The 45,655-nt window shown below is 56.7% G+C and carries 38 protein-coding genes, 1 tRNA gene and 2 pseudogenes; 18 read left to right on the top strand and 23 right to left on the bottom strand.

Translation table 11 applies throughout. The features are described 5' to 3' along the window. Positions 1 to 767: 767 nt before the first annotated feature. The 4 genes from BW686_RS24500 to BW686_RS24480 all read right to left on the bottom strand — a co-directional run bounded on the left by BW686_RS24500 (position 768) and on the right by BW686_RS24480 (position 6,799). A complete protein-coding gene (locus BW686_RS24500; RefSeq protein WP_179149375.1) occupies positions 768 to 2,159 on the bottom strand; it encodes a response regulator in 1,392 nt (463 codons plus the stop codon). 157 nt (positions 2,160 to 2,316) lie between these two features. Continuing rightward, a complete protein-coding gene (gene gabT, locus BW686_RS24490) occupies positions 2,317 to 3,597 on the bottom strand; it encodes a 4-aminobutyrate--2-oxoglutarate transaminase (RefSeq protein WP_084920392.1) in 1,281 nt (426 codons plus the stop codon). Between the two features lie 180 nt (positions 3,598 to 3,777). Continuing rightward, entirely contained in the window at positions 3,778 to 5,220 is a 1,443-nt protein-coding gene (gene gabD, locus BW686_RS24485) for an NADP-dependent succinate-semialdehyde dehydrogenase (RefSeq protein WP_084920389.1), read from the bottom strand. 319 nt (positions 5,221 to 5,539) lie between these two features. Next, entirely contained in the window at positions 5,540 to 6,799 is a 1,260-nt protein-coding gene (locus tag BW686_RS24480) for an FAD-dependent monooxygenase (protein WP_373271064.1), read from the bottom strand. Positions 6,800 to 6,963: 164 nt separating this feature from the next. Here BW686_RS24480 and BW686_RS24475 point away from each other — a divergent pair. Beyond that, a tRNA-Arg gene (locus tag BW686_RS24475) sits at positions 6,964 to 7,040 on the top strand. Positions 7,041 to 7,290: 250 nt separating this feature from the next. Here the strand turns inward: BW686_RS24475 and BW686_RS24470 are convergent. The 12 genes and pseudogenes from BW686_RS24470 to BW686_RS24420 form a co-directional block, all read right to left on the bottom strand. Then, positions 7,291 to 7,950 carry a hypothetical protein gene (locus tag BW686_RS24470; protein ID WP_084920385.1) on the bottom strand — a complete coding sequence of 220 codons (660 nt, stop codon included), beginning with the start codon at positions 7,948 to 7,950 and terminating at the stop codon, positions 7,291 to 7,293. A gap of 237 nt (positions 7,951 to 8,187) precedes the next feature. Then, positions 8,188 to 8,955 carry a LuxR family transcriptional regulator gene (locus BW686_RS24465; RefSeq protein WP_256899343.1) on the bottom strand — a complete coding sequence of 256 codons (768 nt, stop codon included), beginning with the start codon at positions 8,953 to 8,955 and terminating at the stop codon, positions 8,188 to 8,190. A gap of 87 nt (positions 8,956 to 9,042) precedes the next feature. Beyond that, the gene (locus BW686_RS24460; RefSeq protein ID WP_084920383.1) at positions 9,043 to 9,630 is read right to left on the bottom strand and encodes an anthranilate synthase component II; all 588 of its coding nucleotides are present in this window, start codon (positions 9,628 to 9,630) and stop codon (positions 9,043 to 9,045) included. Beyond that, complete coding sequence (locus tag BW686_RS24455; protein WP_084920379.1) at positions 9,627 to 11,102, bottom strand: anthranilate synthase component I family protein; 1,476 nt, start codon at positions 11,100 to 11,102, stop codon at positions 9,627 to 9,629. Before BW686_RS24455 ends, BW686_RS24460 begins: the two co-directional genes overlap by 4 nt. A gap of 392 nt (positions 11,103 to 11,494) precedes the next feature. Further along, positions 11,495 to 12,394, bottom strand: a complete 900-nt coding sequence (locus BW686_RS24450; RefSeq protein ID WP_084920377.1) for an alpha/beta fold hydrolase — start codon at positions 12,392 to 12,394, stop codon at positions 11,495 to 11,497. A gap of 26 nt (positions 12,395 to 12,420) precedes the next feature. Then, on the bottom strand, positions 12,421 to 13,305 hold the full coding sequence (locus BW686_RS24445; RefSeq protein ID WP_084920375.1) for a DMT family transporter: 885 nt from the start codon (positions 13,303 to 13,305) through the stop codon (positions 12,421 to 12,423). A gap of 7 nt (positions 13,306 to 13,312) precedes the next feature. Continuing rightward, a complete protein-coding gene (locus BW686_RS24440) occupies positions 13,313 to 13,924 on the bottom strand; it encodes a flavodoxin family protein (protein ID WP_084920373.1) in 612 nt (203 codons plus the stop codon). 4 nt (positions 13,925 to 13,928) lie between these two features. Then, complete coding sequence (locus BW686_RS24435) at positions 13,929 to 14,615, bottom strand: iron-containing redox enzyme family protein (protein WP_084920371.1); 687 nt, start codon at positions 14,613 to 14,615, stop codon at positions 13,929 to 13,931. Continuing rightward, the gene (locus tag BW686_RS24430; RefSeq protein WP_084920369.1) at positions 14,608 to 15,162 is read right to left on the bottom strand and encodes an acetyltransferase; all 555 of its coding nucleotides are present in this window, start codon (positions 15,160 to 15,162) and stop codon (positions 14,608 to 14,610) included. The genes BW686_RS24435 and BW686_RS24430 overlap by 8 nt, the downstream gene beginning before the upstream one ends. Positions 15,163 to 15,174: 12 nt before the next feature. Further along, positions 15,175 to 16,458: a phenylacetate--CoA ligase family protein gene (locus BW686_RS24425; RefSeq protein WP_084920409.1), complete on the bottom strand. Its 1,284-nt coding sequence runs from the start codon at positions 16,456 to 16,458 to the stop codon at positions 15,175 to 15,177. Positions 16,459 to 16,976: 518 nt separating this feature from the next. After that, positions 16,977 to 17,126: pseudogene (locus BW686_RS27265) on the bottom strand (IS5/IS1182 family transposase); the annotation flags it as partial. Positions 17,127 to 17,194: 68 nt separating this feature from the next. Next, a complete protein-coding gene (locus tag BW686_RS24420; protein WP_084920366.1) occupies positions 17,195 to 17,413 on the bottom strand; it encodes a hypothetical protein in 219 nt (72 codons plus the stop codon). 204 nt (positions 17,414 to 17,617) lie between these two features. Between BW686_RS24420 and BW686_RS24415 the strand changes: the two genes are divergently transcribed. The 5 genes from BW686_RS24415 (at position 17,618) to BW686_RS24395 (ending at position 21,483) form a co-directional block, all read left to right on the top strand. Next, positions 17,618 to 17,953: a hypothetical protein gene (locus tag BW686_RS24415; protein WP_005737305.1), complete on the top strand. Its 336-nt coding sequence runs from the start codon at positions 17,618 to 17,620 to the stop codon at positions 17,951 to 17,953. Positions 17,954 to 18,169: 216 nt separating this feature from the next. Continuing rightward, on the top strand, positions 18,170 to 18,712 hold the full coding sequence (locus tag BW686_RS24410; RefSeq protein ID WP_256899338.1) for a demethoxyubiquinone hydroxylase family protein: 543 nt from the start codon (positions 18,170 to 18,172) through the stop codon (positions 18,710 to 18,712). Positions 18,713 to 19,196: 484 nt separating this feature from the next. Further along, a complete protein-coding gene (locus tag BW686_RS24405) occupies positions 19,197 to 19,553 on the top strand; it encodes a DUF4190 domain-containing protein (RefSeq protein ID WP_084920363.1) in 357 nt (118 codons plus the stop codon). Positions 19,554 to 19,569: 16 nt separating this feature from the next. Then, the gene (locus BW686_RS24400) at positions 19,570 to 20,010 is read left to right on the top strand and encodes a DUF805 domain-containing protein (protein WP_084920360.1); all 441 of its coding nucleotides are present in this window, start codon (positions 19,570 to 19,572) and stop codon (positions 20,008 to 20,010) included. A 117-nt stretch (positions 20,011 to 20,127) separates the two neighbouring features. Further along, the gene (locus tag BW686_RS24395) at positions 20,128 to 21,483 is read left to right on the top strand and encodes a hypothetical protein (RefSeq protein WP_084920358.1); all 1,356 of its coding nucleotides are present in this window, start codon (positions 20,128 to 20,130) and stop codon (positions 21,481 to 21,483) included. Positions 21,484 to 21,519: 36 nt separating this feature from the next. Here the strand turns inward: BW686_RS24395 and BW686_RS24390 are convergent, their stop codons facing one another. After that, positions 21,520 to 22,407 carry an SDR family oxidoreductase gene (locus tag BW686_RS24390; RefSeq protein WP_084920356.1) on the bottom strand — a complete coding sequence of 296 codons (888 nt, stop codon included), beginning with the start codon at positions 22,405 to 22,407 and terminating at the stop codon, positions 21,520 to 21,522. Between the two features lie 97 nt (positions 22,408 to 22,504). Between BW686_RS24390 and BW686_RS24385 the strand changes: the two genes are divergently transcribed. Together BW686_RS24385 and BW686_RS24380 are read left to right on the top strand one after the other, a co-directional pair. Further along, entirely contained in the window at positions 22,505 to 23,404 is a 900-nt protein-coding gene (locus BW686_RS24385; RefSeq protein WP_256899334.1) for a helix-turn-helix transcriptional regulator, read from the top strand. A 302-nt stretch (positions 23,405 to 23,706) separates the two neighbouring features. Then, on the top strand, positions 23,707 to 24,381 hold the full coding sequence (locus BW686_RS24380; protein WP_084920353.1) for an HAD family hydrolase: 675 nt from the start codon (positions 23,707 to 23,709) through the stop codon (positions 24,379 to 24,381). Positions 24,382 to 24,413: 32 nt separating this feature from the next. Here BW686_RS24380 and BW686_RS24375 read toward each other — a convergent pair whose 3' ends face one another. The 5 genes and pseudogenes from BW686_RS24375 to BW686_RS24360 form a co-directional block, all read right to left on the bottom strand. Then, a complete protein-coding gene (locus tag BW686_RS24375) occupies positions 24,414 to 26,036 on the bottom strand; it encodes a methyl-accepting chemotaxis protein (RefSeq protein WP_084920351.1) in 1,623 nt (540 codons plus the stop codon). A gap of 378 nt (positions 26,037 to 26,414) precedes the next feature. Further along, on the bottom strand, positions 26,415 to 27,278 hold the full coding sequence (locus BW686_RS27620; protein WP_373271066.1) for a methyl-accepting chemotaxis protein: 864 nt from the start codon (positions 27,276 to 27,278) through the stop codon (positions 26,415 to 26,417). After that, positions 27,273 to 28,043, bottom strand: a pseudogene (locus tag BW686_RS27615) (MCP four helix bundle domain-containing protein); the annotation flags it as partial. The pseudogene BW686_RS27615 and the gene BW686_RS27620, both read right to left, overlap by 6 nt. 478 nt (positions 28,044 to 28,521) lie before the next feature. Further along, on the bottom strand, positions 28,522 to 28,776 hold the full coding sequence (locus BW686_RS24365) for a hypothetical protein (RefSeq protein WP_084920346.1): 255 nt from the start codon (positions 28,774 to 28,776) through the stop codon (positions 28,522 to 28,524). 83 nt (positions 28,777 to 28,859) lie between these two features. Continuing rightward, complete coding sequence (locus BW686_RS24360) at positions 28,860 to 29,330, bottom strand: Lrp/AsnC family transcriptional regulator (protein WP_002555835.1); 471 nt, start codon at positions 29,328 to 29,330, stop codon at positions 28,860 to 28,862. 350 nt (positions 29,331 to 29,680) lie between these two features. Here BW686_RS24360 and BW686_RS24355 point away from each other — a divergent pair, with 350 nt between their 5' ends. The 10 genes from BW686_RS24355 (at position 29,681) to BW686_RS24310 (ending at position 43,559) form a co-directional block, all read left to right on the top strand. Beyond that, complete coding sequence (locus BW686_RS24355) at positions 29,681 to 30,835, top strand: cysteine desulfurase family protein (protein ID WP_179149374.1); 1,155 nt, start codon at positions 29,681 to 29,683, stop codon at positions 30,833 to 30,835. A 113-nt stretch (positions 30,836 to 30,948) separates the two neighbouring features. Continuing rightward, positions 30,949 to 31,728 carry a hypothetical protein gene (locus tag BW686_RS24350; RefSeq protein ID WP_084920341.1) on the top strand — a complete coding sequence of 260 codons (780 nt, stop codon included), beginning with the start codon at positions 30,949 to 30,951 and terminating at the stop codon, positions 31,726 to 31,728. Positions 31,729 to 32,949: 1,221 nt separating this feature from the next. Further along, on the top strand, positions 32,950 to 33,771 hold the full coding sequence (locus BW686_RS24345) for an energy transducer TonB (protein ID WP_084920339.1): 822 nt from the start codon (positions 32,950 to 32,952) through the stop codon (positions 33,769 to 33,771). 50 nt (positions 33,772 to 33,821) lie between these two features. Beyond that, the gene (locus BW686_RS24340) at positions 33,822 to 34,529 is read left to right on the top strand and encodes a MotA/TolQ/ExbB proton channel family protein (RefSeq protein ID WP_084920336.1); all 708 of its coding nucleotides are present in this window, start codon (positions 33,822 to 33,824) and stop codon (positions 34,527 to 34,529) included. Continuing rightward, positions 34,529 to 34,930, top strand: a complete 402-nt coding sequence (locus BW686_RS24335) for an ExbD/TolR family protein (RefSeq protein WP_024668177.1) — start codon at positions 34,529 to 34,531, stop codon at positions 34,928 to 34,930. The genes BW686_RS24340 and BW686_RS24335 overlap by 1 nt, the downstream gene beginning before the upstream one ends. Before the next feature lie 204 nt (positions 34,931 to 35,134). Next, on the top strand, positions 35,135 to 37,855 hold the full coding sequence (locus tag BW686_RS24330) for a TonB-dependent receptor (protein ID WP_179149373.1): 2,721 nt from the start codon (positions 35,135 to 35,137) through the stop codon (positions 37,853 to 37,855). Between the two features lie 144 nt (positions 37,856 to 37,999). Further along, positions 38,000 to 39,883 (top strand): extracellular solute-binding protein, encoded by a 1,884-nt coding sequence (locus BW686_RS24325; RefSeq protein ID WP_084920335.1) that lies wholly within the window; start codon positions 38,000 to 38,002, stop codon positions 39,881 to 39,883. A 1-nt stretch (position 39,884) separates the two neighbouring features. Further along, positions 39,885 to 40,952 (top strand): microcin C ABC transporter permease YejB, encoded by a 1,068-nt coding sequence (locus tag BW686_RS24320; protein ID WP_084920333.1) that lies wholly within the window; start codon positions 39,885 to 39,887, stop codon positions 40,950 to 40,952. Further along, positions 40,952 to 41,974 carry an ABC transporter permease gene (locus BW686_RS24315; protein WP_084920331.1) on the top strand — a complete coding sequence of 341 codons (1,023 nt, stop codon included), beginning with the start codon at positions 40,952 to 40,954 and terminating at the stop codon, positions 41,972 to 41,974. Before BW686_RS24320 ends, BW686_RS24315 begins: the two co-directional genes overlap by 1 nt. A gap of 1 nt (position 41,975) precedes the next feature. After that, positions 41,976 to 43,559: an ABC transporter ATP-binding protein gene (locus BW686_RS24310; RefSeq protein ID WP_084920327.1), complete on the top strand. Its 1,584-nt coding sequence runs from the start codon at positions 41,976 to 41,978 to the stop codon at positions 43,557 to 43,559. A gap of 9 nt (positions 43,560 to 43,568) precedes the next feature. Here the strand turns inward: BW686_RS24310 and BW686_RS24305 are convergent, their stop codons facing one another. Further along, positions 43,569 to 45,065, bottom strand: coding sequence for a methyl-accepting chemotaxis protein (locus tag BW686_RS24305; protein WP_084920325.1), 1,497 nt, complete (start codon positions 45,063 to 45,065; stop codon positions 43,569 to 43,571). Between the last annotated feature and the right edge of the window lie 590 nt (positions 45,066 to 45,655).

Here is a 45,655-nt window from a genome sequence, read left to right as displayed (position 1 = left end):
GTGTGGGAGCGGACTTGTCCGCGATCTGCCGGGAACCGGCAGCAAAACCCGGCACCCCGGGGCATCAGACACACCCGAGGCAGCAGGTTTGGGGCCGCTTCGCAGCCCATCGCAGCCGTCGTAACCTCCTGAAGCTCCCACGCCCTCCGGGCAGAAGCCGATCTACGGGCATCTCAGGACCTAAACATAACAATGGCCGCGTGAGGAACGAGAGCTGTCTGAAGATGATCATCGTGCCCGGTCGACACTCCGCTCGTGTGGGAGCGGACTTGTCCGCGATCTGCCGGGAACCGGCAGCAAAACCCGGCACCCCGGGGCATCAGACACACCCGAGGCAGCAGGTTTGGGGCCGCTTCGCAGCCCATCGCAGCCGTCGTAACCTCCTGAAGCTCCCACGCCCTCTGGGCAGAAGCCCGACCTACGAGCATCTCTGGACCTAAACATAAGTGTGGGAGCGGACTTGTCCGCGATCTGCCGGGAACCGGCAGTAAAACCCGGCACTTCGGTGCATCAGACACACCCCAAGTAGCAGGTTTGGGGCCGCTTCGCAGCCGTCGTAACCTCCTGAAGCTCCCACGCCCTCCGGGCAGAAGCCGATCTACGGGCATCTCAGGACCTAAACATAACAATGGCCGCGTGAGGAACGAGAGGTGATCGGAAGAACGCCTATCGTGCCCATGCTCCGCGTGGGCATGCCGTTCTGGACGCTCTGCGTCCGATCCTGACTCTGCGTGATCAACACACCTTCTGCCCGACCCGCAACGGTGTCAGCTCTTGGGCACATCCTGAACTGCATCACCCGGGTCCTCAATCGCCGCGGGTTGCTCGACAGGCGCTTCCGGCGTCAGGTCCAGCAGATCGGGCTCTTCTTCCTCAACTGTTTCAGCAGCAGTCTCAGGCTCGACCGGGAGCGGTCTCAGCAGGCTCGGATCAGTCACGCCGGTCAATTTCTTGCGCAAGCGCTGCAAGTCACCCACGCTCAGCTTCAGCAACTTGGCCGACTTGGTCTTGACCAGTGTGGTGACACTCTCTTCCTCGCCCAGACGCGCCATTTGCCCCGCCAGGTTCATCGCCAGGACTTCGCGCGTGAAGATGCCGGTGTTGTACTGATACACCGCAGCGATCAGCTCACGCAGCTCCAGCGGCAGACGCCAGCGGGTGCGCAGCGCGGAGCCGAACGCCGCCGAATATTGCTCCAGTGATTGCTTGATCACCTGCTCGTTCAACTCGCCACCGGCCAGCAGCCATTCCTGCAGGCAACCCAATACCGCCAGGTCGCCCAGCGATTGCAGCAGCCCGGCGCAGAAGCAGCGCTCGACATCCAGCTCCAGCATGCCGCCCAGAATACGGGCGTAATCGGCAGTACGTTGCGACATCGACCAGAACTCATGAGCCTGCGCCAGCAGCGCGTCATTGGTCAGCACCGCCATGCGCTTTTTAGCCAGCCCCGACGCGATGTTCGCGCCCTGCACCGGCCCCAGAATGGCCAGCGCTCCGGCCATCGTCTGAACAGGTTTGCCCAAGTGCTGCGCGGCGCTGTTGGCGGCGGCGATCAGCACCGCTGTGATGTGGGGATCGTTGCGCAGCTCTTGCTCAAGCAACACCGCGTCGATGCCGTTCGGTGTCTGGCTGAGCTTCACCGCCGTTGCCACATCGACATACAGCGGCGCACCATCGGCCACGTCTCGGCGCTTGTCGAGGAACTTGGTCAGCGTCAGGCCTGGCGTCAGCGCGGGCACTTCGCCCGGAGCCGCGGCGCGATGCTCCAGCAACAGGCTTTCAAGGCGCTGGCGCAACCCCTCGGTGTTCAGCGGCTTGGTCAGGTAGGCCGTCGGGGCCAGTGGCAGGACTTCACGCACACTGGCGCTGTCATTGCGGTTGCTGATCAGGATGAACGGAATGACAGGCTGACGACGCAGGTTGCGCACGCCGCGCAGCAGGCTCAACCCGTCCACGCCCGGCAGCTCGCGCGCAGCGATGACCAGATCCGGCAGTTGCTTTTTCATCCATTCGACGGCCTGCTTGCCGTCGGTACACATCTCCAGCTCGACATCCCCGCGCACGCCCAGTACCAGGTCGCTGAGCGTCTCGCGCACCCACGGATCAGACTCGGCAATCAGTACGCGAGGTACGGCGGGTAAAACTACAGCAGTCATCATGACTCTCCGATGTCGATGCGCCCACCTTAGCCAATGCAATCGTCCGGATATAGCCAAAAGAGCGAAATACCTTGCTCCAGACCAAAAAAAACCCGTCGAAACGGGCTTTTTTTGTCTGTTTGGTCATAAATTAATCAATTCATGACTTCACACTTTTTCATGCGATTTCAGCAAAGCACTCGTCGAGAATGGCCAGACCGCGGTTCAGCAATTCATCTTCGGCAGTCAGCGGTACAAGCACACGCAACACGTTGCCGTACGTGCCGCACGACAGCAGAATCAGGCCCTTGTCGCGGGCCTTGACGACCACCTGAGCCACCGCCGCAGCGTTAGGCTTGTGCGAGTCACCGCCTTCGAACAGCTCAACCGCGATCATCGCGCCCAACGCGCGCACTTCACCGATGACCGGGTACTTGGCCTGCATCGCCTTGAGGGACGTCACCAGACGCTCGCCCACAGCGTTGCAGCGCTCCAGCAGGTGCTCCTCTTCGAAGATATCCAGAACCGCCAGTGCCGCCGCGCACGCCACCGGGCTGCCGGCATAGGTGCCACCCAGGCCGCCAGGCGCGATGGCGTCCATGTATTCAGCCTTGCCGCACACACCCGCCAGCGGGAAACCGCCTGCGATGGACTTGGCGAACGTGGTCAGGTCGGCAGACACGCCCATCTGCTCCATCGCGAAGAACGTGCCGGTACGACCCGCGCCGGTCTGCACTTCGTCAGCGATCAGCAGGATGCCGTGCTTGTCGCACAGCTCGCGCAGACGCAGCATGAACGCCTTCGGCGCCACGTAGAAACCACCCTCACCCTGAACCGGCTCGATGATGATGGCAGCGATGTCCTTGGGTTCGGCGTCGTTCTTGAAGATGCGCTCGATGCTGGCGATGGAATCGTCAACGCTCACGCCATGCAGCTCGCACGGGTACAGCGCGCGGAAAATACCGCCCGGCATCAGGCCCATGCCGGCCGAGTAAGGCACCACCTTGCCGGTCAGCCCCAATGTCATCATGGTGCGACCGTGGTAAGCGCCGGTGAACGCGATTACGCCGGCACGGCCCGTGGCAGCACGGGCGATCTTGACGGCGTTTTCCACCGCTTCGGAACCGGTGGTCACCAGCAGGGTTTTCTTGTCGAAATCACCCGGCACCCGGGCGTTGATCTTTTCGCACAGCTCGACGTACGGCTCGTAAGCCAGCACCTGGAAGCAGGTATGGCTCAGCTTGGTCAGTTGCTCTTGCACCGCGGCGATGATTTTCGGGTGCAGGTGACCGGTGTTCAGCACCGCAATACCGCCCGCGAAGTCGATGAATTCACGACCTTCCACGTCGGTAACGGTAGCGTTCTTCGCCGAAGCAGCGAAGATCGGGTGGATTTGCCCAACGCCACGCGGGACAGCGGCGTGGCGGCGTTGCATCAGGGAGTCGTTAGTCTTGCTCATGTATTCCTCATTCGCCGCTCATCGGTCGGCGTGGTTCAAGGATCAAGCGGGCCGGATCAACTGCGGCAGCATACGATGATCGACTGCTGCAGCCTTCAGGCCGCCAAGAAACTGCGATGCCGCAAAAAACCGATGACACGTCGCTCTCGCGCGCCATCGGCTGCAATACCCCGGCGTCCGTCAGACCGACAGGCAGAGGTATTTGATTTCCAGATAATCTTCGATGCCGTACTTGGACCCTTCACGGCCCAGGCCCGACGACTTGATACCGCCGAACGGTGCCAGTTCGTTGGAGATCAGGCCGGTGTTGATACCCACCATGCCATATTCCAGCGCCTCGGCCACACGGAACACGCGGCTCATGTTCTGAGCATAGAAGTACGACGCCAGGCCGAACTCGGTGTCGTTAGCCATCGCGATCACTTCAGCCTCGTCCTTGAAGCGGAACAACGGCGCCAGCGGACCAAAGGTTTCTTCTTTGGCGACCGCAGCGTCTTTCGACACGTTGACCAGAATAGTCGGTTCGAAGAACGAGCCTTCCAAACTGTTGCCACCGGTCAGCACGGTTGCGCCTTTGCTGACCGCATCGGCGATGTGTTCCTTGACCTTGGCCACGGCCTTGTCATCAATCAGCGGGCCTGTGGTGATGCCGTCTTCAAGACCGTTACCGATCTTCAGCTTGCCCACCGCTGCCTTGAGCTTCTCGGCGAACGCGTCATACACCGCGTCCTGCACGTAGATGCGGTTGGCGCAAACGCAGGTCTGACCGTTGTTGCGGTACTTGGAGATCATCGCGCCTTCGACCGCCTTGTCGAGGTCGGCATCGTCAAACACGATGAAAGGCGCGTTGCCGCCCAGTTCCAGCGAGACCTTCTTGATGTCCTTGGCGCACTCAGCCATCAACTGGCGACCAATCTCGGTCGAGCCGGTGAAGGACAGCTTGCGCACGATAGGGTTGCCAGTCAGCTCGCTGCCGATATCGCCCGCACTGCCCGTTACCACGCTGAACACGCCAGCCGGGATACCCGCACGCTCGGCCAGTTCAGCCAGCGCCAGTGCCGAAAACGGCGTTTGCGACGCAGGCTTGAGCACCATTGTGCAACCCGCCGCCAGCGCAGGACCGGCCTTGCGGGTGATCATCGCCGCCGGGAAGTTCCACGGGGTAATCGCCGCTGTCACACCAATCGGCTGCTTGAGCACGATCAAACGCTTGTCCGGCTGGTGACCGGGGATCACGTCGCCATAGACGCGCTTGGCTTCTTCTGCGAACCACTCGATAAAGGAGGCGGCGTAAGCAATCTCGCCCTTGGCCTCGGCCAGCGGCTTGCCCTGCTCCAGGGTCATCAACAGGCCCAGGTCGTCCTGGTTTTCGATCATCAACTCGAACCAGCGGCGCAGCTTGCTGCCACGCTCTTTGGCGGTCAGCGCGCGCCAGGCCGGCAGCGCCTTGTCAGCCGCCTCAATCGCCCGGCGCGTCTCGGCTGCGCCCATTTTCGGCACGGTGCCGAGGATCTCGTTGTTGGCAGGGTTGTTGACCTTGATCGACTGACCACCGTCCGCGTTCAGCCACTGGCCATTGATGTAGGCTTGCTGGCGGAACAGGGTGGAATCTTTAAGCTGCATGTCGGCCTCCTAAACAGCACCGCACAGAAGGCGGCGCGAACAATTGAATATCGATGCACCCCGTTTGGAAGCCATCGTCAGGAAAACATTCCATCGGTTCCAGCGATGCGCAACGCATGAAAGCAGGAAGACCGAACAAGAGCGTTTGAAATCTCAAACGAATCCTAGGCATTGCGGGGGTAAAGGACAATAGGGCGTTCGAAAAAAAGAACGGCACTAAAGGCTATGGAGTTTTGGGATTAGCGTAAAAGCGGCGTCGGCCCCACCGGTCATTCTCCCGACGATGCGGGGAATTCGGGCTTAACGTGGGGCCACACCTCTATCTATAGTCCGGAAGCGTGAAGGCCTGCACCGCCGGAGTCAGCGCCTTGGCTGCACGCTTGCTGATGAAGGGGGTTGCAACCATTCGCTGCACCGCGCGCAGGATTTTCACCCCCGTGAGACTGCGGGGATGGACCAGACGCGGAACGATCTTGGGCACACTCTGCGATTTCTTCACCACCGGGCGCAACACGTACTCATACGCGCCAAGCGCCTCGGCAATAGAGTCCGTTCTGGTGAGTTCGCCAGCCAGCACATACGCACCAATGAGTGCCAGCGACGCTCCGACCCCGCCCAGCGGCGTGACACACCAGGCCGCATCGCCCAGCAACACCACAGGGCCGTTCGACCAGCGATCCATCTTCACCTGACGCAGATCATCGAACCAGAAGTCCTCGGCGGCTTCCATCCCCGCCAGCAAACGCGGTACTTCCCAACCCGCGCCTTCGAAAGACGCCCGAAGAAACGCCTTCTGCTCGGCAACCTGGTTACCGACCGCAAGGTGGCTTCGGCCCTGCACATTAAAGAACGCCCGCGTCGTCCCGCGGTTATCCGGACGCACACCTGCACTGCGACCGCCCACCGCGTTGTACCAACGCGCCGTCTGGCTGTCCGTCGGCGCACGGGGCACGGTAAAGAACGCGCTCGCCAAGTCCATTCTGCGAGGCTGGTTCTCACCGGGGAACACCAGCTCCCGGGTGTGCGAGCCGACACCTTCCGCGATGATCAACAGGTCAAAACGCTCCACGCCACCGCTGTCGAACGTAACGGACACCCCTGCCTCATCGCGCTCGACCGAGACGATGCGATCACCAAAGCGATAGAACGCGTCGGCAGACGAAGCCTCATAAAGCAGCCGGGCAAGGTCACCGCGCAGCACTTCAAGCTCAGCCGTCGGCCCATCGCTCTCCAGACCGGACAGATCAATGCGCGCCGCTGTGCGGTTGTCCTCATCCACCCACGCAATCCCGGTCTCGCCGGTGTTGAGGTCCTTCACCGCCTGCTCCAGCCCCATCAAACGCAAGACGTCCCGGGCAGCGCCTCTCACGTCCACGTTCTGCCCACCGTCCCGGAACACAGAAGCCTGCTCGACAACAGTGACGTCGCAATCGCGCTGCGCCAGCCACCAGGCAACGGCACAACCCGCGATGCTGGCCCCGGAGACAAGAACGCGGCACGGGCCGCGCTCGATGCTTTTGAACTGATTGATAAGATGCCCTCGGTGAGAACGGTCTGGCTTGGGTGGTATTGAGTGCATCATGCACCACGAAGGGAGCGGTCGGAAGCGGGTGAATGCGCAGGTTCAGCGCCGATGAAGCGCTGATCGGCACCAGCTCGCCACACAGGCAGCGCATGATTCACTTTACAGACCGCCCGCAACTGGACGCCCCGTACCCATGTGAGTATCATGGCGCCCGCGCTGCACCAGTAGCTCAGCTGGATAGAGTACTGCCCTCCGAAGGCAGGGGTCGTGGGTTCGAATCCCGCCTGGTGCACCATATTTTTGGTTTAGACGTGTCCTGAATTGTGGACAGTCTACGAAGTACTCCGAAAGCCCGCCTTGTGCGGGCTTTTTTGTTTTTGATAAGAACATTGTCTGACTGGCAAAAGCAGCTAAGCTCTGAACTAGTCTCGGTATTTGAAAGCAACCCGCTGACCAAAAAAAACCAGCAGAGGGCGAGCTTGCTGCCGTACTAAAAGTGCCGCTACATTCGAAGTCGATCTGGCGAGTATAGGTGCATGTAGCGTCTACTCTAGATCACTAGCAGCCATGTCGAGGTAGCGTTTCACCCAAGCCCTCTCGTAAGCCACACTGTGTATGCCGTCCAAGATCAGCCAGTAAAGAAATACTCCACCGATGCCCATCAGCAAAAGGACCCAGCCCTTACCATTTGTAAAAAGAGGGGTCGCTTTGATGACTTCGGTACTGAGTGCAATCATAAAGGCGATGAAGGAAGCAAAACCAAGATTCTGAGCTAACCCCGGCCGTGCGGGTTTACAAGTCAGATCCGAGTATGCGGACAACTTTCTAAGCGTCGAAGGTGTGTAACCTTCGCTGCGCACTGCATTTAAGAAGAATGCATAGCAAAGAATGTTTTCTTTGCCCAGTGATGATTGACGATCAATGGCATGATCAGCAAATTCACGAGGGTAAACCGTACGAAGCGCTTTAATACGCGTAACATAAAGAATTACCGCCCATGGAAGCATCGCTGCATAAGCGTAGGGAATCAGCGTCTGATCCTTGATGCCCCAACCTGCAAACAAACAGAGTAGCAAGGTTGAGGCTGCTGCAGCCCACATTGGCCATAATTTTCTGGCATTTTCGCGCTTAAACAGTAGCTTATTAGGCTGTCTGCGACTTCGTTTGTAAATGTCTCTCAAGTTTGCCCAGTCCACAAGCTTCATAACAAACAGATCCTTTAATCAAAGTGAGCATTAAACGCACCTTACAACATGATGCAGCTTTTTGCTGCAAGGTTACATTAACAGACGTAAAGATTTTAAATGTAAAAATACCCCCTCCGCACTGAAACATGTCATATAGCTTAAATACACCGAAGACCAAGTTTGCACTGGACACATTGAGAGGGACCGTCCAGCACCGTAGCAACCTCTAAACAGTAGTGAACACGTCCCCGTTAGCTAAAGTGAAATCAGGTCTTGCACCAGCGCAACACCAACCGCCTGCAAACGATTTGAAGATCCCAGCTTTCTACTCGCATTGGCAATATGAAAATTGACGGTTCGTTCCGAGCAGCCAAGAATTCGGCTTATCTCCCACGTCGTTTTACCTGCTCCTGACCATTTCAGCACTTCAGCCTCTCTCAGGGTCAGGCTGCAGAGCTGCTCCCCGGGTTCTTTCAAGTATTTTTGTGAGCCTTCCAAAAGAAAGGGTATCAGAATGAACAACACACCCAAGGGTGCAATAACCCCATCACTAAAGTCTTCATCAGAGGCCATAGGGTTAGCAACATTGAATGACCCGGCCATTCCTCGGTAGCGCAGCGGAATGCTGACGCCTTGTGAAAGGTCATAGCGCTCGCGGGCTGACCAGAACTCCTTTGATCTACCTCGTGCTCGTCTTCTTGCAGCCCCCCAAAAAAGTGGCACAAAGTGACGACGGCAATGCCTGACTATCGGATCTATTTGAATAAAGCCCTCATCGTTGTAACGCTTGAGCCAATCATTGGGATAAGTCGTTATAATCCGCTCAGAAATATCATTGGCCGCAGGGCCCGTCATGCTAAGCAAGTAGGTTTTGCAACCAAGCCTACATAACACCTTTCGTAAATGACTTTCCCAATCACGACGGTGTGAGCTTTTCGCCAAACCAGAGAAGTCTTCCAGCACTTCTGAAAAACTGGCCCCAGGGAAAACTTCTTTTTTTATTTTGTTGTAGAAGCAAACCACGACAATGTCCTTTCTTTCTAAAAGATTTTTATGCGATAAAACCGCGACGACGAGCCTTAGCTCAGCAGCCCGCCTCTGTTTTTTCAGTCATTGATCATGGCAGTACTTTTCTATAAAGCTTTTGAATATCCCAAGGCCGTCCTCAGTCAAAATGCTTTCAGGATGAAACTGAACGCCTTCAATCGGGTACTCAATGTGACGGACCCCCATGATGTACCCATCATCGTTTGAGGTAGATGTGATCCTCAGTACACCAGGAAAATTTTTATCGTCAATAATTAATGAGTGATAGCGCGTAGCTTTAAAAAGCCTACTGACTGTATGGGCGTAAACGCCTTGGCCGTCGTTTTTTATTGTACTGATCTTTCCATGCATGACATGGTCAGCCCGAATTACCGCACCGCCAAAAGCAAGACCAATAGCCTGGTGCCCAAGGCAAACGCCCAATATAGGCATGCGCCCCTTGAAGTGCTGAATTAACTCTATATAACCTGTATCCTGTGGATGACCGGGCCCAGGTCCCAGTACGCAAAAATCCGGCGAGTACGCTTCAATCTCTTTTATCAAATCTGGAAGGTCATTGCGCGCTACGTGAGTTTCCAGACCTAACTGCTCAAGGTACTGGCTGATGATAAATACGAAGCTGTCATAGGCGTCTACCAGAAAGACCTTCATTGCAACATTTCCTTTCCAGTTACCGCGCGATAGACAGAGCCCATTTTGTAGAAGGTTTCTGTCCATTCTTTGTCTGGCACAGAATCAGCAACGACGCCTGCAGAAGCCCTTAAGTAATACGTCCCCTCCTTATGTACGGCAGATCGAATACACAAAGCCGTATTGATGCTGCCGTCGAACCCAATCAGACCTACTGCCCCCGCATATATACCGCGTCGATTTTTTTCCGTACTTTCGATAATTTGCATCGCACGAATTTTAGGCGCCCCCGTCATCGTGCCGGCAGGAAACGTCGCTTTGATAACATCGAAAGCATCAAAACCTGTTCGCAATATACCGCGTACGTTAGAGACCATGTGATAAAGATGCGAGTACTCCTCAACCAACATCAGTTCGTCAACCTCCAGTGATCCCGGCTGGCAAACACGACCGATATCGTTTCTGCATAGGTCAACCAGCATCAGATGCTCAGCACGCTCTTTTTCAGAGCGTGTCATGCTCAAGATTAATTCGCTGGAGGGCACACCGGGTTTTTTACCCACGGTCCCAGCGATAGGCCTCATCTCAATCAGCTCATCCTTGATTCGAACAAATAGTTCGGGGCTTGCACCGATTAGGTCGACTCCGCCTAGATTGGCCAAGTACATATAGGGTGATGGATTGTTTTTACGCAGTGCCCGATACACGTCGAAGGGTTTGACTGGTGTAGTGACCTCCACTTCATGGCCCAGCTGGATCTGATAGATATCGCCTTGGTGAATGTGCTCTAGCGCCTTATCAACCCAGCCGAGAAACTGCGCTTTTTCTACGGTATCGCGAACAACGGTAATCGAAGGGTAGAAGATGGGCTCGTCAGTGTACGGCCTGCTTGCAGCGTCAGCCAGCAGCGCGACGTACTCCTCAGTACTACGGGACTTCCACAGCGAGCAATTGTTGACCATCACTTCTACAGTCTGATTTGCGTGGAAATATACCAGCGTCTGAAAAACAGTGAGGGCGATAATAGGGTGGTCATTAGTCCGCTGAGCGAGTTCCGGGATTGTCTCAACAAATCGGACACTGTCATAAGATAGATAACCAAAAAAGGCGAGGCTTGGGTTAGCTTGGCGTGGGATATCAAAAGAAGCTTGCAATGCACGCAGTAAATCCCATACTGCATCACTGGTATCAATCCAGACACGCTGACTCGCGTCCAAAACAATTCTCTGCTCTAACAGGGAAGATCTTAAATGATCCATCAGAATCTCGCTCCCCTTTAGCTCTGCATACGACTCATGCACGCTCACTGACAGTAGAGGATTCATTCCTACAATAGTTGCTTTACGGTCGCGACTGGGGCCCGATAAGGACTCAAGAATAAATGTGCTGCTTGGACCCAAGGCATCTAAAGCTATTTTATACAACGCTAGCGCATCACATTTAAAATGTTCAGTGTGCAATTGCACACTCACGGCCATAGCCATCCTACTCATAAAAACTCCTTAATTACCTAGCGACCTACACAGTTAATCCGAAAGCGCCATGCGAGCAGATCAAATCACGCAACGTCTTGTATCAAAAACGGAACAAAGCTTTCTGGCATCAACGGCGAATAAGAATTTTCTTATAAAAATTTCCGAAACTTCCTACAGCCTTGGGCAGCTGTTTAAATCACATTTCTGGATGCATGACAGAACAAGCAGCACGCCCCCCATAGCTGCTAAGTTAACGACACCCGATATTGCTTTTAGAAATAAAAAGACAGGATAAGCAGAAAGCATATCGCTCCCATGAAAACCACTCAGAACTGATAGTCCGTAATACATTGAGACTTCGCGTGTCCATAGACAGGTACTGTGGAAATCATTTTAATACTTTTCAAATGCTACTCACTGGTCGTGGAAAACTGCTGTCCTGGGATAAACTGTCGAATGGTTGTGACGGTCTGCTCGCCGCGCTCTAGGTATGGAACGTGCCCAGCACCGTCAATGATGCATATACTTGCCTGTGGCAGGTCGGTACTGATCTTTTTCATACAAGAAATATCAAAAATTTGATCGTCGCGTCCCCACACAATCAGGGTCAGGGCCTGAATGTCAGCAAGCGGCACTTCAAGCGGATATAACCCTGCGACTTTGAAGTCCTCCAGTATTTTCACGATTTTTGAGTAACGAAGCGCCCCCTTCTTAGCCAGAGCTTTGGCCAGAAACATCGGAACTCTAGGCGGTCGAGTGAAGGCAAGATTCCAAAAGCTCTGCATTTCGCCGACAGTACGATAGGCAAAAGGATGCCGACCAGACTCGATGAATTTGATCATCGTCGGGCTCGGATTCGAAGTAGGTAATCCGGCCGGCGCCATCGCGATCAGGTGGGAGACATCTTTAGGAAAAGTAGCAGCGTAAAGACAAGCGATACAGGCACCGATGGAACTGCCGATCAACGCAACACTTTTACAACGCTGCGCATCAAGAAAAACCTTCAATCGCTCCACCTGAGCTGCAGCACTATAGCTATGTGAACTATCGAACGAAGATTCTCCCTCACCTGGTAGATCTAGAAAAAGACAATTATAGGTGTCCACCAGCGAATAAATTTGTGGGCCCCACTGATCCTTGCTAGCTCCCAATCCGTGAAGAAATACTAAGGTAGGTCCGGCATTGCGGCTACATGAGTACAAGTAAGCAATTTCATAACCGTCCGTTCTCCAGCGCTGAAATTTTAACTTATAACGCAGCCTGTTCTGCTGACGCATTACGAACAATAACAACTGGCATGGCCAATTCATGAGAATCCTATCATCACGCTTGTTAGTCAGTCAGCAGAAGTATTACTCGCGAAAGCCTTTCTAGGCAGAATACGTATCTGGCAAATTCCAACACCGGCCATAACCGTCACGCCGCCAATGATAAGGTTTATCGACAATCCTTCATTCAGGAGGAGCTGGCTCACCGCGACTGCAAAGACGGGTACCAATAACAGAAACGGTGTCAGACGCTGAACAGGGTATCGACTCAAGAGCCAGTACCATAGACCAAACCCAATTAAACCACCGCTGAGCGCGGTATATAACATCGCAGCCCATGCTGTCAGACTGGCTGTAAAGACAGAGCCCCACACGGGTCCCTCGACTGCTGCAGAGACAATAAACAACTCTGGTGCGGCAATCAACGCGGTCCAGGCACTTAGCGCCAGTGGGTTAAAAGGCCCCCAGCGCTTGGTGAGCAGCGTGCCCACGGCGAATACAAAAGCGGCAGCAATCACCAGTAATATTCCTGAGATCGCGCCGCCTTTCCCTACTCCACCGAACACCATGAGTACGCCAAGCAGCGACATAAAGATACCTACCGCCGCGGGCAATGTGATGCGCTCTCCTAGAACAGCGAATCCCAGCATAAGAGTGAAGGGCGTCGCCAGCTGGTAAGCGATGGCAGAAGTCGAAGCATCCACTTGCGAAATACCGCAGTACAGCAATCCAAAATGTAGCGCTCCGGTTATTGATGCGATGTAGAAGATTTTTATTAATTCGTTGCGCTTGGGAACTCCGCAAAAAGGCACTAATAAAACCGCCATCAAAGCGAAGCGCATGGCGACCATCAGAAGTGGCGGAAGTTCTTGTCCGCCGACTTTAACTGCTGTCACTTGTGCTCCCCACAGAAACGCAACCAGTACAGCTATCAATGAATCTCGTATAGACATTTACCTATCACCCTGTCTGAAATTGGACTTGTTTAAGCAAGCGTAGACGCTCGGCACCGCGATGGAGTCGATCTTTTAATTTCTGATAATGCTCCACTAGACGATCCAGAGTTTCCTGCAGTGCCAGCTCCGCCTCCGGATCCTGAATCAGTTGTGTATTGAATGTCGCCGGAAAACCCGAGCCAACCAAAACCATTTTGTTGAGGAGGATATTGAGTACAACTTGACCAAATACCGCGGTGTGACCATATCGGCGTCCGACTACCGCTACCGCTGCAAGCTTGTCTCGCAATGGTCTATCTCTCGGACGCAAGAACCCATATCCCACCCGCTCCAAAAAAGCTTGAAAACGGCTATTGGTTCCATAAGCGTGCATCACCGGAAGGTAAAGGATTGCATCTGCCTTAACCATCTCATCAACAATCACAGCAACGTCGTCAGGCAAAGAGCAATCGGTAAGGACACAGGCATTATCAGCATCGCAATAATCGATACGATAATCGCGAAGCCAGAGTTCTTCCACTGAGGCGCGTCCTTCCAGGTGACGCCGAATTAAGGACACCACCCGGCTGCTGACACCGTGTGTACGGTTTGACCCGACAATGACAATCAGCTTCATTTGCTCAACACGCCTTGGACAATGGAACCTCAGCAAGGCGCTCATACTCCAGAAGTGACTCCTCCAGCAGTTGGCCCGTAAGGTATAGCGTTACTCTTGCAACGCTCTTGATCAGTGCTCGCTCTTCATCGGTTCTCACGGAGCGCTGTATAGCCAAGCGCACTTCTTCAGAATGTTTTTCATCAATGACCGAATGAGCAACGAAGAATGTCATCTGTTCATCATTAAGACCTAGATCCAGGCGAAACTTGTTCAGAATTGGTTGAATGTGGTCATACACCTCTTCTGCCCAATAACTGTATCCCAAACGAGCAATTGGCCCCAAGCGAATGGCGACATCATTCAGATAAGCGACCAAGGCCTGAGTAGGGGCAAGTGGTTCGGGTAAAGATGCAGGTAAGGCTCCGATCGAGTCCAAATCACGAATAACCATTTTCTCGTGACCAAGCTCTTCAAGCGCATGTTTGTAGACGAATCGCAGTAGCGCTGTCTGATCTGGAGCTGCACTAAATGCACAGGCGGCCTGATTGATAGAGTTGAACCGTGTGTAGTGATACACCTGGAGCATCACCTGCTGATAGAGCTCGACAGTGATCGGCTGCTCAAGACTGTGCCTCCAATAATTGCCTTTTTTGATTTTTGCCCAGCCATCTTCGACAATGGCATCTAGTTCTTCGAAGAAATCATCCATAAGCCAATTTTCCTTTTATAGTATTAAAAACGGTATCTAGCTCCAAGAACACCAAACTGTAATCACGTATTGCTTGACGACTCCCCCACGTGAGATTATCAGCCAGAACGACTCCCCCAATATTCACATACAGGATAACCAACCGACCTCGGCACAACGCTGATATGTACCGAAATGATGTATTAGCCTTCAACCAAATGGCAGTTTTCAAAAGAAATCTTTTTAAGTGCATACCGCCTCTGTACCGCTCATCTAAAACCAGTCGATTGGCATCAAAAGAGTCCATTGGATAAGGAAAGTATTTACCCACATTAATAACACGCTCGATAAAACTCATGCCATGTCCTAGTGGAGTAATACGAATAGCTCCTACAACCTCGCCTCTATCCAGATAGACCATATGGTACGAACAGGCGTCGCGTAATTCCTCAATGTCTGCAAAAAAATCTTCACTGGCGGGATTATCACCAATGTATTGCAATCTCAGTGCGCATACTTTTTTAAAAAGCTCGTTTCTTGATGAAATTACTCGCACGGACGTGCCCATATATACGCTCTCTTACCGGCCGCGCTTATCAATAATCCGCGCTTCCTTCCAACTGAACCAGCTACCTAGGTTCACATGATCGTCAAGGTCATCGACCACCATGATTGTTGTATCGACTTCCAGGCGACCACTCATGCGCTCACGTATAACTAAAGTTAATTGACTGCGGTCCCCCAGATAAAATTTGGACATCTCCATTTTGGCTAATACTGTGTCCCTACCGTTAACGCAGTTGATGAAGATCTGATAGCCCAAGCACTGCTCGACGCCCTCAAGCAAGGCCTGCTCAATATAGCCGGCGGTGAAAGCTTTCCCGTTAAGGGTCATGGTATCTTTTACTCGCCCGACCACCTTCATTGTTCGCGCAAATGCAATAGGCTTTTCCGCCGTTTTTTGAATGGCGACTAGGTCACCGGTACGATAGCGAATCAAGGGTTTCACTCCGTCAATTAGCATCGTGACGCATAACTCACCCTCTCCACTGCCACCGATAGTTTCACCCGTTTCCGGGTCCAACACTTCAATAATGTAATTAAGCCGGTGGGGCATCAACTGGTCACTGGTATTGGCGGCAGCAATAATCATAGCCTCTTGCGAGCCGTACAAACTGTTATAAACCTCACAGCCCCAGAGACTGTACAAATTATTCTTAAGGGCTGGGGTACAGAGTTCGCCACTCATCATGAACGCGCGCAGATGAAAGTCTTCGCGCGGATTGAAGCCCAGTCGCTCGGCTTCTTTGGCCAGCGCCAACAGTAAACCTGGAGCGGAAGCAATAATCCCAATTTTCAAGTCTTGCATCAACTGAAGTGTCTTTGGATAACCAATGACCGGCGAGTGCGGCCAAATTTTCGCACTGCAAACACCCAACTGATGACAGACGTCGCCTAGGGTATCACCAAAAGAATGAACTTCAGTGGGGCCCATAATGCCTACAACAGTCTTTTTTCCAGGGAAATGTTTTTCTAGCACGGCTTTGTAAGCCATGGACAATTGTTTGTTGCTTGCATAACTTTCTTTCTTATCTCGTGGACAAGGTGTCGCAGGACCGGTCGTACCAGTAGTTTCATAATAGTAAACACTGTCTTCCAGCGTACCGGATAAGATATCCAGCATCGCTGCTCTCAGATCATCCTTGGTGGTAAAGGGCAAAGAAGAAAGGCTCGACAGTGTGATATTTCCCACATTGATATTCTTAAAATGGTTGCTGTAAAAAACGGATTGAGTTTTCACATGACTCAGTACTTCCTTGAGACGCTCCTCATGCCACAGTTCAAGGCCTTCTTCAGTAAGCATATTTTCCCAGTACGCTTGATGAACATCATCGTACCTTGCAATGAACTCAGCAAATTTTCGCTCGACAATCACGATTTAATCCCTTATCAAAATTTCGTCCTAACCATAACGGCTAACGCTTTCGATGCAGACATTAACAAGCAACGAAAAACTGAATCCCTGTCAGATCGCACAGTTGTTAACATAGCAAAATTATGCTACCCGGCGATCTTCATGGAAAAGCGTTTACTTCCTTAAACCATGTACACACCAAAAAATGTACAACTTAGCTTCATATGAAAACACGAGTAAATTTGCGCTGAACATCCAATTTTGCGGCACGCGCGCCGCGTTTATTCAAGCGTAGGCACCCGGACATATCAAAAACCCGTGCAGCATGGAACACCTTTGGCCAGCTCAATGTTTAAAATAAATAGCCCACATTACACAACTTGTTCACCAAATTTCGGGCAGGGAAAATATTGAGAATTCAGTCAATGGCAATGAATACCTCAATTATTTTTTGTGAAAAGTGGAAGTTTCTTGTACTGACGCCTGTCAAACAGCCGAGGCAGTCCGGGTCGAGGCTCTCGATGCATCTTGCGCTGCATGCCGTAGCGGTCGCAGTGTTGACGCAAAACCTGGCTGCTATGGCTCTTGTCGGCCAGTACATAACGGCATCGTTTGCGCAGATCAGCTTGGTCGCCGGGCGATGCCCCGGCGTGGCTTTTTTGCTTAATAGAGTGCGTATCGGATGTCAGTCGTTGACTCTTCGCCCGTGCTTGGCCATCAGCTCTGCGAACTGCGTCCAACTGAGCTTTAGCTTGTGTTGAGCACCACGCGGCTTCCAGTCAATGGTTCCTTGGCTGATCAGCAGCTCTCCAAGCTTCGCATCGTCTTTCCGCACCTCGATTTCAACGTCCTTTCGCTGCACTACCTTGGTGTGCAACGTGAGGTTTATTTCGTGCTTAGCCATGATCGATCCCTGTGAGTTAGTGGCAGATTGCGATCATACGCACGCGAGCGTCAGAGGGCGAGGCAGTCTTTGGCGCGGAGCACCGTCATGGTTGGCTGTGGGGGCACCGTCACGCAATTGTAAAAAAATACCTCAAGCGCTACCCCGGCGAGTAAAGTACCGCCGCCCGAGACGTGGATCCGGGGTTTTCCATGGAGTTTTATCTTGAAGTCATTTAGCAAAGTCGTCGCTGCTGCAGTGTGTGGTCTGGTTCTGGCGGGTTGCACCGGCACCCCGATGAAAACTCAGCAATACGACAGCAATCAGTACACCGTCGTTGGCCACAGTGAAGCAAGCGCCACCGGCCTGATGCTGTTTGGTCTGATCCCGATTCGTCAGAACGACCGTTTCGTTCGCGCGCAGAATAGCGCCATCCAGGCCAAGGGCGGCGATGCGCTGATCAATACCCAAGTGCAGGAAAAGTGGTTCTGGGCCTGGGTCCTGAACGGCTATACCACCACCGTCTCTGGTGATGTGATCAAGTTGAAAACGGCTAAATAAGCACTGCTCGGTTTCAGAAAGCCCGGTTCGCCGGGCTTTTCTGTTTCTGGCTATTGATGAATGCGCTGCCAGGCGCTGGGGCACTGGCGCGGCGGGGCTTCTTTTTGGTCTATGTCCTGCCCTGTAAACTCGCTGCCGTATGACCCTAAGCACGCTACCAGCGCCAAGAGCAAGGATATGCCCAATGACCAAAGCCTTTGAACACGAAACCTCAACGTGAACGCCCGCTTCGATACGGCCAAGGTCGAAGACCTCGGCAATCGCATGATGAAGGTTGACCATGCGGGCGAGCATGGTGCGATCTGTATATACAGCGGGCAGCTACTTATGGCCCGGCTTTTCGTTCCGGGCATGGTGGATGAGCTCAAGGAGTTTCTCTCCCACGAGCGACGTCATCGGACGGTTTTTAAGGAAGAGCTGCAACGTCGCAGTTTTCCACGCTGCCGCAGTTACTGGCTTTGTGGGATCGGCGGCTTGGTATTGGGTTTGGTGACGGGTATCTGCGGCCGCAAAGCTATTGTTGCGACGACCGTGGCGGTTGAAAGTGTGGTGCTCAAGCACCTGGCCCATCAACTTGAAGTGCTGGACGGTGTCGATCTTCAGGCGGTGGCGGCTATTACTTCAATTGTGGAGGAAGAACAGCACCATCATGACCACTCGGCCGCTCAGATTGATGTGCGCGATCCTTGGTTCCGGGTGCTGGCACCGGTGGTGACTGCATGGACTGAGGCCGTAATCTGGATGGGTATGCGTTCTTAGGCATCGACCGGGTGAGCTAGGCATCTCTCGATGCAGGTCAGTGAGATCATGACTTTAAACTGCTGGCCAGTTTATCGGAATGCGTACAGATCAGACGTTTTCCTTGGGGGCGACTGAACTCAATAACATTGCGTTTTAGGTACTGAGCCCTTCAAACAGCCGAGGTGTGCCTGGTCGAAATGTTATGTGGCATCTGGCACAACTATTACGAAGCAACTTAAAGCCTTTCAGCAAAAGTACTGTTACACCGCTCTGTGCATTAACCTGCAAACATTCGCAGCCCCTTACACAGCCCCCTACTGAAAAAACGATGCCTACGGCCACAGTCAAAATAAACACCTCGCCCCCTCAAAAACGTCGCACAGTCGCCAATTTTCATAAATAAATAGTTTAATTCTTGGCAATGCCTACGTTTTACCTCAGAATTTCGTGGTGTCTAAATGCCTGCTTGTGGCGTACACGCTATTTGATATAGGGAAATATAATGGCGATGGTCTTCTGTCGTGGTTGTGCGAAGGAAATACATGAAACAGCACTGAGCTGCCCGCAATGTGGTGCCAGCCAAGTCAGTGCAACACCTGTGAAACCGCCAGGCGACGCAGGGTCTCCCTGGATGGCTATCGTCTCTCTGGTCTTGAGCATCGTCTGTACGTTGGCGCTGTTTGACGACGGTGAGTGGGACCTGGATACCATCGTCGGGCTCGGCATGTTTTCCATCGCCGGGCTTGTTCTGGGCATCATCAGCATCAACAAAAAGAAACCCGGCAACGGGATAGCGATTGCGGGCACTGTTTTATCAGCCGTGTCGCTACTGATATTTCTAGGATTAATCGTTAACTGATTTAGGGAAGAATGAAATGGTATTTTGTCGTGGTTGTGCAAAGGAAATTAATGAAGACGCTGCCGCTTGTCCGCACTGCGGGGCACCGCAGTTGGTCATTTCGCCCGCCGGTGCTACTGCCGACACCCCGCCTTCAGGGAACTGGTATTTTGAAGTTCTGAAAAAATACGCCGTCTTTACCGGTCGGGCACGCCGAAAAGAATACTGGATGTTTTTTCTGTTCAACGTTTTGATCTCGATGGTCATCGGCTTTGTCGGCGGACTCTTTGGCGATGGCGGCATACTCACTAACCTTTACTCCCTGGCCGTCTTGGTCCCGGGCATTGCAGTGGGTGTTCGCAGGCTGCACGACACGGATCGCAGTGGCTGGTGGCTGCTGGTCCCGATTGCCAACCTCGTGTTCCTGATTCAAGAAGGCCACCCTGGCCCCAACCGTTTTGGCCCAAGCCCTAAATAAAGACTGTTTGAGGATGTGGTCGCCTGACCATATCCTCATAGGCGCTTTCAGATAAAAACGCGATCTTCAACGCGCTCAACAAGCGTTCGGATTCACCGCCTTATCGCATCAGGGAATATGCCAATCAACACTGTCCTCTCTCAAGACATCACTGTCATTCGAGCCGCAATCGCTCGTTTGTTCACGGTTGCGGCGCTGTTTGCGTCAGCCGTCACGCCATTGCACGCAGAACCTCTTCATCTGGATCTGGAGTTCGCGGACAGCTCAATGGCCTACCTGGATGAAGCCACACAAAACGCATTGTGGCCCGAGGTATGGAGCAAGGCCGAACTGACCGCGTACTACTTGCCCGCAGAAAAGATTGAGGGAGAAACACAGGAAACCCGGTCGCATCTGAAGCTTTTCAGTTGCATGGTCGGTGTCGCCTGTATTCCGAACCCGCATTTCGAGACCAAAACGTCGGTACTGGAACGCGAGGTAACCGTGCGGGGGCAGGTTGTGCAAAGTGCGGCGGGTCAGCCGCTGAAGTTGCGTTTCGAGTTGCCAGAGGAGCCCGCTCCGCATTATCGCTTTGACCGCGCCGAAGTTCAGGCGCCTGCGCAGGTGCTATGGCGTGACCCACTGTTCAAGCAGTGGAAAAAGGACATGACATCATCAAGCCAGCGGCTTTTTGCCAAGTATCGCGAACAACCATTGAGCTTCTGGCTGGCGCCGTCAAAACGAGATACACCCGCTTATCAACTGGTCGATCTGGGCGTCCCCACGCCAGGAAGCTTGATGGACCGCGGCGATCCGGTTGCGGTGACGACCGTGCGCGCCAGCTTGAGCGGAACACAGGGAAACAGGGTGCTGGAGTGGCCTGGTCAACTGGCCAAAAACATGACGAAGCGGCTTCAGGCATCGACGGAATTTGCTGAGTCCGGGCGCCTGCCTTCCAGCGTCAGCGACAATCAGGTCCCTTGGGGGCTTTCCATCATGTATGGCGAGCACCGAACAGGTCCAATCGCGGTGCCCGCCAGCTTGCCGCGATGGTACGGGCTAAAGCACTACAATTTCCCAGAGGGCACCCTCTTTATGCTGTCGCGAAACGGCCCTCTGGTACAGATTGAGCTCTCGGCGGAAACGGACGTAGCGCGAGCCATCGAAGATGAAGTGCCCGTTAAAAGTGATACATGGACATTCTTCAATGGGCAACTGATGCACTATCACGGAGAGATACGTTATTTTCACGGTCCGTCAGACGTACCTGCCACTCAGTGGCGAGTGGACTGGAAGCGGAACGGCGAGAGGCTGTATACCCATGCGATAAATGTTAATCCCAGTGACGAGAAAGAACTTGAGTGCCACCACCAGGGTTGCCAAGACAACATGGCCGAAGCGCTTGCTCAACTGGCCGCGACCGACGCCCAGCTCGTTGCAGAAGGGAAGCGCTACCTTGAACTGGCAAACCAGATAGACGAGAAGCGCCGCTGATTCCGTTCCTGAACCGGCAAGTGCAAAAAACAAACATTACCCTTTAAGACAGTTCTTCAAGTCCGTAATCAAACCCGGCCCGCTTGGCTGCCAACCCAAGCGTTCCTGGGTCTTGTTGCTGAGGCTGCTCATGTCCTTACCCACAAACGTCGACAGCCACCCAAAGCTCGCAGCGGCCTCGTGTGATGACACCGAAACGATAGGCAAGCCCAGCCCCTCCCCAATGGCCTCAGCAATGAGGCGAAACGCGATGCCCGATTCAGCAGTCGCGTGGTAGCGAGCACCTGGCTGATGCTTTTCCAAGGCAAGGCGATACAAGTGCGCGGTATCTTCAAGGTGGGCAGCGGACCACTGATTGAGGCCTTCATCGATATAGGCAGAGACGCCTTTTTCTCGTGCCTGCTTGATGAGTTCGGTAACCAGACCTTGCTTGACCGGGTTGTGAATCTGCGAGAGCCGCATGGCCACTACATTAACCCCGCGTTGCAACATCGCCTGTCCGGCCAGTTCCGAGGCGACGCGGGGGTTGGGATGGTCGGGGTTGAAGTGATCTTCGTCAGCGGCGTGCCCTGGCGCGGACGAGCCCATCGCCGTGCTGGAGGTGATAATCAACGGGCGCTCAGAACCTTCCAGAGCGGCTCCCAAGGCGGCAATGACGCGAGAGTCTTTCTGGCAGTTGGCAACGAAGTTGGCGAAGTGGTGATCAAACGCCGTGTGAATGACGGCATCGCAGTTCTCGGCTCCGCGTTGGAGGCTGGACAGGTCTTCGATGTCCCCGTGATGTGGCTCAGCCCCGATAGCCCGCAGCGCGCGAGCACCGCCAGCCGAGCGTGTCAGCCCCAGCACCTGATGGCCTGCATCAATAAGCTCTCGTGCTACCTGAGCACCAATAAATCCCGTTGAACCGGTAAGAAATACGCGCATGCTCAAATCTCTCTTTGCTGAAGTCAGCAGAGTGCGCGTAACGTTTATCCGGTAAAAGACGTGACGTTATCAGGGTATAAAAACCAACAGGATCAACATGGCCAATCCGCTGGGAACGTATTTGAAAGATTGTCGAGCTCGACTGGACCCGGCGAGCCTGGGGTTTTCCAACACCCGTCGACGCACGCCAGGCTTGCGCCGAGAGGAAGTTGCACACCGCGCCAATATAAGCGCCACTTGGTACACGTGGCTGGAACAAGGCCGCGGTGGCGCACCCTCCGCTCAGGTGTTGAACAGGATTGCTCAAAGCCTTGTGATGACCGAACCCGAGCGGGAGCACTTGTTCATGCTCGCCTTCGGTCATCTTCCCGAGGCGGTCTACCGCGCACCCGAAGGCGTGTCGCCGCGCTTGCAACGCGTTCTGGATACCCTTGCGTTCAGCCCCGCGTTTATCAAAACGGCGACGTGGGATGTGCTGGCCTGGAACAACGCTGCAGCGGCAGTGTTTACTGACTACAGCCTACTGCCGGTGGGACAGCGCAATATTCTGCGCCTGATGTTTTGCAACCCGGGCACGCGTGCCAAACAGGATGATTGGGAGGCCGTCGCGCGTTTTATCGTCGCCGCGTTCAGAGCAGACGCCATACGCGCCGGCGCGGCCTCCGAAGTCAGCAGACTTGCCGATGAGCTGTGTATCCTCAGCCCCGATTTTGCTGCGCTGTGGCGTGATAACGATGTTCGTCTTCAGGGCGAAGGAACCAAACGTCTGCGGCACCCGGCTCACGGGCTCATCGAGCTGGAATATTCAGGCTTTGCCGTCGATGGTCGCCCGGATCTCTCAATGATCGTCTACAACCCGGTGACAGCCGATGACGCGGAGCGAGTGCGGGCGCTTGTGGAAGAGTATCTGGAAACAGAGGCGAGCGGCACGGCGCGTCCTTTTGCGACGCAGAGCGTCGAGAACTGCATTCCCACGCCGGAGCGTAGGGAACAATAATCTCAACGACCGTGTGGCGCTGATCTGTGACGCGTGCCGTCACACACAGCACTCCCATGATGGTCATCAAGATTGCCTGCACCCCACTTGCCCTCCCGCCCGAAAGATCGAACCCCCACCCCACCAGGCACTCGAAAGCTGGTGACCGCAAAACCCAGCCCTATTCCTTCCATCTGGCAACGCCGTATTTGAAGCCTCGCTTCACACCTGATCGCTGTATTTCAGACACAAACGCGCAGGTGTCACGCACAAGGCTCCGGACCTTGCCAGACGGTCAATCCGCATTCAAAAAGAGTAACCCTATGAGACCCCAAACCTCCTTCATATTCGACCTCGACGGCACGCTGACCGACAGCGTCTACCAAAACGTCGCGGCCTGGAAAGAAGCACTGGACGCAGAGAACATCCCGCTCGCGATGTGGCGTATCCATCGCAAGATCGGTATGAGCGGCGGGCTGATGTTGAAGTCGTTGTCGCGTGAAACCGGCATGAGCATCACCGACGAGCAAGCCGAGCGCCTCAGCGAAAAGCACGCTCAGGCGTACGAGCGGCTTCAGGGGCAGATCATTGCGCTGCCGGGTGCCGTCGAGTTACTTGAGACGCTCGACAAAGAGAACCTCAAGTGGTGCATCGCGACCAGTGGCGGGATTGATACGGCGACGATCAATCTGAAGGCGCTGGAACTGGACATCAACACGATCAATATCGTGACGCGCGATGACGTGAGTTACGGCAAGCCTGATCCGGATCTGTTTCTGGCGGCGGCGCAGAAAATAGACGCGCCTATCGACGAGTGTCTGGTGATTGGCGATGCCATCTGGGACATGTTGGCGGCGCGGCGTTGCAAGGCAACGGGTGTGGGCCTGCTTTCGGGGGGGTATGACATCGGCGAGCTTGAGCGGGCAGGTGCCTTGCGGGTTTATGAAGATCCGCTGGATCTGCTGAACCATCTGGACGAGATCGCTTCTCGCCCCTGATCAAGGGGCGAGCGCGGTAAACGTGGCAAGCCCTACAACTGAAACTTGCTCACTTCCTGTTGCAGGCTGATGGCGAGGCTTTTCAAGCCACCGCTGGTCTTGAGCAGTTCCTGGACCGACGTGTTGTTCTGTTCGGACATCTGCGCCGAACGTTCCACATTGCGCGCTACGTCCTGACTGGCCGCCGTCTGCTCGCGCAGCGCAAAGGAAATCTGATCCACCACGTGCAGTACCTTGTTTGAACTGTCACGGATTTCGATGATGGCCTGACCCGCAGTCCCGGCCATCTCGACGCCCTGATTCACTTCCAGAACGCCACTGCGCATGCTTTCGACCGTTTCCCGAACACCCGCCTGGATTTTCTCGATCATGCCGGCGATCTCTTTGGTCGACTTGCCGGTGTTCTGCGCCAGCAAGCGCACCTCGTCGGCAACAACAGCAAATCCGCGGCCTTGTTCGCCGGCACGTGCCGCTTCGATGGCAGCGTTGAGCGCCAGCAGGTTGGTCTGATCGGCAATGCCTTGAATCACGCTGATAATCGACGAGATATGTTCGGAATGCTGGCCAAGGCCCGCAACCTGAGTCGATGAGAGTTGCACGGTTTTGGCGATGCCGTTCATGCTCGACAGGGTATTTTCGATCACCTGTGCGCCGTCTTTGGACTGCTGCCCCGAGCGGCTGGCGAGCTGATGGGCTTCATCGGCGTTTTCAGAGACGTGGTGAATGCTGACGGTCAATTCTTCAATAGTGGCGGCCATCATCGAAGCCGACGTGGATTGCTCTTGAATAGCACCGGAAAGCTGCTCGGACGCTCCGGAAATTTGCTGCACGGCAACCACCAGTTGATTGGCGGCCTGGCTGATCTGTTGAATCATTTCACGCAGGCGGTTCTGCATGCGATCAAAGGCTTTGGGCAGCTCGTCATGGCTGCTGGTGTCGATCACGGTGTCCAGTTTGCCGTTGGCAATCGCAGTGGCAGCATCAATCGCCAATTGCAGACGCGCGGTGGTGCTGCGCCCCAGTGCTGTGGCCAGAATGACAGAGAGCAGCGCCGCAGCAAGGCCGCCGTAAATCAATATCATCAGGGCGAGATGTTTGGCGTCCACCATCTCTTTGCTTCTGGTTACCAGCAACTCGTTCTCGGCAGCAGTGATCTCGGCCACGGCAGCACGCATGGCGTCCATCTTGGCTTTGTCCGCGCCCGACGTAATGCGGCTGTCCAGTTCGTCATCGGCTACGTTACGCGCGGTCAGGTCCCTGCGCATGGCGAGGATCGGGTTGATGTCTTCGTCAAGCCAGCGCCTCTGGATTTCGCCAAGCTTATCCAGGCGTCGCTGTTGCTCTGGATTGTCCGCCGTCAAGCGCTTGAGCGAGTCAAAGTCCTCGGAAAAGCGTTTCTGGCCGCTGATCAACGGCTCCAGAAAAGCTTCCTTGGAGGAAATGACGAAGCCTCGCATACCGGTTTCTATATTGATGAGCTGGCCAAGCGCTGACTGCGCTTCGCTCAGCACCTGATAGGAGTGAACATTATTGTTAGTCGCGCCTTCGACCTGCTCAAACCCCCTGTAGGCACTTGCCACCAACACGGCTATCAGCACGACGATAGCGACAAAACTGAAGTAAAGCTTTTGCGAGATACTGAGCTTGCTGAACATGATGTGAGTCCTGCGAACGAGCCTTTCCCTGGCGTGCTTATGGGTATTTTTAGTAATGCGACAGCTAGCGACTTCATTCCACGCAACAATGATGCCACTTAGGCATCATCAGTGTGGCACGTCCTGCGCCTGTTTTAATAAATGAATGGCTTGATGCGCTGTTCGGGGGCTTTTAATTCCGATAACCAGCTGATATCTATAAAGAACTTTTTATTATATTTATCATTTCACTGCACTCGCGGCATGGGCAACTCAGCTCCATCCGGCGAGATCATAAAACCGCAGCCAGGCAGTCCAGATACCGTTCCCTGTAAAGGTCAGGCCTTGTTGAACATGGGAAACCGGTGTTCCCCCCACGGGAAACACCTTATCGAGGCGTCAGAGCTTGAACTGCGCCACCATCGTGTTGAACGACGTGGCCAGACGCGACAATTCCTGACTGGATGCACTCGTCTGATTGGCGCCTGCCGCGGTTTGCGCACTAAGCTCCTGAATGTTGACCAGGTTGCGATCCACTTCGCGTGCAACCTGGGCCTGCTCTTCGGAAGCGGACGCAATCACCATGTTGCGCTCGTTGATGGTCCCCACCCCGCCGGTGATTTTTTCCAGTGCGGCGCCTGCGCGCTGAGCCAACTGCTGGGTGCTCGTGGCCGTCGCCAGGCTTTTGCTCATGGCAGCGACCGCACCGTCGGCACCGGATTGCACCGTACCGATCATGCCTTCGATTTCGACTGTGGATGCCTGAGTCCGGTGAGCAAGCGCGCGGACCTCGTCGGCCACCACTGCAAAGCCTCGACCTTGTTCGCCCGCCCGTGCGGCTTCAATGGCAGCGTTGAGTGCGAGCAGGTTGGTCTGCTCCGCGATGCTGCGGATGACCTCCAGCACTTTGCTGATATCCCGGACGTGGCCAGCGAGCGTTGTGACAGACCCTGTGGAATCAGTGATCTCGGTGACCATCGTGCCGATGCCCTTGACCGTTTCATCCACTCGCCCACGGCCATCAACGGCATCGTTTGCCAGGGTTTTGGACACATCCGACGTGGACACTGCGTTGCGGGCCACCTCTTCTACGGCAGCGGTCATTTCATTGACCGCCGTGGCCGCCTGTTGAATCTCGTCATTTTGCCGCGTGAGGCCGCGTGTACTTTCTTCAGTGACCGCGCCAAGCTCTTCAGCTGCGGACGCGAGCTGATCAGACGCACTGGAAATCTCCTGGATCGTCCGTTTCAAGCTGCCCTGCATGGTGCCGATCGCATTGAGCAAGTGCCCTGCTTCGTCGCCTCGGGTGCTGGAAACAGCCTGCGTCAAATCACCTGCGGCGATACGCTGTGCCACTTCAATTGCCGTTTTCAACGGCCCGGTAATCATGCGGGTGATCAGGATCCCCAGCATGATCGCCACCAGAAAAGCGATGACGATGCCGACGGTCAACATCGTGACCGACGTGCTTTGCAGTTTGTCAGCCGCCTCTGCGCCGTCTTTGATCTGGCGTTTGTTGGAGTTGATCATGGTCTGGAGGTAGCCACGGGCTTTATTGAAGTCACCGTCTGCCAGTTCGTTGAGTCGACTGCGGGCGTCTTCCAGATTGCCCGCTTGTTGCAGGTCGAAGACCTTCTGGGTTGCCGCGATATAGCCAGGCATCACAGCGTCGTACTGATCACCGGCGGCGCGCTCGTCATCTTCCAGCGGAGTAGAACGGTAGACGGCATAGACTTTCTGAGCACGCTCCAGTTCGCCATTGATACTCTGGCGCATTTTTTCTGCAGTCGGCTTGTCCCGGGCATCGAGCAAACGATAGAGGCCGCGGTTATGCGTGGTCAGTGCGGTCATGGTCTCGTTTGTGTTGGCCACCGAGACCAGGTTATTCGAGAACGTCAGCTCCAGCGCGGAGGACAACCGGCTGATACCGAGCATGCCCAGGCCGCCTACAGCCAGCGTGATCAGTGCGCATGCGATGAACGCAGCCATGAGTTTTGTAGCGAAACTGGTGCGATTTATCAGGTTCATTGATTATCCATCATCGTTAAATGGTCAGCGCTACCCAGCAGCCCTGCCATGCTAGAAGCGATCATCCACACGCGGGTTTGCCCCCGCTGTTATGAATCGCTCATCGGACTACAAAAATAGCCATCCAATTCCTGTGCCAACGCTACAGCATCCCTTATTAGCCAAAAGATGATGTAACGCCGTAACGCCTGAGCCCACTCCATGAACCCCCAACAGGACGTTAAACATTGAACAATCCATTCGCTACAATCGACTTCGGAGATCTCTGAACCTATCGGCAGCACTAAGCCTTTCTTGATAGTTGAGCGCTTATATAACTAAAAAACCATTAATACGCTGAAAAAAGAGTAAGAGGCGGGCGCTGGTTACAACGCTATGGGGCGGGATGGAAGCGGTCGGGCGGCGCGGGCCTCAGGGGGGGGAGAGGCGCCGCCGGACAGGCTGTCTCAGGGTTCAGCGGGGCAGGCAAGGCCTGGTTTCACCCCGGCGAAACACCCCCGCCTTCGTCCGCCACGATGTCCGGGTCGTCCGAATACACTTCCGGCTCGTCGTCCTCGTAAGCCTCTTCGCTCTCGGTACGCTTCTTCACCTCATCGCCCTGTTCCGAACCGACGCCAGGCCTGTTCGAGTTCATGGCCAGAACAGGGTCGGCTTCGCGGTCGTACTGACCCAGCACGGCGCTGGCAGGGTCTTCTTTGGGTACGCTCTTGGTGAGGATGGGATCGGTTGTCATGTCAGCCACCTGTTTCATGTGCGAAAGAAAGTGGACGTGGCGCAGGGCTGAGGGTTCGATTCAACTGACGAGCGTCGCGGCGCTTACCCGCCAAACGACGCATATTGCAGCGGCAAGCCGGTGGTGAATTTGATCTGTTCCATCGCAAAGCTGGAGCTTACGTCGCTGATGCCGGGAATACTGATCAACTGTTTGTAGACAGCGTCGTACCCGGCGATGTCGGCCACCACGATGCGCAACATGTAGTCAGTGTCACCGGCCATGCGGTAGCACTCGACGACCTCGGGCAATTCACCGACGGCGGCATGGAACTGTTCAAGCCAGGCGGCGTTGTGCTGGTTGGTGCGAATGGCGGCGAAGACGCTGACCGACACGTTCAGTCGCTGAGGATTGAGCAGTGCGACACGGCGGTCGATGATGCCTGCCTCTTCCAGCTTCTGGATCCGGCGCCAGCACGCCGTGCTGCCCAGGCCTATGCGCTCGGCGATGTCTGCGACGGAGCGCGTGCAGTCGGTTTGCAGGATGTCGAGGATTGCCCGGTCGAACTTGTCCATGTGTGGTTTCCTGTCGTCCTGCACTGATCGTTCCTCACACTCTGCGCGGGAATGCCTGTCGTGACGCTCTGCGTCACAAATGTGTACTACTCAATACATCCAGGATCGGACGCAGAGCGTCCAGAACTGCATGCCCACGCGGAGCGTGAGGAACGAGATTCAGTGCCTGGCTCTGCATCCTAGAATTTTTAATCGTATAAATCCAAGCCAAATAGAATAATTTTTCACATTCAGCTTGGATACCCGAGCAAATATCAAAAAAATTTCCCCTACGCACCCGTAATCTTTCCTGCAATCGGCCTTTCAACGCCACCCCCTGATTCTGACTCGATCACGAAGTGAATTTGCCCATGACCTCAACTGCGCTCTATCTGGATTACGCCGCCACCACGCCTGTCGACGAGCAGGTCATCGAAGCCATGATTGCCTGCATGGGCCGCGATGGGCATTTCGGTAATCCGGCCTCCAGCGGGCACGGTTATGGCCAGGTTGCGCGTCAGGCCGTCGAGCAGGCACGACGTCAGGTGGCGGACGCGGTGGGCGCATCTGCTGACTCGGTGGTCTGGACCTCAGGTGCCACCGAGTCCAATAACCTGGCAATCAAGGGCATTGCCCATGACAGCAGCGCGAAACGTCGGCACATCATCACCAGCGTGCTGGAACACAAAGCCGTGCTCGACACCGTCAGCACGCTGGAACGTCAGGGCTTTCCGGTCACCTGGTTGAAGCCAGACGCCAAAGGCCTCATCCAGCCCCAGGCGGTTGAGGCTGCCCTGCGTGAAGACACACTGCTGGTATCGCTGATGCTGGTGAATAACGAGCTGGGAACCCTGACCGATATCGCCAGCATCGGGGCACTGGTGCGCGAACACGGGGCGCTGTTTCATGTGGACGCTGCGCAGGCGGTCGGCAAGGTAAAGGTCGATCTGGCGAATCTGGCCGTGGACCTGATGTCATTTTCCGCACACAAGGCGTACGGCCCCAAAGGCATCGGCGCACTGTACGTAGGGCCACGCGCTCATTCATTGCTCCAGGCGCAGATCCACGGCGGCGGGCACGAAGGGGGCTTTCGCTCGGGCACGCTGGCAACCCATCAGATCGTCGGCATGGGCACAGCCTTTGCGCTGGCAATCAGTCAGGCCGAGGCTGAAAATCGCCGCATTGAAGCGTTGAGCAGTCATCTGCGTGAAGGGCTGCTGGCCCTGCCGGACGTGCAACTCAACGGCTGTCCGAACCAGCGCATCCCGCATACCCTCAACCTGTGCATCACCCGCAGCGGCTTCAGCAGCGCGCAGTTGTCACACAGCCTGGCGTTGTCCTCGACGTCCGCGTGCAACTCGGCGAGCAATGCACCTTCCCATGTGCTGCTTGCCTTGGGGATGGATTCCGCGAAGGCGCTCGCCAGCGTACGGGTCAGCCTTGGGCGCTACACCACGCAGGCGGATGTCGAGCGTGCCATTGAAGTGTTCAGCAAAGCACTCAGCGCGCCAGCTGCGTTCTGGTAGCGCTCAACGTTGCAATGAGAAAAGGCAACAATGGGGCGATGTCGCTATAGTGGCACCACTTGGCGCGGCCAGGTGATGCTTACGGATCAGGTTTAACTCTAAAGGAATACGTCATGCCCCTTGCACCTTCAGCCAAGTGTATTCTCCTCGCGCTAGTGACGAGCGCTGTCAGTCCCGTTGGCGTTGCCAAGCCGTACACGGAGTCTGACAAACATGATGCGTATTCCCCTTACAGCCTCTACATCGCGCATTGCAAAGCAACGCAAGAGGCCGTGGATTTTCTGGAAGCGAAAAAAGACCCACCGGAGCCACGCCAAGTCATCAACTCACTTAATATTACTTACTACTCACTCAGCGCTGACAATTACACCCCCGCCGAGATGGGCGTGAGCGCAGAGGAACTCGCCCGGTGCAATGCCACGTTCGCGAAAGCAGACGCATGGCGCAAGCAGGCCAACGCCACTCTGGCCGCCGCCGAGGCCATTGAAAACAAGAAGCAAGAAAAAGCCGATCTGATCACTCATCAGAACTCGCCTGAATACAAGCAGGCCCGATCAATGGGCTTCAAGGACGTGGGGAATATCACGTTCGTGAAAATGTATGACGACATGCTCGGGGACGCCAAGGTGAAGTCGATGCTGATCAACGTCGACCAACAGTGCGGCAAGTACCTTCGGGCGACTCAGTACGTGGAGCCTTACGTTATTTATACGACGGCCGCCAGGTTCAACGGCCCTTGTGGGTCCGTGAAAAAATTCGCGATCAAGGGAACCCACGGCGTGAACAGCGGCGACTGGATCAACCCTGACGCACAATTCAAATACATCGGCTGGCAAAAAATCCTGGCACCTAACGGGTTTCAAGTCCGGATGCAGGCACTGGAGCAGCTTTAAAGACGTCGTAACCCCTCGCACCTGGGCGCCCTGAACAAGGGCGCTCACCCTCGTTAGCCAGGCTCGCTGGCGCCCTTTTCCTGCCCCCTCACATCGCCGAACCTCAGGCTGACGAGGCCGCCTCGCCGGCCCTTTGGCGTCGAATACATGAAAATGTACTTCCCCGGATACAAAAAGACACACATTGGCACAGTTCTTTCTTGTGGAACGGTCGTGCCATCAACCCATGGTGCTCGCTGCAGGTAAGGGGTGCTTATACGCACCAACGTGCAGTTTCCGGACGCCCCAGCGTCCACTAACAGTGCAGGCGGCAGATCACAAGTCTTACGCCTCGCCAGGAAAGGAATCTAGCTGTGCCAAACGAGTCCCGTTTCACACCCGAGCTTCACCGACGACCTGCCATCGAGCGAACGGTTGACGTCGGCACGACCTGTCCGGCGGCCTCACCCTTTGCGGTGACTGTCGTCGACTTTTTGAACGCCCGGCACTTTTTTACGTAAACCGATCCGCACCGGCCTCTGGACGTTCTGATTGATCAATCAGGACCGTGGACACCTGCGCGTGCCCTTAGAGCAAGCCGTCTGTTTGCCTGACCGTTCTGGCAACTAACAGATCGGTATTGTCGGACACTTTTTATTTGGACTTGCGTCTCTTGGCCTTCCTCCTTAGAGGGCTTTTATTTCAGTGCTTTTTCCACCGCCCGTATCAGGAGTGTCTTTTTTTGAGCGAATAACCAACTCACGCACCAACGTGATCACCCCCATACTTTATTGGTGCATCCCGAAAAGTGACTTGCAAGTCACGCCCTTACACGTCGTCTGAATGAGCAGAGGGACTGTTCTCACCCTCAACATTAGTTCAACGGCCCGTCAAGATGTCAGGTGTTAACGCAACAAAAGCTGCATTCGGTAAATAGTTATAGGGATGCGACACGCACATTAAATAAGCGCCAGCGCTTGAGCGTTCTGGCACAGCGGTTGCAACAGCAGTTGTAATGTATCCCTTCAGGAACACCACTGTACGTGCGCGTACATAACGATAAGAAACAAGGACCCGTTATGCGAACACCCTAATATATAGCGCGCCCCTGTTTGAGCCTGTGCCTGCGCACAGACTCAATGGTGTCATGCACCTGATTAATGTGCGGATAGCCAGCATTCGAACAGTCACGCACTGTTCGAACGGACTCTTATTGCCCTTTAACTACCCGAGGGAGCGTTAATGAATGATGCGGTCATAATGAAAGCAGTGCCCGGTCCACCGCCCGATATGACGTCGACGGCGTGGCAGGGCATTCCTTTCAAACCCAATACGTCACGCCCCGGCGGCCTGAACACGCCACACGTCATGGTATTGATTGCTGCGTCGGTCCTTATTCACGGTGTGATCTGGTGGTACATGCAAACCGCCCAGCCCGAGCTGCCTGAAGTTGCACCGCAAGTTCCGGAAATGACCATCGAGCTGACCAGCCCGACACCGCCCGCGCCGGAACCGCCGCCGCCTGAGCCACCACCGCCGCCTCCCCCGCCGCCGCCACCCGAGCCGGAGCAGCCGGTCGAGGACCCGGACGCCGTGGAGCCGCCACCCAAGCCGATAGAGAAACCGAAGGTCGAGAAGCCCAAACCGGTCAAGAAACCTGAGCCAGTGAAAAAGCCGACGCCGCCGGCACCCACGCCTGTTGCTGCACCGAGTCCGCCTGCGCCGCCAACACCTGCGCCCGCGCCTCCGGCCCCTGCTGCGCCACCGGCTCCGGCCAAGGAAAGCGCGGCCGTTTCCGGGCTCGCCAGCCTGGGCAATCCGCCGCCGGAATACCCGGGGCTGGCCTTGCGCCGCAGTTGGGAAGGCCGCGTGGTACTGCGCATCAAGGTGCTGCCAAACGGCCGCGCTGGCGCTGTCGAGGTGACCAAATCCAGCGGCAAACCGGTACTGGACGAAGCAGCCGTTGAAGCCGTGCGCAACTGGAAATTTATCCCGGCCAAGCGTGGCGATACGCCGATAGAAGGCTTCGCGACGCAGACCATCGACTTCAAGCTGCCGGAATGACCTGGCGCATGACAACCGACAATTCAATTAAAGCTGGTGAGGTTTAAACCATGAACGCATCGCTCTCTTCCTTGATCGTCCCCGCCGTGCTTTGGGCGCTGGTTCTTTTTTCCGTACTGAGTTGGGCACTGTTGCTGATCAAGTCGGCACAGTACGTCCGCCAGAAGTCCCAGAACAAACAGTTCACCAAGGCCTTCTGGAGCGCGCCGGACCTGCTCACCGCGGCCGAGCATGCCGCGCAATACCCCGGCGCGCTGGCCCGCATCGCCAATAGCGGTTTCGAGGCAATGGCGGTGGATGACGCGCCGCGCACCACTCAACAACTGGCCCACACCATCAACCGCTCCGACCGTCTGGAGCGCAACTTGCGCCAGCAGATTCAGAAGGAGCGTCGTTCGCTGGAGAGCGGTCAGGCGATTCTCGCCAGTATCGGCTCCACCGCGCCCTTTATCGGCCTGTTCGGTACGGTCTGGGGCATCATGGAAGCGCTGCAAAGCATCGGCGTGACCGGCTCGGCCAGCCTTGAAGCCGTCGCCGGCCCCATCGGTCACGCACTGGTTGCGACCGGCGTGGGCATCGCCGTCGCCGTACCCGCGGTGCTGATCTACAACTTCTTCCTGCGCCGCCTCAAACTCGCCGTGGCTGACATGGATGACTTCGCCCACGACTTCGATGCCCTCGCCCAGCGCAGCGCCTTCGCCGTCACGCGTCAGCCCATCGCCAGCAAGAATGGCCATGCCGTTCGGGAGGCCAGCTAATGTCGTTCTCCACTCAAGACAACGATGAAGTGCTCAGCGAAATGAACGTCACGCCGCTGGTGGACGTGATGCTCGTGCTGCTGGTGGTGTTCATCGTCACCACGCCGCTGATGACCAATGCGATCAAGGTCAACCTGCCCAAAACCGACGCGGTCGCGCCTGCCGAGAAGAAGAATCCGGTGGTGGTCAGCGTGGATCAGGACGGCAAGTTCTACCTCGCCAAATCGGAAATTGCTCCGGAGTTGCTGGAGAAAAGCCTGCAGGACGAAAAGGCCAAGGACCCGGAAATCCGCGTCCAGTTGCAGGCCGACACCGCCGTGAACTACGGCCAGGTGGCCAAGGCGATGGCGTCCATCGAGCGCTCCGGCATCACGAAGATATCCGTCATGACGGCGAAATGACGCGCGATTGATTTGATGGCTTCGCCCCGCGAAGCCGTCTGACCCGACTCCCGTGAATGCGGTCGTCCGTGGGCCGAAAAGCCCCTGGAGGGGAGCGGCTTGCTGGAAAAAGAGAAGTGGAATACCCGCTCGGCACAACCGCGTCGGGAACAGAGGGCTCACAAGGCCATTTCAATAAATGTCTGGATCAAGTCGGAACTAACCATGCTGATGAATCTTCCCGGTTGCACCCTCAAACCACTGGCCCTCGCGGTCCGGCGTCATCCACGTGCCTTGCTCTGTGCATTGGCGATGGGCATGAGCGGTGCCCAGGCGGCAGACGCCGTCGAGGCGGACACAAGCGGTTCAGCCGTGTCCTCCAGTGCAGCGGTTGTGCCTGCCACGACTCAATTGCAACGCGTTGAAGTGACCGGTTCGGCGATCCGCCGGGTCGACGCCGAAACCGCAGTGCCCATCACCATCCTGCGCGCCGACGACCTGAAGAAACAGGGCGTGACCACCACCCAGGAAATGGTCCAGCGCATCACCGGCAGCCAGTCGATCAACAACAGCGCAGGCTCGGTCGGAGCCGGAACCGGCGGCGCTTCCTTCGCCGACATGCGCGGCATCGGCGCGAACAAGACGCTGGTCCTGCTCAATGGCCGACGCCTGGCCAACAATGCGTTGTCCGGTGTCGGTACGCCCAACGGCAGCGCCATCGACCTGAACATGATCCCGTTCGCTGCCATCGACCGCGTGGAAGTGCTGCGTGACGGTGCCTCGGCGCTGTATGGCACCGACGCCATCGGTGGTGTGATCAACTTCATCACCAAGAAATCCCTGACCGATGGCAGCCTGACCCTGGGCGGCGAGACGCCGACTGCCAGCGGCGGCGGTGCGACCAAGGACATGAGCGCCAGCTGGGGCTTCGGTGATCTGGAAGAAGACCGCTTCAACGTCATGGGCGTCTTCAACTACAACAAGCAGCAGAATCTGGACGCCAATGACCGTTCGTTTGCCAAGGATTACGTACCGGGACGTGGCCTCAACCAGACCTCTGGTACGGCCTATCCAGGCAATTATTTTCAGGGCGACAATTCAGCAAACCCGCTGGGCAGAAACTGCGGCGGCCCTAACCTGATCGCCAGCAACGGCATCTGCCGATTCAGCACTCGCGAATACATCGACCTAATCCCGCAAACCGAAAAGACCTCGTTTTTCGGCAAGGCCACCGGCAAGCTGGCGGACGATCATAACGTCAGCCTCGAATACTTCTGGGCCCGTAACAACAACCACACCGATATCGGTCCAGCGCCCCTCACCGGCCTGTCTCTCGACCCCTCGTCGCCTTTTTATCCCGGCAACGGTATTACTCCGGCACCGACCGATTTCACCCTCGACTCGACCCAACCCATCAACACGGCCTGGCGAGAAACAGCGGCCGGGCCACGCGGGTCCAGTGACCAGAACACCAGCCAGCGTTTTCTGCTGAATTTCGACGGACTGGTGGGTGGCTGGGACTACAACGTCGGTGCCTCCTACAACCAGAACAAAGTCCTGTCATCGCTCACCAACGGGTATGTCAGTGACGCTGCAATGCTCAATGGCCTGGCCAATGGCACCCTTAACCCGTTCGGCCCGCAAACCGCTGCCGGTCAGGCGCTGATCGACGCCAACGAATACCACGGCCAGTACTCCAGCGCTGTAGGACGGGTAGCCGGGCTCGATGCACGTATCAGCCGGGAAATCGGTGACTGGTTCGGCGCAGGCCCTGCCGGCATTGCGCTGGGCGGCGAATACCGCAAAGAGAAAATGCATCAGGCGTACGAAGCCTACGTCAACGACATCAGCAGCTTGGGCGCAGATGCAGCAGGCAGCGTCGAAGGCGACAGGAGTGTCAAGGCGGAATACGCTGAACTGAACGTTCCTGTACTGGACAGCCTTGAACTGACCGCCGCCGTTCGTCACGACAAATACAGCGACTTCGGCAGCACCACCAACCCGAAATACTCGTTCCGCTACCAGCCGTTCAAACAACTGGTGGTCCGTGGTGCCTACAGCGAAGGCTTCCGCGCGCCGTCGCTCTATGAACTGTATGCCCCGCGCAGTACGACCTTCACTCAGGGCTATTACAACGACCCGATTCTGTGTGCCGGTGGCGTCGTCCAGCCGGGTGGTAACGCCGGTCGTGATTGCCAGCAGCAGTTCCTCAACAATGGTGGAGGCAACACCGAACTGGCCCCGGAAAAAGCCCGCAACATGACGCTGGGCTTCGTCTATCAGCCGGTCAACAACCTGTCGATGGGGCTGGATTTCTGGTGGATTCACATTTCCAACCAGATCCAGGCGTTCCCTGAGTCGACCGTGTTCGATGACCCGAACACTTACGCTGACCGCTACGTGCGCGCCGCCGACGGTTCGATTGCCAACATCGTGACCGGCAACGCCAACCTGGGCATCGTCAAGACCAGCGGTGTCGACGTCACCCTCGACTATCGCTTTCCGAACACGCCATACGGACAGTTCGGCCTGGGCATGACCGGCACTTACGTGACCCGTTATGACTTCCAGAACATCATCGACGGCCCGTACACCGACAAGGTCGGCGACTTCCAGGGCGACGGCGTGATCGCGCGCTGGAAACACGTCCTGACCGGCACCTGGGCACTGGGTGACACCCGCGCCTCCCTCACCAACCGGTTCACCAGCGGTTACAACGACTACGACCGCACCACCAATGCCCGCGTCGCGTCGTATGCGCTGTGGGACATGTCGGTCGGCCACACCTTCGACAAGGTGCTGGATATCGATGCCGGTGTGCGCAACATGTTCGACCGTACCCCGCCGTTCTCCAACCAGGCCTACAACTTCCAGTCCGGCTATGACCCTCGTTATGCCGACCCGCTGGGCCGCACCCTGTTCGCACGCGCGACTTACCACTTCTGAGTGTGACGGAGTGGCCCATACACGCTCCGTGGGCCACGCCAGATTGCGAGCTCGCCCCCTCCGGCCCAGGTTTCATCCACCTTCCCCGGCCGGGGGCTTTTTCGCGGCTCAGCGTCATTCAGTGCGTACGAGGAAAGCCCCATCATGTTGCGTCTTACCCGTTTGTTGCGGCGCCTGATTCTGGGTGTTGCGCTGTGCAGTTGCTGGCAGGTCACGCAGGCCGCGCCGACCCACGCCTTGACTGTCTATGGCGAGGCACCGAAATACCCGGCTGGCTTCCAGCACTTCGACTACGTCAACCCGAACGCCCCCAAAGGCGGTTCGCTGACCCGTTCGGCGGAAGAAATCGGTCAGTTCAACTACCTCAACCCTTATGTCGATCAGGGCATCAACGTGAGGGAGGTCGACACCTGGGTGTACTCGCCGCTGGCCTACCGCTCGCTGGATGAGCCGTACACCGTTTACGGGTTGATCGCAGAAAAAATGGAGATGGACCCGGACGGTCTGTGGGTTCGTTTTTTCCTCAACCCCAAGGCACGTTTCGAGGACGGCACACCCGTCACCGCAGAAGACGTGCGCTACACCTTCGAGCTGATGACCACCAAAGCCAGCTTCAGCTATCGGCCCATGTTCGCTGACGTCAAAGCGGTGACCGTCGAAGGGCCGCGACAGATTCGTTTCGACTTCAAGAACACCCTCAACCGCATGCTGGCGCTGGACATTGCCAGCCTGCACATCCTGCCGGAACACTGGTGGAAGAATCGCGACTTCGCCAACGGCGGTGGTTTCGAGCCGCCGCTGGGCAACGGGCCTTATCGGGTCGCCAAGGTCGATGCCGGGCGCAGCGTAACCTTCGAACGGGTCAAGGACTGGTGGGGCAAGGACCTACCGGTCAGCCGTGGGCTATACAACTTCGACACCCTGACAGTGAACTACTACGGCGACACGGAAATTGCCCGCCAGTTGCTCCAGGCCGGAACCTTTGATTACAACCGCGAGTATTCCTCGTCCGGCTTCGTGGTCGGCTACAGCGGCCCGGCTATTGACGACGGGCGTCTGCAAAAACGCATCCTCGCCCAGCAGCGCCCGGTCGCCGCGCAAGGGTTTGTGTTCAACCTCGACAAGCCGGTCTTCAAGGACCGACGCGTGCGTGAAGCGTTGTCGCTGCTGTGGGATTTCGACTGGATCAACCGGCGGGTCATGCGCAATTTCTATGTGCGCGAGCAAAGCTACTTTCCGAAGAGCGACATGGCCGCCATCGAGCTGCCGACGCCCGCCGAACTGAAGATTCTCGAGCCGTTACGCGGCCAGGTGCCTGACGAGGTGTTCACCACCGTGTATCAGCCACCTAAGACTGACGGCAGCGGTTACATCCGTGACAAACAATTGCAGGCCCTCAAGCTGCTCGCCGATGCCGGCTGGCATCCGAAAGACAACAAGCTGGTCAATGCAGCGGGCGAGCCGATGGTGTTCAGTTTCATCGATGGCCAGGGCGGTTTCGACCGCCTGATTCTGCCGTTCAAACGCACCCTCGCGCAGATCGGTATCACCCTGGAGTTCCTGCGCATCGATTCGGCGCAGTACATCAACCGGCTCAACGCCCGTGACTACGACATGATCGTGGTCAACCTGCCAAAAAACGGTAACCCGCTGATTTCACCGGGCCGCGAACTGTACAACCTGTACGGCTCGCAAAGCGCCACCGAAGTCGGCAGTTCCAACGCAATAGTGCTGCGCAACCCGGCGGTGGACACGTTGATCGACGGGCTGGTGAGTGCCAACACGCGCAACGACATGGTGCTCTACGCCAAGGCGCTGGATCGGGTCCTGCAATGGGGCTACTACATGATTCCCAACTACTACTCCAAAGGCATACCGCTGGTGTTCGCCAATCGCTTCGGCATGCCTGATGTCGCACCGATCTACGACGTGGGCCTGGAAAGCTGGTGGCAAATCAGCCCGACGCCACTGACCAACGCTCAGGCCGCTGCGCTTGCCGGCAAGACCACCGCTGTGAAGGAGCATTGAGATGCTGGCTTACGTGATTCGACGCCTGCTGCTGATCATTCCCACGCTGCTGGCGATTCTGATTGTGAACTTCCTGATCGTGCAGGCCGCCCCCGGCGGACCGGTCGAGCAGGCCATCGCCCGCATTCAGGGCTTCAGCCCCAACGGGGTGGGCGGCGGCGGGGGTGAAGTGGCCGCGACCGGCACCGCCAGCCGCAGCACGCGCGGGCTGGACCCGGCGCTGATCGAACAGATCAAGGAGCATTACGGTTTCGACAAACCGATGCATGAGCGGCTCTGGCTGATGCTCAAGAACTACGCGCAACTGGACTTCGGCACCAGCTTCTTCCGCGGTGCGCCCGTCACCGAACTGATTGCGCAGAAGCTCCCGGTGTCGCTGTCACTCGGGCTTTGGGCAACGTTGATCACCTACCTGATTTCCATTCCGCTGGGCATTCGCAAAGCGGTACGGCACGGCAGTGCGTTCGATGTCTGGAGCAGCACGCTGGTGATCATCGGCTACGCCACCCCCGCGTTTCTGTTCGCCATCCTGTTGATTGTGGTGTTTGCCGGCGGCAGCTACCTGAGCTGGTTTCCGGCGCAGGGGCTGTTCTCGGAAAACGCCGACAGCCTGAGCACCTGGGGCAAGGTGAAGGACTATCTGTGGCACCTGGTGCTGCCGGTCAGCGCGCTGGTGATCGGCGGGTTTGCCACGCTGACCATCCTGACCAAAAACAGCTTCCTCAACGAAATCAGCCGCCAGTACGTGGTCACGGCGCGGGCCAAGGGCCTGACCGAGCATCGCGTGCTGTACGGCCATGTGTTTCGCAACGCCATGTTGCTGGTCATCGCCGGCATTCCGCAGGCCCTGATTGAAGTGTTCTTCGCCGGTTCGCTGCTGATCGAAACCATCTTCGGCCTCGACGGCCTGGGCCGCATGAGTTACGAGGCAGCGGTCTCGCGGGACTACCCCATCGTGTTCGGCACGCTGTTCCTGTTCACGCTGTTCGGCCTGCTGATCAAACTGATCGGCGATCTGTGCTACACGCTGGTCGACCCGCGTATCGACTTTTCCGCGAGGAGCGCCTGATGTTCGAGTTCTCTCCCCAGACCCGGCGACGTTTCGACCTGTTCAAGGCCAACCGGCGTGGCTGGTGGTCGCTGTGGATCTTCATCGCCCTGATGCTGGTGTGCCTGTGCGGCGAGCTGATCGCCAACGACAAACCGCTGCTGATCCGCTACGACGGCCAGATGTATTACCCGGTGCTGCACACCTACATGGAAACCGATTTCGGCGGTGAACTGCCCTTCGAACCGGACTATGCCAGCGACTACGTGCGCAAGCTGATCGCCGCGAAAAATGGCTGGATGCTGTTCGCGCCGATCCCGTTCAGCTACGACACCATCAACTACGACCTGGACGCGCCGTCCCCCAGCCCGCCGGATGGCATCAACTGGCTGGGCACCGACGAACAGGCGCGCGATGTGCTCGCACGGGTGCTGTTCGGGGCGCGGATTTCCATTCTGTTTGCCCTGCTGCTGACCGTCATCAGCACGGTGATTGGTGTCTGTGCCGGGGCGATTCAGGGCTATTACGGCGGCATGACCGACCTGATCGGCCAGCGGGTTCAGGAAATCTGGTCGGGTTTGCCAGTGCTGTACCTGCTGATCATTCTGTCCGGTTTTGTATCCCCGAATTTCTGGTGGTTGCTGGGCATCATGGCGCTGTTCTCCTGGCTGTCACTGGTGGACGTGGTGCGTGCCGAGTTCCTGCGCGGGCGCAATCTGGAATACGTCAAAGCGGCACGCGCACTGGGCCTGACCGATGCCGCGCTGATGTGGCGGCACATTCTGCCCAACGCGATGACCAGCACCCTGACCTACCTGCCGTTCATCATCACCGGCGCCATCGCCACGCTTACTGCGCTGGACTTTCTCGGCTTCGGCATGCCTGCCGGCAGCGCTTCGCTGGGCGAACTGATCGGGGAAGCCAAGCGCAACCTGCAAGCGCCCTGGCTGGGCCTGACCGCGTTCGTGGTGCTGGCCTTGATCCTTTCGCTGCTGGTGTTCATCGGCGAAGCCTGCCGCGACGCGTTTGATCCTCGGAGCTGACATGCAAGACAACCTGATTGAAATTCGCGACCTGCGGGTCGCCTTCAACGGCCACGAAGTGGTGCATGGCGTCAGCCTCGACATACGCCGAGGGGAATGCCTGGCGCTGGTCGGTGAATCCGGTTCCGGTAAATCGGTGACCGCGCATTCGATCCTGCGTTTGCTGCCCGCGAAAACGGTCAGCACGCAAGGCTCGATCCGTTACGACGGGCTGGACCTGGTCACCGCCAGCGACAAGCAATTGCGCAGCCTGCGCGGCAACCGGGTGGCGATGATTTTTCAGGAGCCGATGAGCTCGCTGAACCCGCTGCACACGGTCGAAAAGCAGATTGGCGAGATCCTCCTGACCCACAAAGGCCTGAAGGGCAAAGCCGCGCTGAGCAGAACGCTGGAGCTGCTGGAGCTGGTCGGCATTCGCGACCCGTTGTCGCGACTCAGGGCTTACCCGCATCAGTTGTCAGGCGGGCAACGCCAACGCGTCATGATCGCGATGGCGCTGGCCAACGAGCCTGACCTGTTGATCGCCGACGAGCCGACCACCGCGCTGGACGTGACGGTGCAGGTGAAGATTCTGGAGCTGCTCAAATCCCTGCAACAGCGCTTGAACATGTCGCTGCTGCTGATCAGCCACGACCTCAACCTGGTGCGCCGCATCGCCCAGCGGGTCTGCGTGATGCGTGAGGGCGAGATCGTCGAGCAGGCTGATTGCCAGACGCTGTTCAACAGCCCGCAACACCCTTACAGCCGCCTGCTGATCAACGCCGAACCGGACGGCGAACCCGTGCCCTCCACGCACAGCAACACGCTGTTGTCGGTGCAGGACCTGAAGGTCTGGTTCCCACTGGGCAAAGCCTGGTTCCAGCGCGAGCCGCAGTATGTGAAGGCGGTGGACGGCGTGAGTTTCGAGCTGCTCAAGGGCAAGACACTGGGCATTGTCGGCGAGTCCGGCTCGGGCAAATCGACCTTGGGCCAGGCGATTTTGCGGCTGGTGGATTCAGAGGGCAGCATCCGTTTCGGCACCAAGGAACTGAGCCTGCACAGCCAGCACCTGATGCGCCCGTTGCGCCGCCAGTTGCAGGTGGTGTTTCAGGACCCGTTCGGCAGCCTCAGCCCGCGCATGACCGTGGAACAGATCATTGCCGAAGGGCTGGTGACACACAAAATCGGCACCCCGAAAGAGCGTGAGCAAACGGTGATCCGCGTGTTGCAGGAAGTAGGGCTCGACCCGGCGACCCGGCATCGTTATCCACATGAGTTTTCCGGTGGCCAGCGCCAGCGTATTTCCATCGCACGGGCGCTGGTGCTTGAACCGGACTTGATCCTGCTGGACGAGCCGACATCGGCGCTCGACCGCACGGTGCAAAAGCAGATCGTTGCGCTGTTGCGTGACCTGCAGATTCGTCATGGCCTGACGTACCTGTTCATCAGTCATGACCTGGCGGTGGTTCACGCGCTGGCCCATGACCTGATCGTGATCAAAGACGGCAAGGTGGTTGAACAAGGCCCGTCCCGCGAGATCTTCGCCGCGCCGCAGCAGGCCTACACTCAGGAACTGCTGCGCTCGTCGGGGCTGGTGTTTGCCTGAGTTCGAAAACTACGCGTGGAAGCTCTGGCCCAGCGCTTCCAGGCGTATGGCCAAAGGCGACAGGCTTTGGCTGCTGGTCGCGAGTACACCGATGTTGGCAGCGGTGTGTTCGGCAATGGTCTGCACCGAGCGCAACTGATCGGCAATTTCGCGGCTGGCGGCGGCCTGTTGCTCGGTGGTCGTGGCGATCAGGCCGTTGAGCTGGGTGATATGACCGATGCCTTCACCCACCGAGCGCAGGGATTCCGACGCTCGCTGACTGTTCTCCACACATCGACCCACGCCTTGCAGGCTGTCGCTCATGGCCGTGGCGGCCTGACGGCTGCCCGTTTGCAGGTCTTCGATGATGATCTGGATCTCTTTGGTGGACGACGCCGTGCGCTGCGCCAGGTTGCGCACCTCGTCGGCCACCACCGCAAAGCCCCGGCCCTGCTCGCCTGCGCGAGCGGCCTCAATCGCAGCGTTGAGCGCCAACAGGTTGGTCTGTTCGGCAATACTGCCGATCACGTCCAGCACTTTGCCGATCTGCTCTGACTGATTGGCAAGCGCCTGCACGGTTTCATCGGTGGTGTTGATGCGCGCGGCAAGCTGAGTGATTTCGCTCTGCGCCCGTTCGACACTGTCGCGTCCGTGGGCCACCTGATCGCTGGCGTCACCGGCACGCTGCACGGCCTGCGCGACATGACCGGAAATATCGTTCATGGCATCGCCCATGCGCTGCATGGCGCCCGTCATGCGGGCGATCTCGCTCAACTGATGCTGCGCGCCGGTTTCCAGCGTGCCGCTGGCTTTGGCGAGGTCATGACCCAGCTCCCCGAGCCCGCGCGTGTCGCGTACCACGCCGTCGACAAGGCCGGTGATCTGCGCCAGAAACTGCTCGAAACGCTGCGCCAGCGAGACATGCTTGCCCGAATGCTCATGGGCCTGACTATCAGGGGAAAACTGATTGGTGGTGGCCAGCATGCGATCCAGCATGTCCTGGTTCTCGACCGCCTCGGCCTGATTCTGCACGGCCAGGTAGACCAGAATCGCGCTCTCGACGACCACGTACACCGCATGCACGATCACCATGCTCCAGCCGCCGCCGTGGTGCATCACGTAGACCGGGAAGCCCGCATGTTGCAGGGCATGGAAACCGACGTGGTGAATGGCGATGGTGACGGCGGCGACCAGAATCGGCAGCCAGTCGCGGTAGAACGTCAGCACAGCCAGGAACACGAAGATGCCGAAGTGTATTTCGATCATCCCGTGGGCCTGATTGATATGCAGCCCGGCCATGACCATCAGCCCGATGCCGACACAGCAACGCATCAATCGGGTGCCGCCGATGGCGCGATACAACCCGGTCAGCACCAACGCGGTGCCGCCGCCGACCACGACAGCCTGGGTGAACGTGTCGAACCAGAACGCCAGCCCCAGCGCGTACACAAACAACAGCCAGATCAGGCCCAGCATGATCCGGTCGGCCTTACGGTAATGCTCAAGAAAACGAGGGGCAGTGGGCATCAAACACGTCCTTTTGAAATCCATGACGACAGGAAAGCCCCGTCGGTGTCGGGCCTTACAGGAGCAAAAGCCCGGCCAAAGTGCCGCCCAGATAGTAGCCCTATGCCACAAATTCAGAAATAGATTATTTACTCAATATTGAGACGCGATGATCGTGCGGGCATTAGTGGGCGGCAGGCCGGGCCTCTTCGCGGACAAGTCCGCTCCCACGCACTCATCTACCTCCACTCATCTGCTGCCGTGGGAGTGGACTTGTCCACGAAGGCTGATTATCAAGCAACGAATGTGGGCGGCAGGCCGGGCCTCTTCGCGGACAAGTCCGCTCCCACGCACCATCTACCTCCACTCATCTGCTGCCGTGGGAGTGGACTTGTCCACGAATACTGATTATCAAACAACGAATGTGGGCGGCAGGTCGGGCCTCTTCGCGGACAAGTCCGCTCCCACGCACTCATCTACCTCCACTCATCTGCTGCCGTGGGAGTGGACTTGTCCACGAAGACTGATTATCAAGCAACGAATGTGGGCGGCAGGTCGGGCCTCTTCGCGGACAAGTCCGCTCCCACGCACCCATCTACCTCTACTCATCC

The organism is Pseudomonas syringae (assembly GCF_002157375.1).
Classification (GTDB): Bacteria; Pseudomonadota; Gammaproteobacteria; order Pseudomonadales; family Pseudomonadaceae; genus Aquipseudomonas; species Aquipseudomonas syringae_T.
Note: the sequence above shows the minus strand (reverse complement) of the source record. Positions and strands in the feature narration are given on the sequence as shown.

What these genes read in the sequence shown, in the direction of transcription:
- BW686_RS24305 (WP_084920325.1), bottom strand. Translation starts at nt 45,065, where the DNA reads ATGCCCACTGCCCCTCGTTTTCTTGAGCATTACCGTAAGGCCGACCGG.
- BW686_RS24375 (WP_084920351.1), bottom strand. Translation starts at nt 26,036, where the DNA reads ATGTTCAGCAAGCTCAGTATCTCGCAAAAGCTTTACTTCAGTTTTGTC.
- BW686_RS24340 (WP_084920336.1), top strand. Translation starts at nt 33,822, where the DNA reads ATGAACGCATCGCTCTCTTCCTTGATCGTCCCCGCCGTGCTTTGGGCG.
- BW686_RS24330 (WP_179149373.1), top strand. Translation starts at nt 35,135, where the DNA reads ATGCTGATGAATCTTCCCGGTTGCACCCTCAAACCACTGGCCCTCGCG.
- BW686_RS27620 (WP_373271066.1), bottom strand. Translation starts at nt 27,278, where the DNA reads ATGCAGGGCAGCTTGAAACGGACGATCCAGGAGATTTCCAGTGCGTCT.
- BW686_RS24470 (WP_084920385.1), bottom strand. Translation starts at nt 7,950, where the DNA reads ATGAAGCTTGTGGACTGGGCAAACTTGAGAGACATTTACAAACGAAGT.
- BW686_RS24430 (WP_084920369.1), bottom strand. Translation starts at nt 15,162, where the DNA reads ATGGGCACGTCCGTGCGAGTAATTTCATCAAGAAACGAGCTTTTTAAA.
- BW686_RS24390 (WP_084920356.1), bottom strand. Translation starts at nt 22,407, where the DNA reads ATGCGCGTATTTCTTACCGGTTCAACGGGATTTATTGGTGCTCAGGTA.
- BW686_RS24385 (WP_256899334.1), top strand. Translation starts at nt 22,505, where the DNA reads ATGGCCAATCCGCTGGGAACGTATTTGAAAGATTGTCGAGCTCGACTG.
- BW686_RS24360 (WP_002555835.1), bottom strand. Translation starts at nt 29,330, where the DNA reads ATGGACAAGTTCGACCGGGCAATCCTCGACATCCTGCAAACCGACTGC.
- BW686_RS24455 (WP_084920379.1), bottom strand. Translation starts at nt 11,102, where the DNA reads ATGAGTAGGATGGCTATGGCCGTGAGTGTGCAATTGCACACTGAACAT.
- BW686_RS24440 (WP_084920373.1), bottom strand. Translation starts at nt 13,924, where the DNA reads ATGAAGCTGATTGTCATTGTCGGGTCAAACCGTACACACGGTGTCAGC.
- BW686_RS24395 (WP_084920358.1), top strand. Translation starts at nt 20,128, where the DNA reads ATGCCAATCAACACTGTCCTCTCTCAAGACATCACTGTCATTCGAGCC.
- BW686_RS24400 (WP_084920360.1), top strand. Translation starts at nt 19,570, where the DNA reads ATGGTATTTTGTCGTGGTTGTGCAAAGGAAATTAATGAAGACGCTGCC.
- BW686_RS24480 (WP_373271064.1), bottom strand. Translation starts at nt 6,799, where the DNA reads ATGCACTCAATACCACCCAAGCCAGACCGTTCTCACCGAGGGCATCTT.
- BW686_RS24460 (WP_084920383.1), bottom strand. Translation starts at nt 9,630, where the DNA reads ATGAAGGTCTTTCTGGTAGACGCCTATGACAGCTTCGTATTTATCATC.
- BW686_RS24405 (WP_084920363.1), top strand. Translation starts at nt 19,197, where the DNA reads ATGGCGATGGTCTTCTGTCGTGGTTGTGCGAAGGAAATACATGAAACA.
- BW686_RS24325 (WP_084920335.1), top strand. Translation starts at nt 38,000, where the DNA reads ATGTTGCGTCTTACCCGTTTGTTGCGGCGCCTGATTCTGGGTGTTGCG.
- BW686_RS24435 (WP_084920371.1), bottom strand. Translation starts at nt 14,615, where the DNA reads ATGGATGATTTCTTCGAAGAACTAGATGCCATTGTCGAAGATGGCTGG.
- BW686_RS24380 (WP_084920353.1), top strand. Translation starts at nt 23,707, where the DNA reads ATGAGACCCCAAACCTCCTTCATATTCGACCTCGACGGCACGCTGACC.
- BW686_RS24350 (WP_084920341.1), top strand. Translation starts at nt 30,949, where the DNA reads ATGCCCCTTGCACCTTCAGCCAAGTGTATTCTCCTCGCGCTAGTGACG.
- BW686_RS24425 (WP_084920409.1), bottom strand. Translation starts at nt 16,458, where the DNA reads ATGCTTACTGAAGAAGGCCTTGAACTGTGGCATGAGGAGCGTCTCAAG.
- BW686_RS24500 (WP_179149375.1), bottom strand. Translation starts at nt 2,159, where the DNA reads ATGATGACTGCTGTAGTTTTACCCGCCGTACCTCGCGTACTGATTGCC.
- BW686_RS24355 (WP_179149374.1), top strand. Translation starts at nt 29,681, where the DNA reads ATGACCTCAACTGCGCTCTATCTGGATTACGCCGCCACCACGCCTGTC.
- BW686_RS24365 (WP_084920346.1), bottom strand. Translation starts at nt 28,776, where the DNA reads ATGACAACCGATCCCATCCTCACCAAGAGCGTACCCAAAGAAGACCCT.
- BW686_RS24320 (WP_084920333.1), top strand. Translation starts at nt 39,885, where the DNA reads ATGCTGGCTTACGTGATTCGACGCCTGCTGCTGATCATTCCCACGCTG.
- gabT (WP_084920392.1), bottom strand. Translation starts at nt 3,597, where the DNA reads ATGAGCAAGACTAACGACTCCCTGATGCAACGCCGCCACGCCGCTGTC.
- gabD (WP_084920389.1), bottom strand. Translation starts at nt 5,220, where the DNA reads ATGCAGCTTAAAGATTCCACCCTGTTCCGCCAGCAAGCCTACATCAAT.
- BW686_RS24335 (WP_024668177.1), top strand. Translation starts at nt 34,529, where the DNA reads ATGTCGTTCTCCACTCAAGACAACGATGAAGTGCTCAGCGAAATGAAC.
- BW686_RS24420 (WP_084920366.1), bottom strand. Translation starts at nt 17,413, where the DNA reads ATGGCTAAGCACGAAATAAACCTCACGTTGCACACCAAGGTAGTGCAG.
- BW686_RS24345 (WP_084920339.1), top strand. Translation starts at nt 32,950, where the DNA reads ATGAATGATGCGGTCATAATGAAAGCAGTGCCCGGTCCACCGCCCGAT.
- BW686_RS24445 (WP_084920375.1), bottom strand. Translation starts at nt 13,305, where the DNA reads ATGTCTATACGAGATTCATTGATAGCTGTACTGGTTGCGTTTCTGTGG.
- BW686_RS24450 (WP_084920377.1), bottom strand. Translation starts at nt 12,394, where the DNA reads ATGAATTGGCCATGCCAGTTGTTATTGTTCGTAATGCGTCAGCAGAAC.
- BW686_RS24315 (WP_084920331.1), top strand. Translation starts at nt 40,952, where the DNA reads ATGTTCGAGTTCTCTCCCCAGACCCGGCGACGTTTCGACCTGTTCAAG.
- BW686_RS24310 (WP_084920327.1), top strand. Translation starts at nt 41,976, where the DNA reads ATGCAAGACAACCTGATTGAAATTCGCGACCTGCGGGTCGCCTTCAAC.